At 41.5% G+C, this 57,671-nt stretch carries 44 protein-coding genes and 1 riboswitch; of the genes, 24 read left to right on the top strand and 20 right to left on the bottom strand.

The features are described 5' to 3' along the window. Positions 1-9 precede the first annotated feature (9 nt). From ribH to C5N92_RS09350, 5 genes are all read right to left on the bottom strand, one after another. Complete coding sequence (ribH, locus tag C5N92_RS09370; RefSeq protein ID WP_111750593.1) at positions 10-471, bottom strand: 6,7-dimethyl-8-ribityllumazine synthase; 462 nt, start codon at positions 469-471, stop codon at positions 10-12. Between the two features lie 111 nt (positions 472-582). Continuing rightward, the gene (locus tag C5N92_RS09365; protein ID WP_111750592.1) at positions 583-1,782 is read right to left on the bottom strand and encodes a bifunctional 3,4-dihydroxy-2-butanone-4-phosphate synthase/GTP cyclohydrolase II; all 1,200 of its coding nucleotides are present in this window, start codon (positions 1,780-1,782) and stop codon (positions 583-585) included. Between the two features lie 85 nt (positions 1,783-1,867). Next, positions 1,868-2,512 carry a riboflavin synthase gene (ribE, locus tag C5N92_RS09360; RefSeq protein WP_111750591.1) on the bottom strand — a complete coding sequence of 215 codons (645 nt, stop codon included), beginning with the start codon at positions 2,510-2,512 and terminating at the stop codon, positions 1,868-1,870. Between the two features lie 82 nt (positions 2,513-2,594). Next, positions 2,595-3,683, bottom strand: coding sequence for a bifunctional diaminohydroxyphosphoribosylaminopyrimidine deaminase/5-amino-6-(5-phosphoribosylamino)uracil reductase RibD (gene ribD / locus C5N92_RS09355; RefSeq protein ID WP_111750590.1), 1,089 nt, complete (start codon positions 3,681-3,683; stop codon positions 2,595-2,597). A 221-nt stretch (positions 3,684-3,904) separates the two neighbouring features. Next, positions 3,905-4,029: riboswitch (FMN riboswitch) on the bottom strand. A gap of 70 nt (positions 4,030-4,099) precedes the next feature. Further along, complete coding sequence (locus tag C5N92_RS09350; protein WP_111750589.1) at positions 4,100-5,974, bottom strand: SurA N-terminal domain-containing protein; 1,875 nt, start codon at positions 5,972-5,974, stop codon at positions 4,100-4,102. Positions 5,975-6,178: 204 nt separating this feature from the next. Between C5N92_RS09350 and C5N92_RS09345 the strand changes: the two genes are divergently transcribed. Next, a complete protein-coding gene (locus C5N92_RS09345; RefSeq protein ID WP_111750588.1) occupies positions 6,179-7,495 on the top strand; it encodes a cation:proton antiporter in 1,317 nt (438 codons plus the stop codon). 131 nt (positions 7,496-7,626) lie between these two features. Next, positions 7,627-7,896 carry a 30S ribosomal protein S15 gene (gene rpsO / locus C5N92_RS09340; protein ID WP_005597777.1) on the top strand — a complete coding sequence of 90 codons (270 nt, stop codon included), beginning with the start codon at positions 7,627-7,629 and terminating at the stop codon, positions 7,894-7,896. Between the two features lie 105 nt (positions 7,897-8,001). On the opposite strand, the gene grcA is transcribed toward rpsO, so the two are convergent. Beyond that, entirely contained in the window at positions 8,002-8,385 is a 384-nt protein-coding gene (gene grcA, locus C5N92_RS09335) for an autonomous glycyl radical cofactor GrcA (RefSeq protein ID WP_111750587.1), read from the bottom strand. Between the two features lie 195 nt (positions 8,386-8,580). On the opposite strand from grcA, the gene ung reads away from it, so the two are divergent. Next, positions 8,581-9,249, top strand: a complete 669-nt coding sequence (gene ung, locus C5N92_RS09330) for a uracil-DNA glycosylase (RefSeq protein ID WP_111750586.1) — start codon at positions 8,581-8,583, stop codon at positions 9,247-9,249. 88 nt (positions 9,250-9,337) lie between these two features. Here ung and C5N92_RS09325 read toward each other — a convergent pair whose 3' ends face one another. Continuing rightward, positions 9,338-10,759, bottom strand: a complete 1,422-nt coding sequence (locus tag C5N92_RS09325; protein ID WP_111750585.1) for a sucrose-specific PTS transporter subunit IIBC — start codon at positions 10,757-10,759, stop codon at positions 9,338-9,340. A gap of 310 nt (positions 10,760-11,069) precedes the next feature. Here C5N92_RS09325 and C5N92_RS09320 point away from each other — a divergent pair, with 310 nt between their 5' ends. Continuing rightward, on the top strand, positions 11,070-12,407 hold the full coding sequence (locus tag C5N92_RS09320; RefSeq protein WP_111750584.1) for an anaerobic C4-dicarboxylate transporter: 1,338 nt from the start codon (positions 11,070-11,072) through the stop codon (positions 12,405-12,407). Positions 12,408-12,508: 101 nt separating this feature from the next. Here C5N92_RS09320 and C5N92_RS09315 read toward each other — a convergent pair whose 3' ends face one another. Together C5N92_RS09315 and rlmD are read right to left on the bottom strand one after the other, a co-directional pair. Beyond that, complete coding sequence (locus C5N92_RS09315) at positions 12,509-13,204, bottom strand: VIT1/CCC1 transporter family protein (protein WP_165827754.1); 696 nt, start codon at positions 13,202-13,204, stop codon at positions 12,509-12,511. 115 nt (positions 13,205-13,319) lie between these two features. Beyond that, complete coding sequence (gene rlmD / locus C5N92_RS09310; protein ID WP_111750583.1) at positions 13,320-14,639, bottom strand: 23S rRNA (uracil(1939)-C(5))-methyltransferase RlmD; 1,320 nt, start codon at positions 14,637-14,639, stop codon at positions 13,320-13,322. A 171-nt stretch (positions 14,640-14,810) separates the two neighbouring features. On the opposite strand from rlmD, the gene C5N92_RS09305 reads away from it, so the two are divergent. Together C5N92_RS09305 and rapA are read left to right on the top strand one after the other, a co-directional pair. Next, positions 14,811-16,133: an anti-phage deoxyguanosine triphosphatase gene (locus C5N92_RS09305; RefSeq protein WP_111750582.1), complete on the top strand. Its 1,323-nt coding sequence runs from the start codon at positions 14,811-14,813 to the stop codon at positions 16,131-16,133. A gap of 76 nt (positions 16,134-16,209) precedes the next feature. Beyond that, entirely contained in the window at positions 16,210-19,122 is a 2,913-nt protein-coding gene (gene rapA, locus C5N92_RS09300) for an RNA polymerase-associated protein RapA (protein ID WP_111750581.1), read from the top strand. 75 nt (positions 19,123-19,197) lie between these two features. Here rapA and C5N92_RS09295 read toward each other — a convergent pair whose 3' ends face one another. The 4 genes from C5N92_RS09295 to C5N92_RS09280 form a co-directional block, all read right to left on the bottom strand. Then, a complete protein-coding gene (locus C5N92_RS09295; protein WP_111750580.1) occupies positions 19,198-20,478 on the bottom strand; it encodes an AmpG family muropeptide MFS transporter in 1,281 nt (426 codons plus the stop codon). A gap of 3 nt (positions 20,479-20,481) precedes the next feature. Next, a complete protein-coding gene (gene galE, locus C5N92_RS09290; RefSeq protein ID WP_111750579.1) occupies positions 20,482-21,498 on the bottom strand; it encodes a UDP-glucose 4-epimerase GalE in 1,017 nt (338 codons plus the stop codon). 64 nt (positions 21,499-21,562) lie between these two features. Further along, positions 21,563-22,228 (bottom strand): pseudouridine synthase, encoded by a 666-nt coding sequence (locus C5N92_RS09285; RefSeq protein WP_111750578.1) that lies wholly within the window; start codon positions 22,226-22,228, stop codon positions 21,563-21,565. A 39-nt stretch (positions 22,229-22,267) separates the two neighbouring features. After that, positions 22,268-23,422: a chorismate mutase gene (locus tag C5N92_RS09280; protein ID WP_111750577.1), complete on the bottom strand. Its 1,155-nt coding sequence runs from the start codon at positions 23,420-23,422 to the stop codon at positions 22,268-22,270. Between the two features lie 160 nt (positions 23,423-23,582). On the opposite strand from C5N92_RS09280, the gene prlC reads away from it, so the two are divergent. After that, positions 23,583-25,616 carry an oligopeptidase A gene (gene prlC, locus C5N92_RS09275; RefSeq protein WP_111750576.1) on the top strand — a complete coding sequence of 678 codons (2,034 nt, stop codon included), beginning with the start codon at positions 23,583-23,585 and terminating at the stop codon, positions 25,614-25,616. Between the two features lie 95 nt (positions 25,617-25,711). Here prlC and cysZ read toward each other — a convergent pair whose 3' ends face one another. Continuing rightward, entirely contained in the window at positions 25,712-26,563 is an 852-nt protein-coding gene (gene cysZ, locus C5N92_RS09270; RefSeq protein ID WP_111750575.1) for a sulfate transporter CysZ, read from the bottom strand. A gap of 110 nt (positions 26,564-26,673) precedes the next feature. Here cysZ and zipA point away from each other — a divergent pair, with 110 nt between their 5' ends. The 3 genes from zipA to C5N92_RS09255 all read left to right on the top strand — a co-directional run bounded on the left by zipA (position 26,674) and on the right by C5N92_RS09255 (position 30,088). Then, positions 26,674-27,498 (top strand): cell division protein ZipA, encoded by an 825-nt coding sequence (gene zipA / locus C5N92_RS09265; RefSeq protein WP_111750574.1) that lies wholly within the window; start codon positions 26,674-26,676, stop codon positions 27,496-27,498. A 63-nt stretch (positions 27,499-27,561) separates the two neighbouring features. Beyond that, positions 27,562-29,580, top strand: a complete 2,019-nt coding sequence (gene ligA, locus C5N92_RS09260; RefSeq protein WP_111750573.1) for an NAD-dependent DNA ligase LigA — start codon at positions 27,562-27,564, stop codon at positions 29,578-29,580. Between the two features lies 1 nt (position 29,581). Continuing rightward, the gene (locus C5N92_RS09255; RefSeq protein ID WP_111750572.1) at positions 29,582-30,088 is read left to right on the top strand and encodes a DUF2301 domain-containing membrane protein; all 507 of its coding nucleotides are present in this window, start codon (positions 29,582-29,584) and stop codon (positions 30,086-30,088) included. Positions 30,089-30,176: 88 nt separating this feature from the next. On the opposite strand, the gene ybaK is transcribed toward C5N92_RS09255, so the two are convergent. Continuing rightward, entirely contained in the window at positions 30,177-30,653 is a 477-nt protein-coding gene (gene ybaK, locus C5N92_RS09250; RefSeq protein WP_111750571.1) for a Cys-tRNA(Pro)/Cys-tRNA(Cys) deacylase YbaK, read from the bottom strand. Positions 30,654-30,723: 70 nt separating this feature from the next. Between ybaK and C5N92_RS09245 the strand changes: the two genes are divergently transcribed. Continuing rightward, positions 30,724-31,713, top strand: a complete 990-nt coding sequence (locus C5N92_RS09245) for an oxidoreductase (protein ID WP_111750570.1) — start codon at positions 30,724-30,726, stop codon at positions 31,711-31,713. Between the two features lie 72 nt (positions 31,714-31,785). On the opposite strand, the gene C5N92_RS09240 is transcribed toward C5N92_RS09245, so the two are convergent. Together C5N92_RS09240 and C5N92_RS09235 are read right to left on the bottom strand one after the other, a co-directional pair. Further along, positions 31,786-32,286: a hypothetical protein gene (locus C5N92_RS09240; RefSeq protein WP_111750569.1), complete on the bottom strand. Its 501-nt coding sequence runs from the start codon at positions 32,284-32,286 to the stop codon at positions 31,786-31,788. A 37-nt stretch (positions 32,287-32,323) separates the two neighbouring features. Continuing rightward, a complete protein-coding gene (locus C5N92_RS09235) occupies positions 32,324-32,878 on the bottom strand; it encodes an opacity family porin (RefSeq protein ID WP_111750568.1) in 555 nt (184 codons plus the stop codon). A 154-nt stretch (positions 32,879-33,032) separates the two neighbouring features. Here C5N92_RS09235 and C5N92_RS09230 point away from each other — a divergent pair, with 154 nt between their 5' ends. The 13 genes from C5N92_RS09230 (at position 33,033) to C5N92_RS09170 (ending at position 53,315) form a co-directional block, all read left to right on the top strand. Beyond that, positions 33,033-33,425: a helix-turn-helix domain-containing protein gene (locus C5N92_RS09230; RefSeq protein ID WP_111750567.1), complete on the top strand. Its 393-nt coding sequence runs from the start codon at positions 33,033-33,035 to the stop codon at positions 33,423-33,425. Between the two features lie 200 nt (positions 33,426-33,625). Continuing rightward, positions 33,626-34,921: an NCS2 family permease gene (locus C5N92_RS09225; protein ID WP_111750566.1), complete on the top strand. Its 1,296-nt coding sequence runs from the start codon at positions 33,626-33,628 to the stop codon at positions 34,919-34,921. 196 nt (positions 34,922-35,117) lie between these two features. Further along, the gene (locus C5N92_RS09220) at positions 35,118-36,344 is read left to right on the top strand and encodes a uracil-xanthine permease family protein (protein WP_111750565.1); all 1,227 of its coding nucleotides are present in this window, start codon (positions 35,118-35,120) and stop codon (positions 36,342-36,344) included. A gap of 322 nt (positions 36,345-36,666) precedes the next feature. After that, on the top strand, positions 36,667-37,791 hold the full coding sequence (alr, locus tag C5N92_RS09215) for an alanine racemase (RefSeq protein WP_111750564.1): 1,125 nt from the start codon (positions 36,667-36,669) through the stop codon (positions 37,789-37,791). A gap of 152 nt (positions 37,792-37,943) precedes the next feature. Then, a complete protein-coding gene (locus C5N92_RS09210) occupies positions 37,944-38,996 on the top strand; it encodes a UDP-glucose--hexose-1-phosphate uridylyltransferase (RefSeq protein ID WP_111750563.1) in 1,053 nt (350 codons plus the stop codon). Between the two features lie 347 nt (positions 38,997-39,343). Next, entirely contained in the window at positions 39,344-40,501 is a 1,158-nt protein-coding gene (galK, locus tag C5N92_RS09205) for a galactokinase (protein WP_111750562.1), read from the top strand. A 74-nt stretch (positions 40,502-40,575) separates the two neighbouring features. Beyond that, positions 40,576-41,562, top strand: a complete 987-nt coding sequence (locus C5N92_RS09200; RefSeq protein WP_111750561.1) for a galactose-1-epimerase — start codon at positions 40,576-40,578, stop codon at positions 41,560-41,562. A gap of 29 nt (positions 41,563-41,591) precedes the next feature. Next, positions 41,592-42,314 (top strand): copper homeostasis protein CutC, encoded by a 723-nt coding sequence (locus C5N92_RS09195; RefSeq protein WP_111750560.1) that lies wholly within the window; start codon positions 41,592-41,594, stop codon positions 42,312-42,314. A 22-nt stretch (positions 42,315-42,336) separates the two neighbouring features. Then, positions 42,337-46,221, top strand: coding sequence for a S8 family serine peptidase (locus tag C5N92_RS09190; RefSeq protein WP_111750559.1), 3,885 nt, complete (start codon positions 42,337-42,339; stop codon positions 46,219-46,221). Between the two features lie 212 nt (positions 46,222-46,433). Beyond that, positions 46,434-47,882, top strand: coding sequence for a catalase (locus C5N92_RS09185; protein WP_111750558.1), 1,449 nt, complete (start codon positions 46,434-46,436; stop codon positions 47,880-47,882). A gap of 95 nt (positions 47,883-47,977) precedes the next feature. Next, a complete protein-coding gene (locus C5N92_RS09180; RefSeq protein ID WP_111750557.1) occupies positions 47,978-49,066 on the top strand; it encodes a metallophosphoesterase in 1,089 nt (362 codons plus the stop codon). Between the two features lie 317 nt (positions 49,067-49,383). Then, positions 49,384-51,588, top strand: a complete 2,205-nt coding sequence (locus tag C5N92_RS09175) for a TonB-dependent siderophore receptor (protein ID WP_111750556.1) — start codon at positions 49,384-49,386, stop codon at positions 51,586-51,588. A gap of 65 nt (positions 51,589-51,653) precedes the next feature. Then, positions 51,654-53,315, top strand: coding sequence for an ABC transporter ATP-binding protein/permease (locus tag C5N92_RS09170; protein ID WP_111750703.1), 1,662 nt, complete (start codon positions 51,654-51,656; stop codon positions 53,313-53,315). A 79-nt stretch (positions 53,316-53,394) separates the two neighbouring features. Here C5N92_RS09170 and metE read toward each other — a convergent pair whose 3' ends face one another. The 3 genes from metE to C5N92_RS09155 all read right to left on the bottom strand — a co-directional run bounded on the left by metE (position 53,395) and on the right by C5N92_RS09155 (position 57,565). Continuing rightward, the gene (gene metE, locus C5N92_RS09165) at positions 53,395-55,665 is read right to left on the bottom strand and encodes a 5-methyltetrahydropteroyltriglutamate--homocysteine S-methyltransferase (RefSeq protein WP_111750555.1); all 2,271 of its coding nucleotides are present in this window, start codon (positions 55,663-55,665) and stop codon (positions 53,395-53,397) included. 232 nt (positions 55,666-55,897) lie between these two features. Beyond that, the gene (locus tag C5N92_RS09160) at positions 55,898-56,731 is read right to left on the bottom strand and encodes a Slam-dependent surface lipoprotein (RefSeq protein WP_111750554.1); all 834 of its coding nucleotides are present in this window, start codon (positions 56,729-56,731) and stop codon (positions 55,898-55,900) included. 171 nt (positions 56,732-56,902) lie between these two features. Beyond that, on the bottom strand, positions 56,903-57,565 hold the full coding sequence (locus C5N92_RS09155; protein ID WP_111750553.1) for an NAD(P)H-dependent oxidoreductase: 663 nt from the start codon (positions 57,563-57,565) through the stop codon (positions 56,903-56,905). Positions 57,566-57,671: the final 106 nt, after the last annotated feature.

Raw genomic sequence — 57,671 nt, 5'->3', positions numbered from 1 at the left:
CATTTTTTATTAAAGTGCTTTTAACACATTCACCATTTCAATCGCACCTAAAGCACATTCAGAGCCTTTGTTGCCTGCTTTTGTGCCAGCACGTTCAATGGCTTGTTCGATGTTTTCGGTAGTTAATACGCCGAAAATCACGGGTACGCCTGTTTGTAAGCTCACTGCACCAATGCCTTTTGCCGCTTCGTTACAGACGTAGTCGTAGTGGGTGGTTGAGCCACGAATAACGGTGCCTAAGCAGATTACCGCATCATATTTACCGCTTTCCGCCATTTTTTTCGCAATTAACGGAATTTCAAACGCACCTGGAACCCAAGCGGTGTCAATATCGCTTTCGTTTGCACCGTGACGGACTAGCGTGTCGATAGCGCCACTTAAAAGTTTGTCGTTGATAAAATCGTTAAATCTTGCACATACAATGCCGAATTTTAATCCTGTTGCGACTAAATTACCTGTGATAGTTGCCATTTTTGCTTTTCCTTATTTGTGAAATAAATTGATGTTCCCCTCTCTCTGCTCAAAATAGCCTGACGCTATTTTGAGCTGTCTCTCTCCCGCAAGCGGGAGAGAGTAAAAAGGTTAGAAATTAAACATATGTCTCATTTTGATCTGTTTTACCTTGAGATAATCCAAATCGTGTTTTGTGGGTTCGACCATAATCGGCTCTCGGGCTATGATATTTAAGCCCACCTGTTGTAGCCCCTCGATTTTCGCTGGGTTGTTGGTCAGCAAGCGGATCGTTTTCACCCCTAAACTGCGGAACATTTGAGCACCGATATGGTATTCACGTTCGTCCTCGCCAAAGCCAAGTGCTAGGTTAGCTTCGACCGTGTCCATACCTTTGTCTTGCAATTCATAGGCTCGTAGTTTGTTGATTAAGCCGATCCCACGTCCCTCTTGGCGTAAATAGAGCAACACGCCTCTGCCTTCTTGCTCGATTTGTGCCATTGCTGCAGCAAATTGCTGACCACAGTCGCAACGTTGTGAACCAAAGGCATCGCCAGTTAAACATTCGGAGTGAATACGGCACAACACTTCTTCGCCATTGCCAATCTCGCCTTTAACAAGTGCAACGTGTTCTTTGCCCGTGATTTTTTCGATAAAACTGTGGGCGGTAAATTCGCCGTATTTGGTCGGCATTTTCACCACAGAAATTTGCTCGATTAAACAATCTTTAGCACGGCGGTACTCTTGCAACTGGGCAATGGTGATAAACGGCATATTGTGTTTAGTAGCAAAGGCTTGTAGCTCAGGCATTTTCATCATTGTGCCGTCATCAGCCATAATCTCACAACAAAGCCCTGCGTGTTTTAAGCCTGCAAGACGAGCGAGATCGACCGTTGCTTCCGTGTGTCCGTTACGCACCAACACACCGCCCTCTTTGGCAAGCAGTGGGAACATATGCCCAGGGCGGCGAAAATCGCTCGGTTTGGCGTTGTCGTCCACTACTTTCAGTGCGGTTAATGAACGCTCAAAGGCAGAAATGCCCGTTCCCGTGTCGATATGGTCAATCGCCACCGTAAAGGCGGTTTCGTGGTTATCGGTGTTGTAAGAAACCATTTGTGGCAGATCGAGTTTTTTCGCAATCGCCGTTGAAATCGGCATACAAATCAATCCCTTACCGTACGTTGCCATAAAATTGATATTTTCAGGGGTAGCAAATTCCGCTGCACAGATAAAATCCCCCTCGTTTTCACGATCTTCGTCATCGCTGACAATAATAATTTTGCCTTGACGCAAAGCGTCTAGGGCTTGTTCTACTGTTGAAAATTGAAACATTTGCTTTCCTTTTTTCATTGTAGGGTGGGTCTTGACCCACCACTAACGAATTCTATTTTTTATGGTGGGTCAAGACCCACCCTACTTAAAACCCAACTCTCTTTAAAAATTCTTCGGTAATGTTGCTTTGCGATTCGCTCTGTTTTGGCGAGAGCAATTTTTCCACATATTTACCGATCACATCATTTTCTAAATTAACGATACTACCGACTTTCTTTGTACCTAAATTCGTTTCGCTCAAAGTATGCGGAATGATTGACACACGGAAACTTTCATCATCGCAATCCACCACTGTCAAGCTAATGCCGTCAATGGTGATCGAGCCTTTCTCAATAATGTAACGCATCAATTTTGCAGTGGTGCGAATGCGATACCAAACCGAATTATTTGCTGGGGTAATGCTGACGATTTCGCCCGTGCCGTCAATATGACCTGACACGATATGTCCGCCAAAGCGTCCGTTTGCCGCCATAGCTCGTTCAAGATTGACGGGGCTGTTCGGCTGTAATTCGCCTAATGATGTGCGAGCTAAGGTTTCCGACATCACATCGGCGGAAAAATGGTTTGTGCCAAATTCGGTGACGGTCAAGCAGACTCCGTTCACCGCAATGCTGTCGCCTAAATGCATATCGGTAAAAATTTTGTTGCCTGTGATGGTTAAAACCGCAAATTCCCCTTGTTTGTGGATTTTGGCGACCTTGCCGACTTCTTCGATAATGCCTGTGAACATAAATTTTCCCTGTAGGGACACACTGCGTGTGTCCGCTGTATTTCTTCATTTGAATTTATTTTCGGACACACGCAGTGTGTCCCTACTTTACAATTTCATAATCAATCAACAAATCTTCCCCAATCTGTGTAACCTTTGCATTTTGCAATTTCACCGCCTCTGCCAACACACCGATCCCTTCGCCACCTATAGGTGTTTTTGCATTCACACCACCGATTAATTTTGGGGCGATATAACAATGCACTCGGTTTACGATCCCTGCTTTTAAGGCACTGAAATTCAACTGCGAACCGCCCTCAAGTAGCAGGCTGTCAATGCCCTGTTCTCCCAATTTTTGCATAAGATCAGCCAAATCAATCCGCTTGTCTTTCGCTTTGCAGACTAAAACTTCCACTCCAAGCGGTCGGAATTGTTCAATTTTTTGCAAATTGTCCGAGATCGTTGCAATAATGGTGCGATAGGTTTTGGCGGTGGTGACCAACTGACAATCTAACGGCGTTCGTAGTTGGCTATCGCAGACGATACGCACAGGCTGTTTGGCATTCGGCATACGGCTGTTCAGCATTGGGTTGTCCGCCAACACCGTTTCTACCCCGACCATAATCGCACTGTATTGATGACGTGTACATTGTACGTTTGCCCGAGCTTGTTCCCCCGTGATCCATTTAGACTCGCCTGTGGCAGTGGCGATTTTGCCGTCCGCAGTCATCGCATATTTCATCAGCACATAGGGGCGTTTGGTTTGGATATAGTGAAAGAAAATCGGGTTCAAGGCATCACATTCCGCCTGCATGACCTTTTCAATCACTTCAATCCCAGCTTGACGCAACTGTGCCACGCCTTTGCCAGCGACAAGGGGATTAGGATCGCTTGAGCCTATCACCACTGTTTTAATCCCCCGTTCAATCAACAGTTCAGAACAGGGCGGTGTACGACCGTGATGACAGCAAGGCTCAAGGGTAACGTAAGCCGTTGCTCCTGCGAGATCTTCCTTGCAATGCAAAATTGCATTACGTTCAGCGTGCCATTCGCCATAGCGTTGGTGATAGCCTTCGGCAATGATTTTGCCGTCTTTAACAATCACACAACCTACCAACGGGTTAGGATTTGTCCAGCCTTTACCAAGCTCTGCAAGCTCAATGGCTCGGGTCATAAAAAAAGCGTGTGTCATTTGGGTTTTCGGTAAATTGGGGGCAGGGATAGAAATCTCCCCATTTGAAAAAGGGGGATTAAGGGGGATTTTTAAAACTCAAATTTAGCAAAAAATCTGCTAAATCCCCCATCGCCCCCTTTTTCAAAGGGGGGAATATGAAAAACGCCTTGAAATCTCGCGATATCAAGGCGTTAAAAGCATAAGAAAAGCACTCGAACTGAGTTCGAGTGTAGATATTCATTGCTCTTCTTCCATCCAGACTATACTGTCGGTACTGGAATTTCACCAGTTCCTGCCGTTGTTTTCACGCTGGCTCGCAGACTTTACTGCCGATCGGGAATTTCACCCTGCCCTGAAGATTAAAAATTAATGTAGATTTTGCTTAAATTCATTGGTAATGTCAATCACATTTTTTTAACAAAATCTATTTTAGATTACTTGCTGTTTTCAAGTTGATCAATAAAATCTTGGTTTACTTCAATTTTTGCACGTTGACGTAAATCATTTAGTAATTCGTTACGTAATACGGTACGTTCTGCTTGATTAAATTGAGCTTTTAGTGGTTTAAATGCATCTGCTGAACCATCAATTATTTTATCTAGCGCAATCACAACAATATCACCATTTGCATTACGTGCAGTTTGATATGTTGGTTTTTCTGAAGGTTTTGCCATTGAAAAAACCGTTTTAGTTAGTATTGGATCTACCATTTGTGATTGAGCAAATACTAGCTCTTCAGGTTTTCCAAAAGTAACATTTGCATGTTCTCCTTTATTCAATACTTGGACAATTTCAGTTGCTTTTGTTTCTAATGCTTTTTCTGCTTTTTGTTGTTTAACAGCTTCTTCTAAAGCAATTTTAGCTTCGTCGAAAGTTTGTGTATTTTCTGCTTGGTAATTACTTACTCGAACAAACATCGTTTTTGGATTATTTTCATCACCGATATCAATACCTTCAGAATTTTGTCCATTTTGACGTAGTTCACCTTCAAATAAAACACGTAAAACTTTTTCATTATTTAATGCTTGAGGCACATTATTACGTGTAAAAGCTTCTGTTTTATGTAAGGTTAGATTTCCTACTTTAGCAACAGTATCTAATGAACTATTGTTTTCAAAAGCCGAATTTGCCATATCACGAGTCGTATTGGCATATTCTGTAAGCAATAGTTCGTGGCGAATAGTATTTGCAATCTGAGCTTTTACTTTTTCAAGCGGGACTTCTGTTGAAGCATTACGCTCTAATACTTTAATAATGTGATAAGTATTGTCTACTTTAACTGGTTGGCTTGTTTTTCCAACTTCTAAAGCGTTTGCTGCATCTTCAAATGCTTTCGGGAATATACCTGCTTTTGCCCACCCTAAATTACCACCTTGAGTCGCAGAAAGTTTATCCGTGGATTTTTCTTTTGCTAAGGCTGCAAAATCGTTACCTTGAGCTAAGGCTTGCGCAATTTCTTTAGCTTCGGCTTCTGTTGCTACTTGGATATGTGCAATTTTTGCTTCACCTTGAGTAACGTATTTTGCTTTGTTTGTTTGGTAATAAGTATTGATTTGTTCGTCATTGACTTGAACCTTATTTTCCAAATCTTTTGGCTCAACAGTGATATATTCCACAGTGAGTTTTTCTGGATTAATAAAATTTGCCTTATGCGAATCATAATAAGCTTGTAGCTCTTCCGTAGAGACAGTTTGTTTTTTGGCTTCATCTGCAATAGCAAATGTAGCTAAACGAACTTCGCGTTTTTGAAGTAATAGTTTTGCAAGTAATTCTTGTTGAGCTGGCACGGTGAATTGGCTATTTATAATCGCATCTTGGATTTGAGCAAAAAGCATTCCTTCATAAACAATAGCCGCATAGCCATCTGCGGTTAAGCCGTTGTTACGTAAGGTTTGTTGATAAAGATTGTTGCTAAATTTACCATCTTGTTGGAAAGCTTCGCTGTTTACAATTTCAGATTTGATTTGATCTGCACTGATGTCAATTTTTAACTCTTTTGCATATTGGCGTAATAGCTCATCATCAATCAAACCATTTAGGATAGAATCATGAAATTGTTTTGCATATGCAGGAGTATCCATTAAGTCCCAAAACTGAGAACCTAATTGCTGATTTAAGATATTTTGTTGTTGTGTTTTGGCTCTGCTAAAAGCTTGCTGTGAAATTTCCTCGCCATTTACTTTAACGACTGAATTATCAGTAGCCATTAATCCGCCACCAATCCCCCCTAATACAAAAGAGAGAGAAACTAAGGCAAAAACGATTTTAAAGATCGGACCATTTGTTTTTTCATGCATTTTTTCAATCATTGTTCTGTTCCTAAAATTGTAAAAAATTGTTGTGATTATACTGTAAAGCAAGGAATTCTCAAATTTTTACTTTGCAAAAGAACTGCTAAAAGTAACCGATTGTATGAGTTTAATTTTTGCAATCTTGTTTAAAATTTGGTTTAATTCATTTCTCACTTACAGTAGGAAATTTCCTTCTCTTTTTTGTTTTTATAAGGATACCATATGGGTATTTACGCTTATATTTGCTTTCTGTCGGCACTCTCTATTTTACTGGGTTTTATCACTCATAAAATCAGTGATAAAGTACAATCTACTATTGCAATTACCGCCGCAGCAATGATTGGATCAATGTTACTCCTTTTACTCGGAACACTAGGCTGGTTTAATCTTGATGCTATTGCAACAGAGGTTATGGAACAAATTGATTTCAAAAGCTTCTTGCTAAACGGGATTTTAGGCTTCTTGCTTTTTGCAGGCTCTTTAGGTATTAAATTGCCGGTGTTGAAAGATCAGAAATGGGAAATCACGATTTTTGCTTTATTTTCAACGCTTGCTTCTACCTTGATTATTGGTTTCTTTGTTTATGGTGTGGCAAATTTAATCGGCTTACAGATAGATTTAATCTATTGTATTGTTTTCGGTGCGTTAATTTCACCTACAGACCCGATTGCCGTATTAGCGATTATCAAAAACCTAAGGGCTCCAAAACGCTTATCAATGCAAGTTGAAGGTGAGTCTTTATTTAATGATGGTGTAGGTTTGGTTATCTTTATTACCGTTTTTGCTGTTGCATTTGGTGGGCAAGAAGCGACATTTAGCGGTATCATGAGTTTATTCTTACATGAAGCTATTGGCGGTATTTTATTCGGTTTCGTTCTCGGCTTTTTGGCACACATTCTTATTTCTTCTACCGATGACGGTAGCTTGGAAATCCTGTTAACTCTTACCATTCCAACGGCTGGCTTTATGTTTGCCAATAACGTTTTACACGTTTCAGGGGCGTTAGCAATGGTCGTTGCAGGGATTATGATCGGGAACTGGACTCGCCGTTCAGGTTTCTCAGAACAAAGCCAACGTTATCTCGATCACTTTTGGGAAATGATCGACCACTTCCTAAATTCATTGCTGTTCTTCTTAATCGGTTTTGCAATTTTGTTAGTCGATTTCAACATTTACGGCATCGTGATGATGATTTTGGCAATTCCAATCTGCTTGGCATCACGCTATTTAAGCTTATGGATTCCATACAAAGCGTTACAACAGTTCCGTTCTTACAACCCTTATACTCTCAAAATTATGACGTGGGGCGGGTTGCGTGGCGGTTTAGGCTTAGCAATGGCACTTTCTATCCCAGCCAAAACTGCTTATGCTAATGGGATTGATGTGAAAGATTTGATTCTTGTGATGACTTACTCTGTGGTGATGTTCTCCATTCTTGTACAGGGTACAACTATTGAGCCGATGATCCGCAAATCCAAACAGGTGGACCCAAATAAAGAAGAGTATCTTCAGCCACAAAGTCAATCAGATAAACATTAATCTAGGAGATTCTAGAACAAATGCATTGCACTTCAATGCATTTGTCTTTAGAATACGCAACTTCGTGTCGTAGCTGAATTAGAGATCGGCTATTGATGAATATAAACTTAACTACTTTTTAGGAGTAAAAAATGTCTCTAAGCGTAGAAGCAAAAGCAAAAATCGTTGCTGAATTTGGTCGTGATGCAAAAGATACTGGCTCATCTGAAGTTCAGATCGCGCTTTTAACAGCACAAATCAACCACTTACAAGCACACTTTGCAGAGCACAAAAAAGATCACCACGGTCGTCGTGGTTTATTACGTATGGTTTCACGTCGTCGTAAATTATTAGACTACTTAAAACGTACAGATCTTGCTAAATATTCAGAAACTATCGCACGTTTAGGTTTACGTCGCTAATTTCAGAATTTAAGAACCGAGCATTATGCTCGGTTTTTTTATCGCTATTGATGCCATTGACAAAAAAAAGCCCTGTCAATGACAGGGCTTTAGCAGAAATCTTAATTATAGGCTTTCTGTGAAAGTACGAGTGATTACATCACGTTGTTGTTCTGGAGTTAATGAGTTGAAACGCACTGCATAGCCAGAAACACGGATAGTTAATTGTGGGTATTTCTCAGGGTTTTTTACCGCATCTTCTAACGTTTCACGACGTAATACGTTTACGTTTAAGTGCTGACCACCTTCAACTTTGATTGTTGGGGCAACATTTACTGGTACTTCACGGTAAGAAACTTGACCTAATTCGCTGATTGCAACGATTTGGTCTTCTTGGAAATCACCTTTAGCCACTAAGCAACGTGCTTCGTTTTTCTCTTCGTCTAACAACCAGAAAGAGTTTAATAAGTTTTTGTTTGCTGATTCAGTGATTTGTACACCTTTAATCATTTTTCGCTCCTAATTTGTTGGGGATAATTATAAAAAAAGTTTAAACTTTCAAAAAATTTTGAGTATTTTAGCGTTTCTTTATAAAAAAGCGAGAGTTTTTTAAGCAAATTTATATAAAAAATTGATAATAGTCTAAAAAATAATCTATTGTTAATCGGTTATTTTATTTTCTACAATATTAAAACAGGATCATCTATGAACACTTGGACAGATGCTATCGGGGAAGAAAAAGTACAGCCCTATTTTCAACAGATTTTACAATTTGTTCATCAAGAACGCCTTTCAGGAAAAACCATTTATCCACCACAAAATGAAGTCTTTAGTGCTTTTGCCTTAACCGAATTTAAGGACGTGAAAGTGATCATTTTAGGTCAGGATCCTTATCATGGACCGAATCAAGCGCATGGATTATCCTTTTCGGTTAAACCGGGTATTGCACCACCGCCTTCACTTGTTAATATGTATAAAGAATTAGCTCAAGATGTGGGTTTTCAAATTCCACAACATGGTTATTTGATTGAATGGGCGAAACAAGGTGTGTTGCTACTTAACACTGTTCTAACTGTGGAGCAAGGCAAAGCGCATTCTCACGCGAACATTGGTTGGGAAAGATTTACGGATAGAGTCATTCACCAACTTAATCAACATCGGGAAAATCTTGTCTTTTTATTATGGGGAAGCCATGCACAGAAAAAAGGGCAGTTCATCGACCGTTCCCGTCATTGCGTGCTTTCGGCACCGCATCCCTCACCATTATCAGCACATCGTGGTTTTTTAGGCTGTCGCCATTTTTCTAAAACGAATGAATATCTACGTTCAAAGGGTTTAGAAGAGATTCAATGGCAATTACCATTGAACATCTAACAAGCGGTGAGATTTATTTTATTTTTTACCTATTTATAAAAAAGCCCTTTGAACAAGGTTCAAAGGGCTTATGTTTTTTTAAGTTTAATTACGCTTTCGCTTGAGCGCGTTTACCAAGAATAACGGTAACTACGAAGGCAATAGATGCAGAGATAGCCATACCTACACAGTACATTGCAAGGCTTTCAGGTTTGATTGATGGAATACCTGGTAAACCCGCAGCGCCTAATGCAATTGCTTTTACGTTGAATAAGGCGATAAATGCGCTTGATGTACCTGCTGCGATCATCGCTGCAATGAATGGATAACGGTAACGTAAGTTCACACCAAACATCGCAGGTTCTGTGATACCTAATAATGCAGAGATACCAGATGGCACTGCGATACCACGAACTTTCGCATCTTTCATCACAAATGCTGCACCTAAACACGCTGCACCTTGTGCGATGTTAGACATTGCTGCGATTGGGAAGATGAATGTACCGCCAGTGTTTGCCATATCCGCTAATAACTGTGTTTCTACGGCGATAAAGGTTTGGTGCATACCTGTAATCACGATTGGCGCATAGAATGTACCGAAGATCGCACCACCTACGAAACCTAGAGTGTCGTATAACCAAGTTAAACCGAAGCTAATTAATGAACCTGCTTCACGGCCTAATGGGCCAATGATAGTAAATGCTAAGAAACCTGCGATAAAGAGTGAGAATAACGGGGTAATTAAGTTATCTAAGAATGAAGGAACAACTTTACGGAAGCCTTTTTCTAAGGTTGCTAATACCCATGCAGAAACTAATGTTGGGATAACAGTACCTTGATAGCCAACTTTTTCAATTTCTAAACCAAGCACATTCCAATATTGGATTTTGCCACTTGCAAGGGTTAATGCATAGTTCCAGCCATCTGCTAATGCAGGGTGAACTAATAACATACCAAGGGCTGCACCTAAGAATGGGTTACCACCAAATTTACGAGTAGCAGAGAAACCTAAAAGAACAGGTAAGAAGACGAATGGTGCGTTTGCGAAGGTGTTCATTAAGTCCACTAAATCCGCAATACCAGGGTACATATCAACAACGTTCACACCTTCAGCAAAGAAGCCTTTTGCGGTGAGCATTGAGTGAATACCCATTAACAAACCGCCTGCGACGATTGCTGGAATAATCGGAACGAAGATGTCTGCTAAGCCTTTTACGATACCTTGTAAGACGCCTTGTTTTTGTGCGCCAGCACTTGCTACTTCAGCTGTACTCATATCGCCAATACCTAAAATGTTGGTTAATTCAGCGTGAACTTTGTTTACGGTGCCTGAACCAAAAATAATTTGGTACTGACCCGCCACAGAGAACTGACCTTTGACGCCTTCAATGTTCTCAATGCCTTCCTTATCAATTAAAGATTCATCTTTAACTACCATACGTAAACGGGTTGCACAGTGTGCTGCGGCAGAGATATTCTCTTTGCCCCCAAGTTTATCAATCACTTGTTGAGCGATTTGAGGAAAGTTCATAGTTACCACCTATTTTGTGTGAGTGAGATTATTAAAATTTAAACGATTGCATTTTAACTAAAACGATTTAGCAGAGAAAGTGAATTTTGCTAAAACGTTTTAGTTTTGTAATCTAGATCACATTTTTAGCAATATTTAGCAAAATATGCTCTTATATATGTAAAAAACAAAAGAAAACAGACCGCTTATTAAGAAAAAAATGAATAAAAGAAAAACAAGCAAAAGTTTGATTTAGATAAAATTCTTCTCTTTCTAAACTAATTATAACTAGCTAAAATTTAGTTATTCTTTTTTTTACAATGAGGTCTTTATGCTGTACTTTGAGTTTTTACTCCTATTAGCTTTTCTCTATGCGGGTAGCCGTTATGGTGGTATCGGTTTAGGTGTTGTTTCTGGAATAGGCCTAGCCGTAGAAGTCTTTATTTTAAGAATGCCACCAGGTAAAGCGCCTATCGATGTAATGTTAATTATTTTGGCTGTAGTTACCTGTGCATCTATTTTAGAAGCTGCAGGCGGCTTAAAATATATGCTACAAATTGCGGAGCGTATTTTACGTAAAAATCCAAAACGTGTAACATTACTTGGTCCTATCGTTACATATGTTATGACCTTTATGCTTGGTACAGGTCATTCCGTTTATTCTGTAATGCCAATTATTGCGGATGTTGCTCTTAAAAATGGTATTCGTCCAGAACGTCCAATGGCCGCATCTTCAGTTGCTTCACAACTTGCTATTACATCAAGTCCACTTTCCGCTGCTGTAGTATTTTATCTTGCACAAATTACGCAGTTACCAGGGTTTGAGCATGTGACGTTATTAAGCATTATTGGTGTAACTGTTCCTGCAACTTTTGCTGGTACAATTGCACTCTCTCTGTATAGCTTACGTCGTGGTAAAGAATTACAAGATGATCCAGAATATCAACGCCGTTTGCAAGATCCTATTTGGCGTGAGCGTATTCTTAGCACAACAAGTACAACATTAAATGAAGCACTTCCAGCTGGAGCCAAAACAGCGGTGCTACTTTTCTTGCTCTCATTAGCTACTATTGTTGTGATTGCGATGTTCCCAGAAATTCGTACAGTGGCAACAGGTGAGAAAGTCAAACCGATTTCAATGTCACTTATCATTCAAATGATGATGCTCTGTTTCGGTGGTATCATTCTACTTGCAACTAAGACTAACCCACAAACCGTACCAAATGGTGTGGTGTTTAAATCAGGAATGGTGGCAGCGATTGCGATTTTCGGGATTGCGTGGATGAGTGACACTTACTTCCAATATGCAATGCCACAATTTAAAGCGGGTATTACGGAAATGGTTGAAACTTATCCGTGGACCTTTGCTTTCGCACTCTTTGCAGTCTCTGTGGTAATCAATAGCCAAGCGGCAACGGCGGTAATGTTATTACCAGTAGGTATCGGCTTAGGTTTACCAGCACCGTTGTTAGTCGGTTTAATGCCAGCAACATATGCTTACTTCTTTATTCCTAATTACCCGTCAGATATTGCAACTGTAAACTTTGACGTAACAGGTACAACTAAAATTGGTAAATTCTACTTTAACCACAGTTTCATGGTACCAGGTTTAATTGGGGTTGTTGTAGCGTGTTGCGTTGGTGTTGCGATTGCAAATGTGATTATTTAGTTATCTAGATAGTATCATTACAAAAAATAACAGGCTGATTTTCTCAGCCTGTTTTGTTTGATAAGGAATTACAAATTTAGAATATACATTTTTATCTCTTACTATACTGTGACTCCAACGAGTTTACCAATCATCCCTGTAACTCCCATCGCAATGACTCCCCAAATTACGATACGTGTAATTGCAGGTCTAACAGGTGCTCCACCTAATTTAGCAGATACATAGCCTAATGTAGCTAATCCAAATAATGTAGAGATAATTAGACCAACTAGCATAGCATCTATTGGAAGACATAATACGACGAGTAGTGGAATTACTGCTCCTACTGCAAAGGCTGCTGCAGATGATAGTGCTGCTTGTAATGGATTAGCGAAAGACTCTTCTGAAATCCCAATTTCATCACGCATATGGGCATCAAGGGCATTATGAGCTGTAAGCTGTTTTGCGACTTCTAGGGAAAGTTCGGGCGTTAGACCGCGTTGCTGATAAATCTCAGCTAATTCTTGTAACTCTTCTTCTGGGTGAATTTCTAATTCTCGTTTTTCCATTTCCATATCGGCTTTTTCAGTATCTGCTTGACTATAAACAGAAACATATTCGCCTGCAGCCATTGAAATAGCGCCACCCACAAGTGCAGAAACACCCGTTAATAACAATGTATTAAATTCAGGTTGAGCCGCAACCATACCTGTCATTAAACTTGCGCAAGAAATTAAGCCATCATTTGCGCCTAGAACGCTTGCTCGTAACCAATTGCTACGATGGCTTAAATGATGTTCCCCATGTTGAATTTTCATAATCATTTTCCAAAAATAAAGGCGGTCACATAACCGCCTATCATTTTACATAAGAAATAAACTATCCGTAATATATTTTAATTGTCCTAAGTTATTAGGCATTATATTTAAGTAATTAGCTTTTTATAAATAACGAAATCGATTCCAAATGTGCCGTATGGGGAAACATATCAATCATAGCGGATTGTTTTAAGCGATAGCCTTGCTCAATCAATTTTTCGGCATCACGCACTAAGGTTGCGGGGTTACAAGAAACATAAACGATGCGTTCAGGTTTTAAGGCACAAAGATGATCGAGAGCGAATAAAGCGCCATTGCGAGCAGGGTCGAGCAAAACTTTATTAAACTGTGTTTTTGCCCAAGTCTGATCGACAAAGGGTTGATCTAAGTCCGTTTGGTAAAAATGTGCGTTGTTGATGCGATTGTGTTTCGCATTCTCTTTTGCTTGTTGAACCATCGGCTCAACGCCTTCTATGCCAACGACTTCTTCGACAAGCGGTGCGATCGGCAAGGTAAAATTCCCCATACCGCAGAATAAGTCTAATACACGATCATCACCTTTAAGCTCAAGCCATTCGATTGCTTTATTGACCATCAATTGATTCATTTCAGGGTTTACCTGAATAAAATCACGAATCGAAAAGGTGAGCGTTAAACCGTTAATTTGATAGAAAGGTGTTTCGCCACGCCATTGTTCAATTTGCTCTTTTTCGGTCATCACAAAAAGGAGAAGATCTTCTTGCTCTGCAAAGGCTGTTAATTTTGCACGATCTTGTGAATGAAGTTCCCCAATATGTCGAAGAAGTAAGGCTATGCCGTTATCTGCACGCACCAGCTCAAGATGCCCTAGCTGTTTTTTATTTTTCCATTGTGCGAAAAGTTGTTGTAATTTCGGTAAAAGTTGAGCAAGGGGAGCTTCAAGTACATCGCATTGTGTGAGTGGAATAATCTCTTGTGAATTGGCTTGGCGAAAGCCAATGACCAACTCATTTTTTTGTATCGCAATACTTAATTTCGCTCGGCGACGATATGTTGTGCCTTGTCCGACAAGCATTGGTTGAAGTGAAATGGGTTCGGCTTGCAATTTTTGTAAACGTTGAAATAAGGTTTGTTGCTTTGTCGAACGTTGTAAATCCAATGGGATATGTTGCATTTGGCAACCGCCACATCGACTATACAGAGTACAGAATGGCTCTTGGCGATTTGCAGATTTTTGTAAAAATCTGACCGCTTGCGCTCGACCATATTGGCGTTTTTCTTCGATAACCTTAGCTTCGACGGTTTCATCGGGCAAAGCATTTTCAACAAACCACGTTTTGCCATCAACTTTCGCCACGCCCAAACCTTGATAATCTAAAGATTGAATGTGAAAACGTTGTAAAGCGGTGGGTTTAATGGATTTTTTTGCAATTTTGTCGGAATAAAAGATCGCCATTTGAATAAGGTTTAAACAAATAAAATTATCCGTTATTATAGCCTAAACTTAAGTGTTATTGATAATTCAGACTAATTAATTGAACAGGCATTGTCGCTTTTAACACCGCTCCAAAGGAGCGGACTTATGCTTAACCTAGGGTGAAACCCTAGGCAAAATGGGAGAAAGAAAATGGATTCAGCTTGGACATCACGTTTTTTAGCCGATAAACAGAGAGAACAAGATCACCGCTCGCCTTTTCAGCGAGATCGTGGACGGATTCTCCATTCGGAAGCCTTTCGCTGTTTACAGGCAAAAACACAGATTCACGCCGTCGGTGAAGATGATTTTTATCGCACACGTTTAACTCACTCCCTTGAAGTTGCTCAAATTGGCAGTAGCTTACGAGCGAAGCTAGCAGAAGATCGTCAAGGCTTTCAAGCGGTCTGTTCCGATCCAACATTTGCAAAATTTAATGATGATCTGACCGCTTTATTGCCATCTCGCAGTCTTATTGAGTCCCTTTGTTTTGCCCACGATATTGGTCACCCGCCGTTCGGTCACGGTGGAGAAATGGCGTTAAATTATAAAATGCAAGCATTTGGCGGGTTTGAAGGAAATGCTCAATCATTTCGAATTGTGACGCAACTAGAGCCTTACACGCAAAGTGCAGGAATGAATCTAACTCGCCGAACCTTGCTAGGCATTATTAAATATCCAACTTTTATCGATCTCACGACGCCACGAGAGCCGAAAGCGATCCCGAATAGCCGTTATATCAATCTACACGATCTAAAAACGAGTAAGGGGATTTTTCGTGATGATAGCCGTTTTTTTGAATGGGTACTTGAGCCACTTTCTCTTTTAGATAATGCCCGTTTTCAGCAAATTAGCTTGAGTGAAGATCCGCAGCTTCCCCATAAAACCTGCTATAAGTCGTTGGATTGTAGCATTATGGAACTTGCTGATGATATTGCCTATGGTGTTCACGATTTAGAAGACGCTATCGTTGGCGGAATGGTGACCCCGCAATCGTGGCAAAATGCAGAGCAAGCTTTAAGCCAATGTGAGTCGCAATGGGTGCAAAAAATGCTCCCCGAAATCAGTAAAAAATTGTTCTCAACTCACCGCTATGAGCGTAAAGATGTGATTGGTGCCTTAGTCAATTATTTTGTTACTAATGTGAAATGGGCAGAGACAGCTGATTTTGAAGAACCCTTGTTGCGTTTTAATGCTATTTTGCCTGATGAAGTTCAAGCAGTGTTAGATATTCTAAAAACCTTTGTTTATCAATATGTTATCTGCGATGTTAAAACGCAACGGGTGGAATATAAAGGGCAACGTATTTTGATGGATCTGTTTGATATGCTCAGTTGTGACCCAACCCGCTTATTGCCAAAACCTGTGGCAGAGCGTTGGCAACAAATGGATATGCCACAACGCCCACGAGTAATTTGTGATTATCTTGCCAGTATGTCAGACGGGCAAGCGTTCAAGTTATATCAAAGTTTGTAGTAAATCTTACCGCTTGCCCCTAAAAAATCAGGTAAAATAGCCCCGAAAATTTAAGTAGAACAACAGAGAGGTAAGTATGAGCTTTGTCGTCGGACAACGTTGGATTAGCGAGTCGGAAAATAACTTAGGATTAGGCATTGTTACCGCAGTGGATAATCGCACTGTGACCCTTTCATTTCCTGCATCGGACGAACAACGTGTGTACGCTGTTGCCGTTGCCCCTTTAACCCGTGTGCAATTTCAAAAAGGCGACCGCATCACCAGTGTTGATGGCTGGCAGTTAGATGTAGAAGATGTCATTGAAAATCAAGGGGTTGCACTCTATTTAGGTAAACGTGTTGATACTCAAGAAGAGAGCGTTTTACCTGAAATGCAACTCGATCACAAAGTCAGTTTCAGCAAACCGCAGGATCGTCTTTTCTCTGCCCAAATTGACCGTAGCGACCGTTTTGCTTTGCGTTATCGTGCATTAAAACATCAGCAGGCTCAATTTCAGTCGGCATTGCGTGGAATGCGTGGCATTCGGGCAAGTCTTATTCCCCACCAGTTACATATCGCCAAAGAAGTCGGGCAACGCCTTGCCCCACGCGTGTTACTTGCCGATGAAGTCGGTTTAGGTAAAACCATTGAAGCGGGTATGATTTTGCAACAGCAACTGTTCGCAGGGCGAGTAGATCGAGTGTTGGTGTTAGTGCCAGAGAGCTTGCAACATCAGTGGTTAGTGGAAATGTTACGCCGTTTTAGCCTGAATTTCTCCCTGTTTGATGAAGAACGCTGTGCCGATTTCACCAAAAAAGATGAAGATAACAACGACATCAGCGAAAATCCGTTTGAGACAGAAAGCTTTGTGATTGCATCTATCGACTGGCTGGCGACTTCTCCACAGCGAGCAAAACAGGTGTTGGAAGCAGACTGGGATATGTTGATTGTCGATGAAGCTCACCATTTGGAATGGGACGAACATAATCCGAGTATGGCGTATCAGTTTGTTGCTCAATTATCTAAACAAATTGCGTCGGTGTTACTGCTTACAGCAACCCCTGAACAGCTTGGGCAAGAGAGCCATTTTGCCCGTTTAGCCCTGTTAGATCCTGACCGTTTTTATGATTATCAAGCCTTTGTCGCAGAGCAGAAACAGTATCAGCCTGTTGCCGATGCAGTGGCGACCTTGCTTAACGACAAGCCGTTGAGTGCCAAAGAGCAAGAAAGTATCAGCGAATTGCTTGCGGAAGAAGATGTTGAACCGATGTTCCGTATCATCAATTCGGACGCAAGCGAAGAGCAACGCCGAGATGTGCGTCAAGAGTTGATTAGTGAACTGATCGACCGTCACGGCACAAGCCGAGTGCTGTTCCGCAATACTCGTCAAGGGGTGAAAGGCTTCCCACACCGTATTTACAATGAAATTGTGTTGGAAATGCCCAGTCAGTATGCTAACGCCTTGAAAGTAATGGGAATGATGGGCGGAAATAAGATGGACGATCTGCTCTATCCTGAGCGAATGTTCCAACGAATGAACCCGAATGCCAAATGGCACGAGTTCGACCCACGTATTGAGTGGCTGATTACGTTCTTGAAAAATCACCGTGATGAGAAAATTTTGGTGATCTGTAAACAGGCGGATACGGCAATTCAGCTTGAGCAAGTGTTGCGTGAAAAAGAAGGTATTCGTTCAGCGGTGTTCCACGAGAAAATGTCGATTGTTGAGCGTGATAAAGCGTCCGCTTACTTTGCTCAACAGGAAGAAGGGGCGCAGGTGCTGATTAGCTCGAGTATCGGTTCGGAAGGGCGAAACTTCCAGTTCGCTCGCCGTTTGGTGCTGTTTAATTTGCCTGATAATCCTGATTTGCTGGAGCAAAGTATCGGGCGTTTAGATCGTATCGGGCAGAAACACGACATTGAAATTTATGTGCCGTGCTTTAACCATTCCACCCAAATGCTGTTAGCTGAGTGGTATCACCGTGGCTTAAATGCCTTTGAAGAGACTTGTCCGATGGGGGCAACGCTATTTAGAGAATTTCATCAAGAACTGACCGCTTTCTTGCTCAATCCTGAACGCAATGAAGCCTTTGAGAGCTTTGTGGAACAGACCCACAAACGTCAGCAACAGCTTAAAGTTGAACTGGAAAAAGGGCGAGATCGCTTGCTTGAACTCAATTCAAATGGCGGTGAAACGGCTCAACAACTCGCTCAAGCCATTGCAGAACAAGACAACAATCCGCAGTTGGTGAATTTTACTTTGAATTTATTTGATGTGATCGGGCTTGAACAGGAAGATTTAGGCGAAAAAAGCATTGTAATTAGCCCAACGGGGCATATGCTCGTGCCTGATTTCCCGGGGCTTTCCGAAGAAGGCAACACCGTTACCTTTGACCGTGAACTTGCCTTGATGCGTGAAGATGTACTGTTCTTAACGTGGGATCACCCGATGATCCGCAACGGTATCGATCTTATTACATCAGGCGATATTGGTAAAAGTGCTGTTTCGTTGCTCGTGAATAAAAACTTGCCTGCAGGTACGCTGTTGTTAGAAGCGGTTTACATTGTGGAAGCCCAAGCCCCGAAAGGCTTACAGCTCACCCGTTTCCTACCGCCAACGCCAGTACGAGTGTTGCTTGATAGCAAGGGCAATGATATGGCATCGCAAGTCTCCTTTGCCGGTTTGGAAAAACAGCTCAAGCCTGTCAATAAACAGATGGCGAATAAAATTGTCAAAATGGCTCGTGGCGATATTGAGAAGTTGATTACGCTTAGCGAAGCAAAAATTGCTCCGCAAGCCCAAGCTCTTATTGCTCAAGCCAAACAAAATGCCGATCACACTTTAACGGCAGAATTACACCGCTTGACATCACTTCAAGCCGTGAACAAAAACATTCGTGCCGATGAAGTCAATGCCCTTGAGCAGTTGCGAGAAAAATCGTTAGAACAGCTTGAACAAGCGAATTGGCGATTAGATAGTTTAAGGGTGATAGTGAGTAATCAGGCATAAGCCGAGATAGAGTAGTAGAGAAAATAGCTTAATGCCTTATTAGGCATTAAGCATAATATTTATGCTTTAGGCGATTTATTTATCGTGCTTTTTCTCATTCCAAGGTGCTACCCAAAACAGGCAAAGCATTCCCGGAATAGCTAAGAAGAAACAGATCCAATAGAAGTGATAAAAGCCCACGCTTTCTGCCAATGCTCCTGATGTTGCACCGATCAGTTTGCTTGGGATTGCGGTTAAACTAGTGAAAATCGCAAATTGGGTGGCGGTGTAAAGCGGGTTGGTTTCACGGGAAATATAGGCAACAAAGCAGGCTGTGCCTAAGCCGATGCCGATATATTCGCCCACGATAACTGCCGATAAAGCAAAGCGTTCGTAAGTGCCGATCGTCTCAAATTTGCCGTGACTGGCAAGCCACGCAAAGCCGAGTAACATCAGCATTTGGAACACGCCGAAAATCCAAAGCGAGCGGTTCACGCCGATGCGTAACATCAACACACCGCCGACCATTCCAGCCACAATTGATGCCCATAAGCCATTGATTTTAACCGCTGTGCCTAAATCGGTACGGCTAAAACCCATATCTAAAATAAAAGCACTTTGGAGCGTTGCGGCAAAAGAGTCGCCCAGATTATAAAGCAACATAAAGGTGAGCGTACCGACCGCTGCCCATAAGCCTTTGCGTTGGAAAAACTCTTTGAATGGGATAACAAAAGCTTCGTGGAAAGGTAAATGGCGGTTATCTTGCAAAATTTTCGGCTCTTTGGCTAAGAATAGGCTCAAAATAATGCCAGGTATCATAAATAACGCCGTGAATAAAAACACCGTTTCCCACGGATAATGATCGGACACAATCAAAGCTAAACCGCCTGGAATTAAGCCTGCGATACGGTAGCCGTTGATATGAACGGAGTTGCCTAAGCCGAGTTCTTCATCACTTAAAATTTCACGGCGATAGGCATCGACCACAATATCTTGCACCGCTGACACCGCAGCCACTGCAATGGCTAACATCATCACCGCTTTGATGTCTTGCGTTGGATTGAAAAAGCCAAAGCAAGCTATTAAGCCGAGCAAGATCACTTGGGTAAAGAACATCCAGCTACGGCGGCGACCAAGAAAGTTCGGGTAGTAGCGGTCAAACAATGGCGCGACCAAAAACTTCCACGTATAAGGCAAGCCCACAATCGCAAAAAAGCCGATGGTTTTCAAATCGACCTGCTCCGAGCGTAACCACGCAGGAATAAGCTGATAGATAAAATATAACGGCAAGCCCGATGTAAACCCTGTAAATACGCAGAGCAACATTTTGTAACTAAATATTTGTCGCCAAAGAGAAACCTGTGCTTGCTCGCTCATCTTCTACCCCTTATAACCGTTCGGGTTATTTTTCTGCCAATTCCACGTATCTTTCATCATCTGATTGAGATCGTATTGCGTTTTCCAACCAAGCTGTTCAAGGGCTTTTTGCGGATTTGAGTAACACACCGCAATATCGCCTGGACGGCGATCGACCAATTTATAAGGAACATTGATGTTATTAGCTTGCTCAAAGGCTTTCACCATATCCAGCACAGAATAGCCCGTACCTGTGCCTAAGTTATACACGTGGAAACCTGCATCATCTTGATGTTTTTCTAAGGCTTTCAAATGCCCGATAGCCAAATCTACAACATGAATATAATCACGCACGCCCGTGCCGTCGTGGGTGTCGTAATCACTGCCGAATACGGAAAGTTGTTGCAACTTGCCAACCGCCACTTGACTGATATAAGGCAATAAATTATTTGGAATACCGTTAGGATCTTCACCAATCAGACCGCTTGCGTGAGCCCCAACAGGATTGAAATAGCGTAACACCACCGCACTGAATTGTGGGAAAGCACGAGCCGTATCTTCTAAGATACGTTCAACCATATATTTTGATGTGCCATAAGGGTTAGTTGTACCACCGACTTCGCAATTTTCAGTAATCGGGATCTCTTTTGGATCGCCATAAACCGTTGCCGATGAACTAAACACAATGGTATTCACATTGGCTTTGAGCATCTCTTCCACTAGCACAATCGAGCCTGTGACATTATTTTGATAATAACGCAACGGCTCACGCACGCTTTCGCCCACTGCTTTTAAGCCAGCAAAGTGAATGACGGAGTCGATCCGATTTTCCGCAAAAATGTGGCGTAACATCGTACGATCTAAAATATCTCCCTGATAAAAGCGGACGGATTTTCCCGTAATTTGCTTCACACGCTCTAAAGAGATTTCTGATGAGTTGGACAAATTATCCAACACCACAATCTCTTTACCTTGATTTAATAATTCCACCACTGTATGTGAGCCGATATAGCCTGCTCCGCCTGTGACTAAAATTGCCATAGCTTGATCCTTATATAAAAAATTTGCGGTTAGTTTACTCTTTTTCGCAAAAAAATCATCAAATCTAACCGCTTGTATTGCTTAATTTTAACTGTTTAAAGAGCGTTGCTTTCTCTTTATCGCTTAAAATACGATATTCTCCCGCCGCTAAATCGGCTAGTTGAAATTCTCCCAAGCCAACTCGAACCAGACGTAACGTTGGAAAGCCAATATGTGCTGTCATTCGACGAACTTGACGATTTCTCCCTTCGGTAATTTTTAACTCAATCCACGACGTTGGAATAGTTTTTCGCTCACGAATTTTAGGGGCGGTTGCCCACTCAAAATCAGGTGCAGAAATTGCTTTTGCTTTGGCAGGTTTGGTTAAACCATCTTTTAATTCAACACCTTTGTTCAGTTTGGCTAAATCTTCAGCCTGTGGAATTCCTTCAACTTGCACCCAATAGGTTTTCTCTTTTTCAAATTTTGGGTTGGCTAAACGATGTTGAATTTCGCCATTATTTGTCAACAATAACAGCCCTTCGCTATCACGGTCCAAACGCCCAACGGGATAAATGTGTGGAATAGGAATAAACGCTTTGAGTGTTTGGCGATGTTGCTCATCGGTAAATTGTGTGAGTACATCATAAGGCTTGTTAAACAGTACAACGACAGTTTCTGAAAACGAGAGAGCCGTTTTTTTAGGTCGCTGAATAGGGCGTTTTTTTAGGGGTGATTTAGGTTTAAACATAGTTAAATAGTGGGTGCAAGTCACCCACAATCGTTATTTCTATAATTTCACAGGCTCAATAATTTCACTTGGATAGCAACCCAACACTTTGACGAAACTCGTGACACTTTCCAACGCTTTTAACGCATTTTGGGTATTTTCGTTGTGAATGTTGGCATCAAGTTCCACATAGAACATCTCTTCCCACGGTTTGCCGTAAATCGGGCGAGACTCCAATTTCACCATACGAATCCCGTGCTGTTTAAAGACAATTAACGCATCAACCAAGGCTCCAGCTTGTTGTGTTGTGGTCATCAATAACAGGGTTTTGGTTTGCACTTGTGGCGATACATTCACAGGATTTTTTGCCACCACAATAAAGCGAGTGATGTTGTTCTCTTGATTAGCAATATCACTTTTTAATACTTCTAAACCATACAATTTACCGCCGTCTTCATTGCCCAACGCCACACAATTTGGTTTGTTCAAGCGAGCCACTAATTGCATTGCGTGGGAGCTACTTTCACAATATTTAATATGCACTTTATCAAGGCTTTGAATAAATTGACTACACTGTTGTGCTGGCTGTGGGTGGGTGTAAATCGTATCAACCTGTGCAAAATCAGCGTTACTCGTTCCTAACACACAATGTTTAATCGGATAGGCAAGCTCACCGACTAAGGTCAAATCCGTATGTTGCAACAGATCATAGACTTCGTTGATCGAGCCTGATGTAGTATTTTCAAGGGGCAACACGCCGTAATCCGCCTCACCCTGTTTCACTTTCTCAAATACCGCATCAAAGGATTCACAGCTTAATTCCACAAGGGAAGCGGTGCTATTTTTCATAAATTGACGAGAAGCCAAATGCGAATAAGAGCCACGCATACCCAAAAAAGCAAGGGTGATATTCTCTTGATTTTGATTGAGCTTATTTTGCAGGTAATGCTGTTGAGTCAGCACCGAATCTTCAATAATCCGCTGGAAAATTTGTGTCACATATTGCGGATCAAGCTGATAATTCTCTGCTTGAGCAAAATTGACCAACTCTTGCAGTAACTGTTTTTCACGCTCCACATCACGCAACGGCTTTTTGGTGATCTCTTTACTTCGCACCACATCAAAGGCTAAGCGGTGGCGTTCAGAGAGTAATTTCAATAAGTTACGGTCAATTTGTGTAATTTGCTGACGAATATCCGATAAATCTAACGACATTGTGTGTTCCTAAGCGGTCAGTTTGGGTTGATTTTTTGCAATCTAGTTATATTAAAGGCTTGAGATTCTAGCGACTTCCCTTTTAAATCACAATCAACTAATGAAAATAATCGCTAAAATGGTAAGATACCGCGATTTTAGTAAATAAAGAGGATATCGAATGTCAAACCCACTTTTAAACCACACAGGTTTACCTAAATTCTCACAAATTCAACCTGAACACGTGGTGCCTGCTATTGAGCAATTAATTCAACAATGCCGTGATACCATTGAGCAAGTAGCACAAATTGAGCAGCCGACTTGGGAAAATTTCTATCTACCACAAGCCATTACGGGCGATAAACTTTCTCGTGCGTGGTCGCCTGTCGGACATTTAAATGCCGTGAAAAATAGCCCTGAATTGCGTGAAGCCTATCAAGCCTGTTTGCCGATGTTGTCGGAATACAGCACTTGGGTGGGGCAACATCAAGGGTTGTATCAAGGCTATGTGAAGCTCAAAAATAGCCCTGAGTTTGCTCACTATTCCCTTGCTCAGAAAAAGGCGATAGAAAACAGCTTGCGTGATTTTGAGTTATCGGGCATTTCGTTACCTGCCGATAAACAGAAACGTTATGGCGAAATTTCTGCTCGTTTGTCAGAACTTAGCTCACAATTTAGCAACAATGTGCTTGATGCCACAATGGGTTGGGATATTGTGATTGAAGATGAAGAACAGCTCAAAGGCTTGCCAGAATCTGCGTTGGAAGGGGCGAAATTATCCGCTCAAAGCAAAGAGAAATCGGGCTACCGTTTCACCCTTGAGTTTCCAAGCTATTTGCCTGTAATGACCTATTGCGAAAACCGTGAACTTCGCCAAAAAATGTATGAAGCCTATAACACACGGGCATCAGATCAAGGTCCAAACTCAGGTAAATGGGATAACTCAGCCATTATGGCGGAAACCCTTGAGTTACGCTTAGAGTTAGCCAAATTACTCGGTTTTGAAAGCTATGCCGATCTTTCCCTTGCGACCAAAATGGCGGAAAACCCAACACAAGTGGTTGATTTCTTGGAAGGTTTAGCAAATCGTTCTAAAGAGCAAGGCAAAAAAGAGTTAGCTGAGCTAAAAGCCTTTGCAAAAGAGAGCTATGGCGTAAGCGAGTTACAGCCGTGGGATATTGCGTTTTATAGCGAAAAACAGAAACAAGCCCTATATGCGATCAACGATGAAGAGCTTCGTCCTTATTTCCCTGAAGAACGTGTTCTTTCGGGGTTATTTGAACTGGTGAAACGCATTTTTGGTATGCGAGTGGAAGAGCAGAAAGAATTTGACAGCTATCACGAAAATGTTCGTTTTTTCAATATTTTTGATGAAACAGACCGCTTGCGTGGTTCATTCTATTTGGATTTATACGCTCGTGAAAATAAACGTGGCGGTGCTTGGATGGACGATTGTATCAATCAAAAACGTCTAGCGGACGGTTCATTGCAAAAACCTGTTGCCTACTTAACCTGTAACTTCAATAAACCGATTGGCGATAAACCAGCTCTGTTCACACACGATGAAGTCACAACCCTGTTCCACGAGTTTGGACACGGTATTCACCATATGCTGACCGAAATTGATGTGGGTGATGTTTCAGGGATTAACGGCGTGCCGTGGGATGCGGTTGAGCTACCAAGTCAATTCCTTGAAAACTGGTGCTGGGAAGAAGAGGCTCTTGCCTTTATTTCAGGGCATTACCAAACAGGCGAACCACTGCCAAAAGAGAAATTGACCCAGTTACTGAAAGCGAAAAACTTCCAAGCCGCAATGTTTGTGTTACGCCAGTTAGAATTTGGCTTATTCGATTTCCGTTTACATATGAGCGAACCGAAAGAAAATATTGTGTTAGATACGCTAAAAGCGGTCAAAGCACAAGTTGCCGTGGTGGAATTGCCGACCTTCGTACGCACCCCACACAGCTTCTCGCACATTTTCGCTGGGGGCTATGCCGCAGGCTATTACAGCTACTTATGGGCGGAAGTATTATCGGCAGATGCCTTTGCACGTTTTGAAGAAGAAGGGATTTTCAATCGTGAAGTCGGTCAGTCTTTCTTAGATAACATCTTAACCCGTGGCGGTTCGGAAGAACCGATGGTGTTGTTTGAACGCTTCCGTGGTCGTAAGCCAACGTTAGATGCGTTGTTAAGACATAAAGGCATCGGACATTAATCTAAAAGAAACTGATCGCAAGCGGTCAGTTTCTCTCTATTTTTTGCAAAATAGTCAAAGAAAAAGGAAGAACAATAAATGTTCTTCCTTTTCCATTATTTCTTCACAATCTCACCATTTCGAACTTCTGTACTAACAGCCGTACTTCGATTTTTTGTCGTAAAATCAGCGCCTTCAAATTCACCTGTTTGATTTCCTAAGAAGAAACTACGGTATTCTTTTACCCACATCGCCGTTGCGCCACAGACTGCAACAGGCATCACTACTAAATTAATAAAAGGTAGCATAGTAAACAGGCTGACCAATGCACCAAAGGTAAAATTCATAGTTCGGTATTGCGCCAATGCATTTCGCATACGCTGAAATTGGATTTTATGGTTATCAAAAGGATAGTCACAGTACTGAATCGCAATGAGCCAAGCCCCAAAAATAAAGGCTAACACAGGCACTACGGTTTGCCCTAAAACAGGCACAAAACCTAATAAAAACAACGCAATAAGACGGGGAATGCTATACCACATTTTTTGCCACTCTCGTTTTAACATTCTCGGCACGTCTTTAAGCATCTCCGCAAATCCCATTTCTGTTAAATTTTCACCCGATAATTGCTGTTCAACTTTTTCAGCCAGTAAGGCGTTAAACGGCGCAGCGATAAAATTAGCAAGGGTTGTAAAGGCAAAATAAAATGCCACGAGAATCATCAAAAAGATCAGCGGAATAAGAATAAAGCTTAACCACTCAAGCCAAGAAGGTAGGAGCGCATCAAGTAATCCACCGACATTCGCAAAGAAAAACCAAATTAATCCAATCATCAATACCGCATTAATAATGACGGGAAAAATGATAAAAGGCATTAACTGACGCTGTAACATTAAACGCCAGCCATAGATAAAATAATGGAAGCCTGCTCCAATTTGAGTCTCAGGCGTAGAAAATGGTGAAGACATAATCAACCTTTCTGTTCAAATTTTTAAAAGAAATATGGTAAGCTATACACCTACATTTCGCCAAGGACGAAATTTTAAATTTGACGTTTTTTTAAGCTAAAGAGGACAAAATGGACACGCATATTCTTTTCTTTATTTTAGCAGGGGTATTAATCGCTGTTTTAATCGGATACAGTATTTGGTCTGCACGCCGTGAAAAATCACGCGTTTTTTCTAATACCTTTACCACTCGTCCGCCTTCTGCACCGATTAATAATGAGATTACTGCGGATATTCCAGCAAGCTTAAATACTCAAGGAATGCATTCGTACACATCTGCTCACCAAGAGACGCCAGCACATGATATGGCGCAAGTGCAACAAGATGTACAAGAAAATGTGAGCAAAATCCGTATTAGCTTACAAGATCAACCGCAAAATACGCAAAATACAACCTATCAAACAAACAGCGTTGAACAGGCATCTTTTGAAGCACAATCACAGCCTGAAGTGCAGTTGAACGAATCATCAGCACCACAGCAGATGCAACAAACAGCAGAGCCGAGCATTGTTACGCTTTATGTGGTTGCGCCTGAAGGGGCTCAATTCCGTGGTGATGTTGTGGTTCAAAATTTAGAAGCGCTTGGCTTTTTATATGGCGAATACCAAATTTTCCACCGTCATTTAGATAATCCAGCAAGCCCAGTTCTCTTTAGCGTGGCGAATATGATGCAACCAGGTGTCTTTGATTTAGCTAAAATTGAGCAATTTGCGACAGTAGGTTTAGTATTCTTTATGCACCTTCCTTCAGCAGGTAACGATCTTGCAAATCTCAAATTGATGATTAGAACGGTGGAAAGCTTTGCTCAATCTGTGGGTGGCTTTATTTTAGATGAACAGCAACAGCTGTTTGATGATGAAAAACGTCAACATTATCTGTTACGTGTAAAATCATAATTTGCAAAAAATATATTAAATCTGACCGCTTGCAAGCGGTCTTTTTTATCGAGAAATTTACCTATGCCAAACTCTATTGAAGCTCAACTTGAACATTTACGTGAAAAACTGCGTGAATATGAATACCACTACCACGTTTTAGATAATCCACTTGTACCTGATGCGGAATATGACCGCTTGATGAATGAATTAAAAAATTTGGAATGGCAATATCCTGAATTAATCACGTCCGATTCACCGACCCAACGCGTTGGAGCAAAACCGTTAGATGGCTTTGCTCAAATTACCCACGAAATCCCGATGCTCTCTTTAGACAATGCTTTTTCTGATGATGATCTCACAGGCTTTTTGCGTCGTATTGAAGATCGTATTGCGATCAACAGTAATCAGATTGAATTTTGCTGTGAACCGAAACTCGATGGCTTAGCGGTAAGTATTCTTTATGTTGATGGTGTGCTAACTCAAGCCGCAACCCGTGGCGACGGGACAACAGGGGAAGATATTACCGCCAATATCCGTACAATTCGCAATATTCCATTAAAACTAAAAAGTAGTCATCCACCACACCGTTTAGAAGTGCGTGGCGAAGTTTTTATGCCACAGCAAGGTTTTGAGCAGTTAAATGAAAAAGCTTTGGCAAAAGGTGAAAAAACTTTTGCCAACCCCCGTAATGCAGCAGCAGGTTCATTACGTCAGCTTGATCCGAAAATCACTAGCCAACGCCCATTAATGTTGAATGCCTATAATATTGGGGTTTATGAGAGTGATGATGAACTCCCGACGACGCATTTTGACCGCTTGCAGTGGTTAAAAACCTTAGGGATTCCTGTCAATGCTGAAATTACATTGGCAACAGGTTCTCAAGCCCTGAGTGCTTTCTACCAAAAAATTCAAGCAAAACGTAGCTCACTGGGTTATGACATTGACGGCACGGTATTGAAAGTCAATGAGATTGCGTTGCAAGAACAGCTTGGCTTTATCTCAAAAGCACCTCGTTGGGCGATTGCTTACAAATTCCCTGCGCAAGAAGAGATGACGATTCTGAACGATGTCGAATTTCAGGTGGGCAGAACGGGGGCAATTACCCCTGTGGCAAAATTAGAACCTGTCTTTGTCGCGGGAGTAACAGTAAGCAATGCTACCTTACATAACGGTGATGAGATTGAGCGTTTAGGCATTGCAATTGGGGATACGGTGATTATTCGCCGAGCAGGCGATGTAATTCCGCAAATTGTGGGCGTTGTGGCTGAACGTCGTCCTGACAATGCAAAAAAAATTGCTTTTCCAACCGCTTGCCCTGTTTGTAACTCAGCTGTGGTACGTGTCGATGGCGAAGCGGTTGCTCGCTGTACAGGGGGATTATTCTGCGGAGCCCAACGTAAAGAGGCGTTAAAGCATTTCGTTTCACGCAAAGCAATGGATATTGATGGCGTGGGTGAAAAACTGATTGAACAACTGATGGAGCGTGAGCTGATCCATACCCCGGCAGATCTGTTTAAACTCGATCACACCACCTTGATGCGTTTAGATCGAATGGGAGAAAAATCCGCCAATAATGCACTACAAAGTATCGAAAAGGCGAAAAATACGACACTTGCTCGTTTCTTATTTGCCTTGGGGATTCGAGATGTGGGCGAATCTACCGCACAAAATCTCGCAAATCACTTTGGTACGCTTGATGCGATTCGCCAAGCGGATTTAGATACACTAAAACAAGTACAAGATGTTGGAGAAGTGGTGGCAAACCGCCTATTCCAATTCTGGCAAGAACCACATAATGTTGAAGTGGTGGAAGATTTGATTGCTCAAGGGGTGACGTGGCAAGATGTGGTGCAACAAGAGATTGCCGACAATCCGTTAAAAGATAAAACGGTGGTACTGACAGGGACATTAACACAGCTCACCCGTGATCAAGCAAAAGCCTTATTACAGCAACTCGGTTGTAAAGTGTCAGGCAGTGTATCAAGTAAAACGGACTATTTGATTGCAGGGGAAAAGGCTGGCTCGAAACTGGCAAAAGCCCAAGAGTTAGGCGTGAAAGTGTTGAGCGAACAAGACTTAGTGAATTTAGCAGGACTATAAGATGGCAGATCCGCATATTCAATCGCCGATGGATGTTTGGGATTATGTGACGGTTATCCTATATCGTTCAGGTTTCGTGCTGGCAACGATAATGCTTGGGCTATTTCCGTTTTATACGGATATCGCCCAACTTGGTTTGTTGATGGCAGGCACAATGCTCGCCTCTTCATTGCATTTATACTTAAAGCAATTTCGCTATTTGTTTCAATTTGCCATGTGGATCGGCTTACTTTGTCACATTTTCGGTTTGACTGAATTAGCGACAGGTGCGGTCTTTGTCGTACTTGGCGGACTAAGCTATAAAGAATATTTCTGCTTTCGGGTCTTTGGCTTAAATTTCCAACCGCTGTTATTGGCGGTGCTATGGTTCAGTTGGGTATTAGCATGGCATCTACCAACGCTCATCTTAAGCGGAATTTGCGCTGTATTACTGCTGTTTCTTTCTATTCAGAAATGGAAGATGCCATTACATTTTGATATCGGGGATAAGAGTAAATATCAGAACTAAAGTTGTTTAAGTCTCTGGTAGGGTGGGCATCCTTGCCCACCGTTGATTTATGTGGTGGGCAAGGATGCCCACCCTACAATCAATTTACTTATCCTTCTTGGATATCCGCAAATTGTGCATCAAGCAACTTCGCCAAATCTTGCGGATTTAACTCCACATCTAACCCACGTTTACCGCCAGAGACAAAAATGGTTTCAAACTGCTCCGCAGAGATATCAATAACGGTCGGTAAACGCTTCTTTTGCCCCAATGGACTAATGCCACCAAGTAAATAACCTGTGGTTTTTTGAGCAATTTCTTTGTCCGCCATTTCCACTTTTTTGACATTCAACGCTTGAGCCGCTCGTTTTAAATTGAGCATTTTTGATACTGGCACAACCATTACTGCGAGCTTTTTCTGATCGCCATTTTCTGCCACAAGTAATGTTTTAAAAACTTGATCCGCATTTAAACCTAATTTATCAACGGCTTCTTGTCCGAAATTGGTGTTATTCGGATCGTGATCATAAGGGTGAAGTTGAAAGGCTATTTTCTGTTTTTTCAATAAATTGATCGCTGGTGTCACGGTTTTTTCCTTTCGCAATCGCGATAAAAAAGAGTAAAATTAGCCTTTATTTTGACGAGAGAGAAACAAAATGGCAAACATTCGTTTAGCAATTACAGCAGATTTTTTATTAGCCGAGAAATTATTAGAAGCCTTAGAACAAAGTAGTTTAGATTTTGAACAAATTTCAGCTGTTGAATTGGAAAGTTTTGGCGAAGAACATTCTCTGCGTTTCGGTGCAAAAGCTGTTGAGCAAATCGCTGTTGAAGATGTCGATTGGTCGCAATTTAGTCACGTTCTCTTTGCGGGCAAAATGGCAAATGCAGAATTGCTGGCTCAAGCGGTACAAGCAGGCTGTGTGATTTTAGATCTCTACGGTATTTCTGCATTAATCGGCAATGTGCCAGTGATTGTGCCAAGTGTAAATAACGAAATGATCGCCAATGTGCGTGAGCGAAATATTGTTGCTTTAGCAAATCCACAAATCAGCCAATTAGCACTTGCCTTAAAGCCATTGTTGGATCAGCCTATTCAACATATTTTTGTCACATCACTGTTGCCATCGGCGTATTTTGGTGATGAAAAAGTGCGTGAGTTAGCAGGACAAACCGCTCAGTTGTTAAACGGTATTCCCCTTGATGATGAAAAACCACGTGTGGCGTTTGATGCTGTGCCTGCGAATGTGCAGGGCGATGAAAAACACCTGCCGTTCTCTCGTGCCTTCGAGCTACAACTTGCAAAAGTTCTGCCAAATCTAACCGCTAGTGTGACTTTCCATTCTGTGCAAGTACCTGTTTTCTATGGCATTTCACAGATGATCAGCGTGCAATCTGAATATACTTTAGATGCAACCGCATTAAGTGAGCAGTGGCAACAACAAGCGTGGGTAAAATTTAACTCTGATAATGTAATTACCCCTGTCAAAAATGGCGAAGATGAAGAAACCAATGTCTTACAGATTAGCCAGCTACTCAATAAAAATGAAAACGCACTACAATTCTGGACAGTGGCTGATGAACAGCGTTTTAGTTTAGCGTTCTTGGCGGTGGAGTTGTTGAAAGAAGTGTTAGAGTATGAATAATATATAATGAAATATAAGCGGTTAGATGACACATATCTTTTACAATATAAGGTTATCTAGCCGCTTTAGTCATTACAGTTCAACTGGTTGTAGCTTTATTCTTTGATCTGCAGTTAAACTATCTATTGAAATAATATGCAATGATTGTTCTGAGTTTGTGAAATCTACGCTTACTTCATCTGGTAGCTTATACATAGCCCCTGTTAGTGGATCTACGATCAAATACCCAGGAATCCCTCCGAATAACAGATTTCCACCAAGATACCATCCATCTACACTAGAATTTAATTCCACCACTTTCTTACGGCTAGCTTTTTTCCCTTTGCTAGGTAATGTAAATGTAATTTTATACTTTTCACCTTTGAAATAGCCAGCACTAGCCTTTAATGTAACTGTATCTGGAGTTACTCCATTTGCAACTTCCTCTCCATTTCTATTTTCTATAGAATATGTTGCCCCTTTTGGGGTAGATTTAATTGTGACTGGGTATTCACTTTTACTTACGATTGTCGCACACCCAGTTGAAAAAATTGCAAGAAACATTAATGTAACTAACTTATATAGATTTTTCATCGTTAAATATCCCTAATTATGTTCCCAATACTTTGAACTAAAAACTATATTTAATCCCAATATTAGCACCAGCTGCAAATGCATTAGAAGCAACTCGGTTATATTCTAGATTTGCATTAAGAGAAACATTATTTGTTAACTTATATTGAGCTCCAGCCATAATTCCCAAACCTAAGCTACTATCAGAATAAGAATCTTGATAGTTAAAATAACTAGATCTTGATGAATATTTAAGATCTGCTTTGGTATATGCAAGACGTAAACCTAGATATGGAGTTAATAGATTAATAGGCGTAAAATCATAAAATCCTGTCACTCCCAATGATTTAAATTTCATAGATTCAGTATAGGTTGTGTAATCCTCTTTGACCCTTCCGTAGTTTGTATAATCCACTGCTACACGAAAATTATTTTGGAAGTCATAACCAACGCTTAAACGTTGAGTAAAGACAGTACCACTAATAACGTCTTCTCCACCTGCTTCATCTTCTAAAGCAACTCTTGATGAACCTAAATCTGCTTGAACATATACTTGAGAGTGGGCTGATAACGCAAAAGCAGATAACAATGTTGCAATAAGTAATTTTTTCATAGTATAAGACCTCTAAATATGTGAAAATAACACTGTTGCATTACAGAAATGCACAATAATTTTATGTAATTTAACTGCACAACAACAGCGATAAACAAGGCGAATACTCGCCCTGTTTTGACAAAAAACACTCAAATTAGACAGGAACATAAAAATGGGAATGCACGATAAAATTCGTATGATGAGAGAACTCCATCAATGGTCACAGGAAGATATGGCTGAAAAAATGAATATGTCTCCTAGTGGTTATGCCAAAATTGAACGTGGAGAAACAAGACTTCAATACGATAAACTAGTGCAAATTGCTCAAATTTTTAATATTAGTTTGGCTGATTTAGTTGATAGTGAAAAAGGTGTCATTTTTTGTATGAATGATAATAGCGACTATATCTATACCAATTATGGTTCAAGCAATGAAGGGCTATCTTTCGAAATAGAAAAACTAAAATTGCAACTAGCTCATAAAGATGAATTACTTTCACAAAAAGATAATGAATTGGAATCTCTACGTAAAATGCTTTCTCTATTAGAAAAACAACTGTCATAAATAACTTTGTATATTACAACATTTACGCAAACGATTACGTCTTTACATTCTATCCCTTGAGTAATCCTAAGATTTTGGCTACACTCTGAACGAAATAGCCAAGACTTCCTATCTTCTTGTGCGTGTAGCACTGTCGGTTGCCTTCGTCGATTTCATTTCCATCTTATTTCCTGAAATTTTTTATGCTATTAAGAGGCACTATGCTCGAACGTTTGTTTCAACTGAAAGAAAAAGGCAGTAATGTCAAAACTGAAATTGTGGCAGGGATCACCACATTCTTTACGATGGTTTATATCGTTTTCGTCAACCCATCTATTTTAGGTGTGGCTGGTATGGATACCCAAGTTGTCTTTGTTACCACCTGTTTAATCGCCGCTTTTGGTACTATTGCGATGGGCTTATTTAGTAACTTGCCTATCGCACTCGCCCCTGCAATGGGTTTGAATGCCTTTTTTGCATTCGTCGTCGTTCAAAAACTCGGCTATACGTGGCAGACAGGAATGGGAGCAATCTTCTGGGGCTCTGTCGGTCTATTTATTCTCACGATATTGCAAGTTCGCTACTGGTTTATGTCAGCCATTCCACTTGGTTTACGTGTGGGTATTGGTGCGGGTATCGGCTTATTTATTGCGTTAATCGGCTTTAAAAATATGGGGCTTGTTGTCGCAAACCCTGCGACCTTAGTGGCGTTAGGTGAATTGCACGATCCAAAAGTCTTAATGGGTATTTTAGGCTTCTTTATTATCGTGGTACTGGCTGCAAAAGGTATTCATTCTGGCGTGTTAATTTCAATCGTTGTTGTAACTGCGTTAGCGTTAATCTTTGATCCTGATGTCAAATTCTCAGGCGTGATTTCAACACCACCAAGCCTTGAAGCTGTTGTTGGACAAGTCGATGTCGCAGGGGCATTAGATACCGCATTACTGGGGATTATCTTTTCCTTTATGTTGGTTAACTTGTTTGACTCATCAGGTACATTAATTGCGGTTACGAATAAAGCTGGAATTGCCGATGAACAAGGTCGTTTCCCAAAAATGAAACAGGCACTCTATGTCGATAGCGTCAGTGCTATGACGGGTTCTTATATGGGAACATCAGCGATCAGTACCTATATTGAAAGTGGTTCTGGGGTTTCTGTTGGTGGACGCACAGGTTTAACCGCTGTCGTTGTGGGCGTGCTTTTCCTATTAACGATCTTCTTCTCACCGCTTGCGGCTGTTGTGCCTGCTTATGCAACGGCGGGGGCTTTAGTGTTTGTCGGCATTTTAATGGCTTCAAGTTTAATTGAAGTAAAATGGGACGACTTAACCGAAGCGACACCTGCATTTATTACTACGGCAATGATGCCATTTACCTATTCGATTACTGAAGGGATTGCCTTTGGTTTCATTAGCTATTGCATTATGAAACTCTGTACAGGTCGAGTAAAAGAGATTAACCCTGCTGTTGCGGTGGTTTCACTACTCTTTATTGCTAAATTTGTTTGGGTTGGATAATTTCGCCTTGTGGGCACACGTTGTGTGCTCACATTATCTCTATGCAATATCACTTTCTGCCTTTACAAAATTTGCCTATCTAATTAATTTTTTTGACAAAAAAAATTCTGCAAACGTTTGCATTTTTCTATATAATGCCCGCCTGAGCTATGTCTTGTAGCTTGGCGACTATCAAACATTATTAGAGAGTTGAAAAATGACAACAGAAAATATCAGTACGCCTAAACAGGCGTTCGTTGGCTTACAAATGCTTTTCGTTGCATTTGGAGCATTGGTTCTAATGCCATTGATTACAGGCTTAGATCCTAACACAGCACTTCTTACTGCCGGTATCGGTACTTTAATCTTCCAAATCTGCACTAAAGGACAAGTTCCTATTTTCCTTGCTTCTTCTTTTGCGTTTATTGCACCTATTCAATATGGTGTTCAGCAATGGGGAATCCCTGTCACGATGGGCGGATTAGTTTTCTCTGGCTTGATCTACTTTGTCCTTTCCGCATTAGTTAAATTTAAAGGTGTGGCAATTTTAGATAAATTATTCCCGCCTGTTGTAGTTGGTCCTGTGATCATTATCATCGGCTTAGGGTTAGCCCCTGTTGGCGTAGATATGGCTATCGGTAAAGGTACAGATATTCCTTATTCAACAGCCATTACTGTTTCAATGATTACATTAATTACAACGCTTATTGTTGCAGTATTCTCAAAAGGAATGATGAAACTTGTGCCAATTATGTTCGCAATCGTGGTCGGTTATATTGTGTCACTCTTCTTCGGTTTAGTGAATTTCCAACCTGTTTATGATGCGGCGTGGTTCAGCTTACCAAAATTAACAGCGCCAGAATTTAAACTTGAAGCCATCCTTTACTTGCTTCCTATTGCCCTTGCACCAGCGGTAGAACACGTTGGTGGTATTATGGCGATTAGCTCTGTGACAGGTAAAAACTTCTTAAGCAAACCAGGCTTACACCGTACGCTTTTAGGTGACGGTATCGCAACATCTGCGGCAGCAATGTTAGGTGGTCCACCAAACACGACTTATGCAGAAGTCACCGGCGCTGTAATGCTCACGAAAAACTTCAATCCTAAAGTGATGACTTGGGCAGCGTGTTGGGCAATCGCGATTTCATTTTGTGGAAAAGTCGGCGCATTATTACAAACTATCCCAGGCGTTGTGATGGGCGGTATTATGATGTTAGTCTTCGGTTCTATCGCAGCCGTCGGTATGAGTACCTTAATTCGTGCGAAGGTAGATATGAGCGAAGCGCGTAACCTTTGTATCGTTTCTGTAGTGATGACGTTCGGTATCGGTGGTATGTTAATCAACGTGGGTGAATTTTCACTTAAAGGCATCAGCTTATGTGCTATCGTTGCCATTATCCTAAACTTAGTTCTACCAAAAGAAAAAGCAAATAAAGAAGAGTAGTTCTCTTTATAAAGCAAAAACGGTACGTTACGATCTGCATCTTAAAAGTTAGATTAATAACTAACTCTTCAGATGCAGATCTTTTAGAATATACACTACTATTAACTTTAACAACTTCTACTGTAGCATCTTCTATAGATGATATCTCTGCTGATACTTTAAACTAGGCTAAATAGAATTGCTAAGATAGCAATAGTAAGTGTCGCAAAGTCTCACCACATCATAAAAATTCTTTTGAATACGGTTTTTCCCTGAATTTCTAAGGATTTTTCCAAATTTAGGCGTATAATCTTCCCATTTTTGACCTAGATAGAATAAGCAAATGAAACCAGCAACAGCAACGATTAATGGCAGTGCATTACGCCATAATATGCGTTTAATCAAATCGCTTGCCCCTAACAGCAAAATTTGCGCCGTAGTGAAAGCCAATGCCTATGGACAGGGTATTCGTGCCGTGATTAAAAATTTAGAAGATCAGGTGGAAGCCTTTGGCGTTGCTCGAATTAAAGAAGCCTTAACCATTCAAGAAAGTGGTTATGCGGGGAAAATTTTACTGTTGGAAGGTTTTTTTGATCGAGAAGAGCTACTCAAAACTCTCTCTCGCCGTTTTGACACGGTCATTCACTGTATTGAACAGTTAGAATTGTTAGAGCAAGTGGCGAAAGAGTGGCAAGCCGAAAAAGAAAAAGGCTTTTGGAAACGTAAAACCAAGATCTATTTTCCCATTACTGTTTGGCTGAAAATTGATACAGGTATGCACCGTTTAGGTATTCATCCTGAGCAAGTTGCAGATTTTTATCAGAAACTGACCGCTTGTCCGTTGGTTGAAAGCGTGAATTTCGTCAGCCATTTTAGCCGAGCAGATGAGCCTGATTGTGGTTATACCGAAAGGCAAATTGCGACCTTTGAAACGGTCAGTCAGGGATACCCTGTTGAGCGTAGTATTTCAGCCTCTAGCGGCATTTTATATTGGAAAGAAGCCCATTATGATTGGGTTCGCCCAGGGATTATTATGCACGGCATTTCGCCACACAGTCAGCCGATTACCGATTTAGGCTTCAAACCTGTGATGACGCTCTCTTCCTCTTTAATTGCAGTTCGTACACACAAAGCAGGTGAGCCCGTTGGTTATGGCGGAGCTTGGGTCAGTGAAAAAGATACCAAAATCGGTGTGGTAGCAATCGGATACGGTGACGGCTATCCACGCAATGCTCCTGAAGGCACACCTGTATTTATCAATGGACGAAAAGTGCCTATCGTTGGGCGTGTTTCTATGGATATGATGACAGTCGATCTTGGTATTGACAGCCAAGATAAAGTCGGCGATGAAGTCGAACTTTGGGGCGAAAAGCTACTGATTGAAGAAGTAGCAGAAGCCATTGGCGTTATCAATTATGAGCTGATTACCAAACTCACCCCGCGAGTTATTCTTGAATACCGAGATTAAACCAATCTGACAAGCGGTTAGATTTGCAAAAAAATCTGCAAAACAGACCGCTTGAGTAATAGCCAATTATATTTTGTGATCTACTTCACATATTATTTACTCAATTTTCGCTATACTCCATTTAGTTTTAGTTTTCTGAAAGGATACTCCAAATGAGCCTGAAATTTGAGATAAATGATCATCCCCACCGTCGTTATAATCCGTTAAAAGATGAATGGATTTTGGTCTCGCCACACCGTGCGAAACGCCCTTGGTCGGGGCAGGTGGATAAAGCTGACGTTGAGCAGTTGCCGAGTTATGATGAGAAATGTTTTCTCTGTCCAACCAATCCCCGTGTATCAGGCGATTTGAACCCAGATTATCAAGGCACTTATGTGTTTGCCAATGACTTTGCGGCGTTGATGGCCGATACGCCTGATGCGCCAAATTCAGATAATCCGCTGTTTAAAATTCAAGGCGTGCGTGGTTTGGCAAGGGTGATTTGTTTTTCACCTGATCACAGCAAAACCTTGCCTGAATTGCCTGTGGAGAAAATTCGTGGCGTGGTGGATACGTGGAATGAGCAATTAGAAGAACTCGGTAAAGAGTATCTTTGGGTGCAAGCTTTTGAAAATAAAGGGGCAATGATGGGCTGTTCACAGCCACACCCACACGGACAGATTTGGGCGAACTCGTTTTTGCCGAATGAAATCGCTACCAAAGACCACAATTTACGCCGCTATTATCAACAATATGGCTCAAATTTGTTGGTCGATTATGCCGAAGCAGAGCGGAAAGACGGCACTCGAACCGTTACAGAAACAGAGCATTGGCTAGCGGTTGTGCCTTATTGGGCAGCGTGGCCTTATGAAACAATTTTGATGCCAAAACGCCATGTTAAGCGAATGAATGAACTGACCGAAGCGGAAAAAGATGATTTAGCGTTGGCGATTAAAAAACTCACTTGCCGTTATGACAATCTGTTTGAGTGTGCTTTCCCGTACTCAATGGGGTGGCATTTTGCCCCGTTCTTTAAAGACGGGCAGGATATTGAACATTGGCAACTGCACGCCTATTTTTATCCGCCACTGTTGCGTTCGGCAACCGTGCGAAAATTTATGGTAGGCTATGAGATGTTAGCCGAAGCCCAACGAGATTTAACCCCTGAACAAGCCGCCGAAAGATTAAGAGCGGTGAGTGAAGATGTGCATTACAAACAAAAATAGTTCGTAGGGTGGGTCTTGACCCACCATTTATCGTACGCATAGATGGTGTTCGTTTGTAACTATAACTATTCGAAACATATAATTCATTGATTTGAAATCACTCCTTTCCCCCGCTTGCGGGGGAAGGCGCCGAAGGCGGAAGGGGGGGATTGCAAACGAAGTTTGCAGAATTATAGCGATTTCTAACCGCTTGCAGTTTGCCCTTCGGGCAAATCTCTCCACCCTAACTCTTCCCCGTAAACGGGGGAAGGGAAAAGTATTTTAAAATCATAGTGTTATATGTTTAAAACAGTTGTAGTTGAAAACGTGCGCCAACAGTGAATAAATGTAAATAAGGAAGAATAAAAATGACCCCAACTCAACTCTCTCAAACACAATTTGAACAACATTTCGGTTATTCCGCAGAGCAAACGGTTTTTGCACCGGGACGTGTAAATATCATCGGTGAGCATACAGACTACAATGACGGTTTTGTGATGCCTTGTGCGATCAATTACGGTATGGCGGTGAGCTTTAGCAAACGTGATGATAGCATTTGGCGTGTGTATGCGATTGATATTAACGAAACTGATGCATTTGATATTAAAAAGGATATTCCGCAAAGCGAAGATAAATGGAAAAACTATGTGCGTGGCGTAGTGAAATATATTAAAGAACGTTGCCCTGAATTTATTCAAGGGGCGGATATTGCGATGACGAGCGATGTGCCGATGTCGTCTGGCTTAAGTTCGTCTGCGGCACTTGAGATTTCAATAGGAAAAACCTGCCAAGTATTAGGTAATTTAGAGCTAAGCTTGGCGGAAATTGCCTTAATTGGACAGCGTGCCGAAAATAAATTTGTCGGCGCAAATTGTGGCAATATGGACCAGCTCACATCGGCATTAGGGCAAAAAGATCACCTTGTAATGATCGACTGCCGAAGCCTAGAGATCAGCCCGACTCCTGTGCCACAGGGCTATTCTATTGCGATCATCAACTCCAATGTGAAGCACGATTTAGTCACAGGCGAATACAACAGCCGCCGTCAAGAGTGTGAATTTGCCGCTCAATTCTTCGGAGTGAAAGCCTTACGAGACGTTAGCCCAGAGCAATTTATTGAGCGTGCTGCCGAGTTACAACAGCTTAACGAATTAGCCTACAAACGTGCTAAACACGTGATCAGCGAAAATCACCGAGTGCTTGAAGCAGTTCAAGCGTTAAAAGCCAACGATATGCAAAAATTAGGCGTATTAATGGGCGAGTCTCACGACTCAATGCGTGATGATTTTGAAATCACCATTCCTGAAATCGACTACCTTGTCGAATTGGCTCAGGTGGCTATCGGTAAGGACGGCGGTGCAAGAATGACGGGCGGTGGATTTGGCGGTTGTATCGTTTGCTTAGTGCCGAACGACAAAGTGGAAGCAGTGCGTAAAATCATTGCCGATAATTATGAAAAACAGACAGGGATTAAAGAGACGTTCTATGTTTGTACAGCGAGTGATGGGGTGAGAGTGGTTGCTTAACCTAAAATCCCCCCCTTCCGCCTTCGGCACCTTCCCCCGTAAACGGGGGAAGGGAATAATCACAAGGAGACAAAATGAATCTCTACATTCTCGAAAACCCCCACTTAAAAATCACGCTGTCTGACTTCGGGGCGTCGTGGCTTTCTTGTATTGTTAAGCTGTCGAACGAACAGCGAGAAGTGCTTGTTACCACCACACCAGAGCGTTGGCACGAACAATCTGCCTATTTTGGTGCAACGGTGGGGCGTTATGCTAACCGCATTGCCAATGGCGAATATCAGCTAAATGGCAACACATTTAAACTTGCTCAAAATAACGGCGAAAATAACCTGCACGGCGGTTTGGTAGGGGCAGATAAATGCGTTTGGCAAGTCGTTTCAGCCGATGAACAAGCGATCACTTTCCATAAAATTTTTGCAAATGGCGAAGAAGGCTTTGGCGGCGAAGTGTCGGCGACAGTCACTTATCGTTTAAACGGCAATCAGCTTGAGCTTGACTTTAGGGCGATAAGCAACGAAGATACGCCACTTTGCTTTACTAACCACGCTTATTTCAATCTGTCGAACGAGCCGACCATTCATCAACATCAGTTACAGCTCAATGCAGAACATTATTTGCCTGTGGGTTCAAATGGTATTCCGAATGCTCCATTAAAAGCGGTTGTAGGGACGAGTTTTGATTTTCGTAAGGCAAAACCGATTGGGCGAGATCTGTTAGCCGATAGCGATCAACAGGCAGTCAAAGGTTACGATCACGCTTTCTTGCTTGCAAAAAATAGCAAAGATCTGACCGCTTGCTTGCCTGATGCCACGCTCTCTTACGACAATCTTCGCCTTGAATTGCGAACCACCAAACCTGCCCTACAAATCTATACGGGCAACTGGCTTGGCGGGCAGCCTGATCTGCACAATGGAGAATATGCCGACTACGCTGGCGTGGCGTTAGAGCCTGAATTTTTCCCTGATACGCCAAATCACCCTGAATGGTGGCACTACGGCGGTATTAGCAAGGCGAACGAGCCTTATCAACATCAAATTCACTATCGCTTTATTGTCGAATAACAGGCAAAAATATCGGGGAAAAGGGATAGATGAAAGTTGAGATTTGTGTTGATAATATCGAGTCGCTTATCACGGCAAATCAATTCCCGATTGACCGTATTGAACTTTGCTCTGCCCTTGCGGTAGGCGGTTTAACGCCAAACTATGCTTTTATCAAACAGGCATTGACACATTCTCGTGTGCCTATCGTCCTGATGATTCGTCCACGCTCTGGTGATTTTCTGTATAGCGAAATGGAAGTCGAAATGATGTTGCAAGAGATTGCGATGGCAAAACAGCTTGGCGTACAAGCGGTGGTTTTCGGGGCATTATCTGCAACGGGTGAGATCGATTTAGCTACTACCGCACGTTTAGTTCAAGCATCGCAAGGAATGGAGATCACCTTTCATCGAGCCTTTGATCTTTGTCAAGATCCTTTTGTAGCTTTGGAGCAACTGATCGATCTCGGTGTTCATCGTATTCTTACATCGGGGCAAGCCAGCACAGCGTTTGCTGGCATACCCGTGATTCAGCGGTTGGTGCAACAAGCCAATCAGCGTATTCAAATAATGGCAGGCTGTGGCATTAATGCCGAGAATGTCAAACACATTATTGAGCAAACTCAAGTCCCTGAAATTCACTTTTCAGCCAAAGGGCAACGGAAAAGTGCAATGCAGTGGAAAAGTGCCGTAAAAATGGGAAGTGCGTCACAAGATGATCAACTGGATGTAGCGGATGCGGAAAAAATAAGAAAAATTATGCTACATCTCTAATTTACTAATTAAGGAGACCAAAATGAAAAATGCCATTTTCCCTTTGGTTTGCTGTTCCGTACTGGCAAGCCGTAGTTTATGGGCAAGTGATCTTTTTATGACGCTTGAGAATTCATATAAAATCATCAATCTACAAAAAGCGAAAGCAGACAATCCAACCATAGATGGCAGTGGTACTGTTGTGGGGGTTGTCGATTCAATGTTCAATACCAACCACCCAAGTTTAAAAGATAAAGCAATTAAGATTGCGGGCTATCAAGAGTTTGACAAGATCTATCAAAGTGATGCAGACAGTATTGGTTTAGCAAAAGATAATGCTACTTTTCGTCATGGCACTCACGTTGCGGGGATCTTGCTTGGGAAACATTTAGGGCGAACAACTGCATTTGCCAATGATGGCGATCCCTACGGTGTTGCACCCAATGCCAAATTTTATGGTGCAGCTTTTAAAGAAAATTCCAATTTTAGTTTTTGGGGACTCAACACCTTTGACTTTTTTAGCCAAGATCCTAACTTAAAAGTCATCAATCACAGCTGGGGATACAAAGTTTTCCCTTATGAATCAAAAATATCAAGCTATGATGAAGCATTAAAAGTACTTGAAGAAAGCAATACTTTTAGTGGCAAACAAAATAAAGCCGAAGTAGAAAATATCGTCAAACTTGCTAAAGAGCGAAAAGTATTGAATGTGTTTGGTTCGGGTAATGACGGTAAGGATAGTGCATCGTTGTTTGAGCTTTTGCCCCGTTATGATGAAGAAATTCGTTCATTTATTGCGGTGGGAATGTTAGATACGGACGGAATAGATATCGCTGAAAATGGTGAAATTATCATCAGAGATAAGCGGGTAAATGAACTCTCATCTGGTGGTACAAGGATATTAGCTTTACAAGGTATCCATAAATACTCTAACGGATTTTTAGGATCACAAGCCTACTCATTAATGGCTCCAGGTAGTCGAATTGACTCGGCAAATGCACTGTTTGAGATAGACACTAAACTCGGTAGGGAAAAACAAGAGATGTTTGTTCCCTTGACTGGTACAAGCCAAGCGGCTCCAATGGTCAGCGGGGCAGCGGCTCTGGTTGCACAAAAATACCCATTTTTAAACGGCAAACAGATTGCCGATGTGTTGCTTTCCACAGCCAATCAGAATTACCGATTGCCTAAAGTGATCATTAAGCAAAAACCAGGCTACGATGCTTTTAGCGTGATTTATATCGATCAGGATGTTCCTACGGATCCAACACAAATTAAAAAGGATCTTGAAGAGCTCGGCTATACCGATCAACCGAATAATGAAAAAATCACGGTGAAGAAAATTCTTTCAAGTAATAAGTTCTACCGTCTAAACCGTGAAGATTTAATGGGACAAGGGATTTTAGATATTCAAAAAGCCTTAAAAGGCATTGCGATACTTGATGCCAATCGCCTAAACCTTAGCGATATTCAAAATCTCACAGGAAAAGAAGAAGCCTACTATCTGATTGATACACAAGGAAAAAATGGCGAATTTTCCAATAACATCAGCCAAAAACAGTGGGATGACCGTTTACACCTAGCTACCGCAAAAAATTCCCCTGCAGATAAAATTCGACATCTCGATGTGGGCTTTATCAAAGCGGGGGACGGACAACTCGCCTTTAGTGGCACAAATAGCTACAAAGGAGCAACGGTTGTGCGTGGTGGTGAGTTACATTTGAAAAATGGCTCAACACTAACAGACAGCAATGTATTTGTCGAAAGTGCTGGCACACTCACAGGAAGCGGTACGATTGCCAACGATTTAGACAATAAAGGGACGGTTATTGCCGGAAGTGACGATCTCTCCACGTTGAATGTAGGCAACCGCTATATTCACCACGACACAGCTAACCTTGTCTTAAATTTCAATACGAAAGGTAATTCAAAACTCGTTGCTAAAAACTATGAAATCAAAGGCGGTAAATTACGCTACCGCCCATTGCAAGGCGAATTTTATGCTGCTGGGCAGAAAGTACAGATCGACTTGGGTGATCTATCTCACCACCTAAATCAGTTCGCTAGCGTGGATATTATGAGCAATGGTTCTGCTGAATTTAAACTTGAAGATTTTAAACTCGCCAAAGATCTAACTACGATTAATGATGACAAAGTCGAAACAGAAGAAACGACAACAACGGTTGAAACGGAACAGCCAACAACTGAACCGAAACCAACAGAACCTGTAAAAACAGAAGAAAGTTCAGACACTGTTATCGTTGAGCAACCAACAGCTGAGCCTAAACCAACAGAACCAGTTAAAACAGAAGAAAGTTCAGACACTGTTGCCGTTGAACAGCCAACAGCTGAGCCTAAACCAACAGAACCTGTGAAAACGGAAGAAAGTTCTGAAACTGTTATCGTTGAACCGCCAACTGCTGAACCAAAACCAACAGAGCCAGTTAAAACAGAAGAAAGTTCAGACACTGTTATCGTTGAACAGCCAACAGCTGAGCCTAAACCAACAGAACCAGTTAAAACAGAAGAAAGTTCAGAAACTGTTGCCGTTGAACAACCAACAGCTGAGTCTAAACCAACAGAACCTGTAAAAATGGAAGAAAGCTCGGAAACTGTTGCTGTTGAGCAACCAACAGCTGAGCCTAAACCAACAGAGCCAGTTAAAACAGAAGAAAGTTCAGAAACTGTTACCGTTGAACAACCAATAGCTGAGCCTAAACCAACAGAACCTGTGAAAGCGGAAGAAAGTTCTGAAGCTGTTGTTATTGAACAGCCAAAAGAAAATATCATTATTGCTGAAGTTAATATTAAAAAAGACGCTTATCACATTCCAAATAGTGATATGGGAGAGACAATTTACTCAGTAAGAACGGCAAGTAATTTAAATCAAGCGTACCAAACTTTCTTTGCTCAATTTGATTCTTCTACGGCAAAAGCTGAGATATTAAATAGTTTGGTACAAGATAATCAGTCTGAGCTACTCAGTGATAAGATCATCAAAACGGCACATTTTGTCCAACAGAATATGCTTTTTGCAATAAAACCGCATAATCTGACCGCTTATCGTTTATCTGGGATTAAAAAATGGGCAAGTGGTGATGATAAAACACTTTCATCCTTAGTTCCCGAGCCTAAATATGCTTTTTATCTCTCGCCAAGTTATAAGAGAACCAAAGCGAAAAACTTTAATGGTCACGGATATGGCTTTAATATGGGACTGGCAACTGCGATTGGTGAGACACAACAGTTGGCATTAGGGGTGAACTATGAGAAGAGCAGAGAACACTTTAATTTAGCCCGTTCTCGTTCGCATTATTTGAATGTTGCCCTTAATCATCTTGTACAGCTTGAGCATTTCAAATTGGTAAATGGTATCAGTCTAGCTGGAGCTAAAAACCACTATACAAGAGAGCTGTTAGGCGAAAGCTATAAATTGAATGGATCATACCGTAATCTATTTTTGACGGCTCAAACAGGTATAGTTAAAGAGTATAAAGTTGGTCATCTAACCTTGTCACCATTGGCTTATGCTCAATATGATTTTATCCACCAAAAAGCCTTTGATGAAAGCGGTGCGATCTTTGCGAAAAAATTCCAACAGATAAATCATCATTCAATGGCACTTGCAGGCGGTGTGATTTTCAACTATGCCACACAATTCGCACATAGCCTTGCAGAGTTTGATGCTTATGCGATTTATCAACAGCGGGTAAGTGGTAAAAATCGTGATAGTCGAGCCAGATTTAAAGATTTTGCAGAGAATGATTTCTCACAGCCTTATTTGCTTAATCGACATTTACTGACATTAGGGGTCAATGCTCAACTAACGTATAAAAATGGTATTTCCACAGCGATTACGTTAGCAAGTGAGCGAACCAATAAGTATAAGCGTTTTTCTGTATTGGCGACATTGGGATATAAGTTCTAGTGCTTTATTTCACGAGCTGTTTTGGGGTAAACATTGAGCAAATCACTTGCCCCTGAACAGCTCAAATAAACTTTGTTATTAAGTTATTTCTATTAATATCAAAATATCAATAGTATTTTTATATCAATTCAATAGTTTTACAAAATTCTTCCTATCAATAATAATCCATTTAGAAAACCTAACCTATTAATTATTTTTGAAGGAAATTTTTTATGTCTAAATGTCCATTTGATCACGGTTCTAAAACCTTGACTAACGCAGCAGGTGCACCTGTTGTAGATAACGATAACACAATGTCTGCAGGTCCACGCGGTCCACTTCTTTTACAAGATGTGTGGTTCCAAGAGAAACTTGCTCACTTTGCTCGTGAGCGTATTCCTGAGCGTGTGGTTCACGCTAAAGGTTCTGCGGCGTACGGTACTTTCACTGTCACAGCAGACATTACCAAATACACCAAAGCAGCGGTATTCAAACCAGGTGCACAAACTGAAGTATTATTACGTTTTTCAACTGTAGCAGGCGAGCGTGGGGCTGCCGATGCAGAGCGTGATGTACGTGGTTTCTCATTAAAATTCTATACGGAACAAGGTAACTGGGACTTAGTGGGTAACAACACCCCAGTGTTCTTTATCCGTGATCCGTTAAAATTCCCAGATTTCATTCACACTCAAAAACGTAATCCGCAAACCAACTTGCGTGATGCAAACGCTGCGTGGGACTTCTGGTCACGTCACCCTGAATCAATGCACCAAATTATGACATTGTTCTCAGATCGTGGTATCCCAGCGACTTTACGTCATATGAACGGTTACGGCAGCCACACTTATAGCTTTGTAAACGCAGACAACGAGCGTTTCTGGGTGAAATTCCACTTCAAAACACAACAAGGCCATAAATTCTTCACAAACGAAGAAGCGGCGAAAGTAGTGGGTGAAAACCGTGAATCTAGCCAACAAGATTTATACGAAGCAATCGAACGTGGCGAGTTCCCACGTTGGACAGTTCAAGTGCAAATTATGCCAGAAGCAGATGCTCATAAACATAACTATGCCTTTGACTTAACAAAAGTATGGCCACACGCTGATTACCCAGTGATCGAAGTGGGCGTATTAGAGTTGAACCGCAACCCACAAAACTACTTTGCAGAAGTTGAGCAAGCGGCATTCGCACCGTCTAACATCGTTCCAGGAATTGGTTTCTCACCAGACCGTATGTTACAGGGTCGTCTGTTCTCTTACCAAGATGCACAGCGTTACCGTTTAGGTGTGAACCACCACCAAATCCCTGTAAACGCACCAAAATGCCCATACCACACGACACATCGTGATGGTGCAATGCGTGTTGATGCAAATGGTGGCAACCACCCGAACTACGCACCAAACCGTTTTGACACTTACGTACCAACCCACGATCAAGTGCCATTACAAATTGAGCGTGAAGCAGCACACTTCAACTTCCGTGAATATGATGAAGATTATTACTCACAACCAGCTGCACTTTATAACTTGTTCACAGCGGAAGAAAAAGACCGCTTAGCAGGTAACTTTGCAGCAGGTTTATCAGGCGTAACCGTACCTGAGATCGTAGAAAAACAAATGGCTCACTTTGAAAAAGTCAGCACCGAATTAGCAAATGCAATCCGTCAAAAATTAGCGAAATAACTAATTTAAGACTTTATTTTCTCCTTACATTTGTATTTGCTATACTCTAAGCCCAGCCATTTGGTTGGGCTTTTTTTACTTAAGAGGAAAGTATTTTGGAATATCGTTATTACATCACGACGGCAATCGCCATTCTCACATTACAGTTTTTACTGTTTAACTTCTCACGCACAGTCAGTTGGCTTTTTAACTTATCGCCTAAAAGCCGTAAAATCGTGATGGTTTCAAGCTATATTGTAGCAAATACACTTGTTATCTTACATGTCACACGTACGCTACAGAGTTTCCGAATTATTGCCTTAATGTTGGCATTATTGTTATTTATCTTTTTCATTCGTTTTGCTTGTATCGTTGTTTACACCCTATTTAAGCGTGCGGTTGAACCAACCAAACTACAACAATGGCTCAGAATTGCTTATCTTCCCGCTTTATTCGGTTTGATTGGATTTACTTTATATAATGCTTATGTTCCTAAAGTTGAACATTATCAGGTGACGTTAGACAAACCACTTGAGAAGCCCATAAAAATTGGTATGGCAAGCGATTTACATCTTGGAAAACTTTTTGGTGGCAAACAATTAGATAATTTGGCTGACATTTTTGATAGAGAAAAAGTCGATCTTATTCTACTGCCTGGCGATATTATGGACGACAATGTGGACGCTTATTTAGCTGAAAATATGCAACCACATTTAGAAAAATTAAAAGCCCCACTCGGCGTTTATGCCACAATGGGTAATCATGATCTTTTTGGTGCAGAAAAAGCAATTTATAACGAATTAACCAAAGCAGGAATTCATGTTTTATGGGATCAAGCGGTCACTTTAGACGGAAAATTTGCAATTATTGGTCGTAATGATGAGTTAGTCAAAACACGCCCAGCGACTGAAGAATTGCTAAAAAAGGTGGATACCAATTTACCTGTTTTCTTACTTGATCATCGCCCAACACAAATTGAAGCGCATTCAAAATTACCGATCGACATTCAAGTTTCAGGTCACGCTCATAAAGGACAAATTTTTCCTGCAAATTTAATTACCTCTGTCATTTATCGTTTAGATTATGGCTATGAAAAAATCGGTAATGGACACTTCTTCGTGACATCAGGCTATGGCTTTTGGGGAATCCCAATGCGATTAGGCTCACAATCAGAAGTGATGATTATTGAAGTCAAAGGGAAATAGTCAAAAAGCCCACGAACTGTGGGCTTTCTAATATAGCAATTATGCTAATTCTGTGCGTAGTTTCTTTGCTACATTTTCTAACATCCTATTACTTATTCTCTCCCAATTAAAATTTTTACACGTATCTTTTCGCCTAAGTAGATGTATTTTATCTTCTGTAATCAGGATATGATGTTGATAACACCACTGACAAAAAATTACATAAAAACTTAATTTTTAAGAACTGTAAATATCCTAAATACAATATATTTCATTATTGAAAATAATTATCAAATACTTTAGCATTTATGATAATTTTTATTATTTAGGGAACTTTTATGCAAACAACAGCTCTTAAACTTTCTATTCTTGCAACTCTCGTTGCATCTTCAGCTATGGCTGAAACGAATACAGACACAACTGATTTAAGTACAGTTGAAGTCGCAGCAACAAGCGGTAATACCTTAAGCGAGCACAGCAAATCTCTTACTGCTTCTGCCATGTCCACCACCACAGGTTTAGTGCTTTCTCCAAAAGAAACGCCGCAGTCAGTAAGTGTTGTAACAAAGGCTCATTTAGATCAACGCTCAGTTCATAATATGGAAGATGCGTTGAAAACGACAACAGGGATTAACGTGATCTCTGATGCAGGTTACTATCGCTATCAATCTCGCGGTTTCTATATTGACCAAATCGAAGAAGACGGCATTTCTAGCACCGTGCGCGGTTCAAATGCTAATCTTTTCCGTGATCCGCAAAGTATGACGGATTTAGCCGTGTACGACCACATTGAAGTGGTGCGTGGTGCAACAGGTTTAACTCAAGCCAATGGCGAACCTGGTGGTACAATCAATGCGGTACGCAAACGTCCAACATCAGAATTTCAAGCCAACGGCAACTTCTTATTTGATACCAACGGCAAAGCTCGCACCATGGCAGATGTTTCCGGCACAATCGGAGCTGGCGTACGTGGGCGTTTAGTCTCAGTATTAGAAAATGATCCAACCGCAGTAAACTTACCGTCCGATAACAGCAAACGCTTAATTTACGGTGTAGTAGATATGGAAGTTGGGTCAAACAGCCAATTAACGATTGGTGGTTTATATCAAAATACCCACACTACGCCGAATGTTTATGGCGTGCCAATGGGGGTAAATGGTAGCGAGAGTGGTTTAGATCGTGATACTTATTTAGGCTTTAACTGGAACCGTGAGAAAAGCAGAAAGTTCAATCTCTTTGCCGAGTTTGAAACTTTCTTTAATGATGATTGGAAGCTCAATAACAAAGTGAGTTACACCAAAAGTTATAACACCGATCAATTTGGTTTTGTGGCAAATGCAGGCACAAGCTACACAGGTTTAGTGCGTGGCAATACCATCAACACCAACAATTTACAACGTTATGACAACACTGGCGATCAAATCGCTTTCCAAAGTAACTTAACCGGCAAATACAGCTTATTGGGTCGCAAACACGATCTTTTCTTAGGCTATACCTATAACCGAGAAGAAAATGACTCACGCTGGAGACGTGTCAGAAATAGTACCGCCTTTGATCCATTTACTTTCACCGGTTCAGAAATTGCCGAGCCAAATTGGAACACGGATTACAACGACCAAACCTTCTATGACCGCACAATTTACACCAATGCGGTATCATTCGGGACACGTTTCAACCTACTAGATGATTTACATCTCTTAGCTGGCACACGTTATACCCAATGGAAACGTATCGGTAATACTAATTATGATTGGTTTAATAATAAAGTTGATACTGATGCCGATGAACATTCACACTTAAAACGTAGCCGTTTTGTGCCTTATTTTGGTATGACTTATGATATCAATGCCAACAACAGCCTTTATGTAAGTTATACGTCAATTTTCAAACCAAATAGCGGACTAGGGCGTGATGGTAAAGTGATTGATCCTGTATTAGGCAATAACCAAGAAATCGGCTGGAAAGGCGAATGGCAAGACGGCAAATTGAACGCCTCAATCGCCCTCTTCCAAATTAACCAAAAAAATCGCCCTGTGTTTATTGAAGACGCTAGCTATAAGGGTGATGGCTATTACGGTACATTAGGCGAAGTACGCAGCCGTGGTGTGGATATCGAAATTTCAGGTAACATCACGGAAGACTGGCAACTCATGGCAGGCTATACTTTTAACCAAAGTAAATATTTAGAAACAGAAAGCTCTCGTTACCTTGCTGGCACAAACTTCAGCAAACACACACCGAAGCATATGTTCCGTCTCTATTCGGATTACAACTTGCCATTTGATAACAAAAAATGGTCAATTGGTGCAGGGGTAATGATGCAAAGTGAAACGGAAAGTTTATATTCGGTGAAACAAGGTGGCTATGCGATTTGGGATGCCAATATCCGTTATCAAGTAAGCAAAAATGTTGCCTTGAGTGTTATCGGTAAAAACTTAACTGATAAAAAATACTACGAAAATAACCGTGTCAGAGTCTTAGGAGCAAATAACTTCTACGGTCAAGAACGCACTGTTGTCTTTAACCTAGACTGGAAAATTTAATTCGTCAATTTCCTAACGGAACAGACCGCTTGCAAGCGGTCTGTTCCTTTCGCTTTTTTGCAAAAATGAAAACACTTCGCTATTTTGGGCAACTCGCCTCCCCTTTTTGGTTTCGCCGTCAGCAATGGTTTGAATGGTTGCTGTTACTCACCATGCTCGGTTTTGCCTTGTTGATTATTCGAGTCAGCGTCTGGATCACCGAGTGGAATAAACTATTTTATGATGCCTTAGCCGAATTTAACGGCAGCGTAATGCCGCAACTGGTTTTGAGCTATTTAGGCTATATTGGCTTAATTGTGGCGTTTATTGTGTTGGGCAATGCGTTACGTAAATTATTGATTTTCCGTTGGCGAGAGCATTTGACTCAACAATTCCAGCAACAGTGGCTTCATCAACACAACCATTATCGTCTGACTTTTTTAACCGCACTGGATAACCCTGATCAACGTATCGCCGAAGACTGTGCGTTGCTTGCAGAACAGAGTATCGATCTTTTTAAGTATTTTGTGATGAACATCGCAAAACTCGGGGCTTTTGTGACGATTTTATGGCAACTTTCGGGCGTACAAACCATTGAATTGGCAGGAACAACTTGGACGATTCACGGCTATTTGGTTTGGGTCGCGTTGATTTACTCGCTGCTTTGTACGCTTTTTATACACTTTATCGGACATAAATTGCAAGATCTCAACATTGAACGCCAGCACAAAGAAGCAGATTATCGTGCCACTTTATTGCGTGTTCGCGACAATTCGGAACAAATCGCCTTTTATCACGGTGAAAAACAGGAAATTTCTCGCTTATCTCACCGCTTTCAAGCCATCAAGCAGAACTGGTTTGAGCTAATTAAACGTGAGATGAAAGTGGAAACTTTTTCCGCCAGCTATTTACGCTTGAGTATGTTTATCCCGATTTTCGCCACCTTGCCGATGTACCTTGCTCGCACAATGACCTTTGGCGATATGATGCAGGCTCGTAGTGCTTTTTCCAACGTACAAGACGGTTTCGGTTGGTTTATGGATTACTATAAACGCTTGATTGAATGGGCAGCGGTCATTAAACGTTTGCACCAGTTCCAACAGGCGTTACAACAAACAGAGCAACAAAGCCAACCAACGATTTATCAAGGAGAGCAACCTTCGCTCAAAGTGGAAAATCTTTGCGTCCAAACGCCACAAGGCAAGCCGTTATTTGCAAATTTTTCGCTTAATTTGACCGCTTGCGATTGGGTTTTACTGGAAGGGAAAAGCGGGATTGGCAAATCAACGCTACTGAGAACCTTGGCGGGTTTATGGCAATATTATCAAGGCGATATTCAACTACAGGCTCGTTCCGTATTGTTTTTACCGCAGAAACCTTATTTAGCGGAAGACAGTTTACGTGCGGTATTAAGTTATCCGAATACTCCTGAACAAGATAACGCTCGATTACAACAGCTGCTCAACCAAGTCGGGTTAGCCCATTTAACCGATTTTCTTGATGAAAGTCGAGAGTGGCAAAAGCAACTTTCAGGTGGCGAACAACAGCGTATCAGCCTTGCAAGAGCCTTATTACATCGTCCGCAAATGCTCTTTTTAGACGAAGCAACAAACCAATTAGACGATGTTTCCGCCCACGCATTAATGACGCTTCTACGCCAAGAACTCGCCGAAAGCCTTTGCATCGCCATTAGCCATCAAGATGTGGTGAAATCGTTATTTGGTGAGCAACGTTTAAAAATCCGTTAAAAAAACACCGCACTTTACAGCCTATAAAGCTGGGGGAAGAAAAGTGCGGTGAAATTTTTAGGAATGTTAGAATAATTATTTACGCAATTTCGTTACGTAGTTTTTTAGTGACTTCCACCATCACCTGCAACTGCTCAATGGTCTCTTTCCAACCACGGGTTTTCAATCCACAGTCTGGGTTTACCCATAAACGCTCTTTTGGTACCACTTTCAACGCTTTACGCAGTAAGTGTTCGATTTCGTCCGCTTTTGGCACGCGCGGGCTGTGAATGTCGTACACGCCTGGGCCGATGTCGTTCGGGTATTTGAAATCCGCAAAGGCGGTGAGCAATTCCATATCGGAACGGGACGTTTCAATGGTAATCACGTCCGCATCTAAGCCGGCAATGGCCGGCAAGATGTCGTTGAACTCGGAATAGCACATATGGGTGTGGATTTGGGTGTCGTCTTGCACGCCCATATAGCTTAAGCGGAAGGCTTCTCCTGCCCATTGCAAATAAGCGTCCCAATCTGCCCGCTTGAGTGGCAAGCCTTCACGGATTGCAGGCTCGTCAATTTGGATCACCTTAATCCCTGCCGCTTCTAAGTCCAACACTTCGTCCGACAACGCCACGCCGATCTGTTTGCACACCGTTGAACGTGGAATATCGTTACGCACAAACGACCATTGTAAAATCGTCACAGGCCCTGTGAGCATTCCCTTCATCACTTTGTTGGTAAGACTTTGTGCATACTGTGACCAACGTACCGTCATCGGTTCAGGGCGAACCACATCGCCGTAAATCACTGGCGGTTTCACGCAACGTGAGCCGTAACTTTGCACCCAGCCGAATTTGGTAAACGCAAAGCCGTCCAACAATTCGCCGAAATATTCCACCATATCGTTACGTTCCGCTTCGCCGTGCACCAATACGTCTAAGTCCAACTCTTCCTGACGGCGAACCACATATTCGATCTCTTTTTTCATCGCCGCTTCATAATCCGCAAGGCTCAACTCGCCTTTTTTGAAGCTGGCACGAGCGTGACGGATTTCGCTGGTTTGTGGGAAAGAGCCGATGTTCGTTGTCGGTAAAAGCGGTAAGTTTAGCCACGCATTTTGCTTCGCAATACGCTCGGCGAACGGCGATTTGCGACGATCTGCCCCTTCAGGCAAGTTCGCCAAACGCTCTGCGACTTCAGGACGATGAATTTCTGTTGAATTGGCTCGTGCGTCCGCAGCTTCTTGGCTAGCGTTCAATTCCGCTTGTACGGCTGTACGACCTTGCTCCAATGCGGTTTTTAACACAGACAACTCGTCCACTTTCTGCAAGGTAAAGGCAAGCCAGCTATAAAGGGCAGGATTTTTCTCTTTGAGTTGCGTTTCCACCGCCAAATCATACGGCGTATGCAACAATGAACAGCTTGGGGCAATCCATAAACGTTCGCCAAATTTAGTTTTTAACGGCTCAAGCACGTCCAACACTTGATTTAAATTCGCTCGCCAAATGTTACGCCCGTCAATCACGCCAGCGGACAATACTTTGTCGTAATCGGTAAAGGTTGCAAGCTGTTCAGGCGAACGCACTAAATCCAAATGCAAACCGTCCACCGCTAAGTTTTTCAATAAATCAGCGTGTTCTGCCACCGAGCCGAAATAGGTTGCGAGTAGCAATTTCGCATTGACTTGACTTAATTCCGCATAAACCGCTTTATAGGCATCTACCCATTCCGCAGGTAAATCTAAGGCAAGGGCTGGTTCATCAATTTGGATCCACTCCACGCCTTCTGCCACAAGTGCGGTCAAAATGTCACGATAAACGGGTACTAATTTGTTGAGCAATTCAAAACGGTTAAAGGCTTCGCCTTTCTCTTTACCTAACCAAAGGAAAGTCAAAGGACCGACAATCACAGGTTTAACCGTCAAACCCAGTGCTTTCGCTTCACGGATTTGGTTCACATAATGGGTTGGGTTGGCTTTAAATTCGGTGGTTTTTTGGAACTCTGGCACAAGGTAGTGATAGTTGGTATCAAGCCATTTGGTCATCTCAATGGCGAACTGTTCTTTGTTACCACGAGCGAGTTGGAAGTATTGATCGAGCGTGAGGTTTTGGCTATCGAAACCAAAACGAGCAGGGATCGCACCTGTTGCGACTTGCAGATCTAAAATGTGATCGTAAAAAGTAAAATCGCCCACCGCCACGAAATCCGCATTTGCCGCCGCTTGATGTTGCCAGTTTTTCTCACGCAATGCTTTGGCTAAATCTAATAAATCTTGCTCCGCAATGTCGCCACGCCAGTAACGCTCTTGCGCAAATTTTAGTTCACGTTTCGCCCCAACACGTGGAAAGCCGAGAATGTGGAATGTTGTCATAATGTTCTCCTGTATCTTTTATAAATTAGTCAATCGGTATTTAGACGTTTAGCCGTCTAAATGGCTGGCTCATATCATCTATAAAATGAGAGCATTATGCAACTTCATAATTTTCACATTTATTATGAAAATTTTTAATAAAAATATTGGGAGAGTTAGAAAGAAACAAGCGGTTGATTAAGTAATTTCTTTTGCAAAGAAATACTAGAATCTGACCGCTTGTATAAAGGAATTATTGTTTAGATGCGCCGAATGCTCCGCCCCAAGTGCTTCCGTTATCTTTGAAGATACCACCTAGCTCTTTAGCATTCTCACCAAAGAATTTACCTTCAACTACAGCTTTTGTGGCAAAGTCAGATGAATTTGCTTCGCCAGTAAAACTATTACCACTAATTTGTGTATTAACTGAAATTGGGTTTAAACCAGCTACATCGGTTAAATTTCCGGCTAATGTTTTAGCACTGAAATTAGCCGTAAAATTTACATTCCCTTTCAAATAATCTTCATCTTCAAAAGCGACAGGGTGATTACCTGTGATAATAAAATGTCCTGTATAAGTTGCAGAACCTGATGTTGGAACAGATTGGGTTGGATTACCATTATAGAAAATATAGTCTTTTTCATTTGGTCCCGTACTTCCAATTGCACCAAAGCGAACATCAGTGAATTTTCCACAACATACTGAAGTATTATTTATCGTTGTCCAAGAGCCTGATGTGATATTTGAATATGCTACTCTAATTTTTTGACCATCAACGACGATAAAATTTAAATCAGAAGCATCATTCAATACTTTATAAGTTGTAGTTACGTTGTCGTCTATGCCAGAAAATACATAAGTACCGCCTGTACTATTTGAAACTGTAGTAGCTGAATTTGTAGAATTGCTAGAAGTTGTATTTGATGGCGAACTCGTAGAGTTATTAGAAGTTGCTGTAGAAGACGAAGTATCTATTGGTTGAACCGAACTGGCACTATTACTGCTACTACCGCCACCACTACCTCCACAAGCAGTTAAAACAATACCAGCTAATAAAGTTAAACTAAGTTTAGTAATACCTTTCATTTTACATTCCTCATATATGGATTACATTAATAAACAATATAGTAAAAAACAGATAAAGAAGTCTATGAAAATAGATTGAAGAAAAAGCAATTCTTATAGAATCTCGCATTTTTTTGATCATGCTCAATCCATCACATCTTTATTCTGCAATGTAACAAGATATTCTTTAGGCTATTCAACCCAAGTGACAATCTCTTCCATCGGTTTACGGTATTTTGCTTTTATCTCTTTCGCTCGGTAGCCAAACGTCACCATCACAGATACACCCCATTCGTTAGGATCAAACAATCCTTCGTCACTCAAAATACGATTGACTTCAGCATAATTAAATCCTTCCACAGGGCAGCTATCAATGCCAACCAACGCCGCACCTGTCATCATATTTGCTAACGCAATGTAAGTTTGCTTACTTGTCCAATCAAAGAGTGCTTTTTCACTTTCTGCAATAGGCATATCTTCTAGTTGGAACTTCTTATAAAGTGCTAAAGCTCGGTTCATTTGCTCTTCGGTTAACCCCCGTTTTTCCAAAGAGATACGGAAGAAATCAGAATCATAGCGAGCATTTTTCTTTGCCAAAATCACCACAAGATAACTTGCATCATCAACATGCGTTGCCATCCCCCAGCTCACAGGCTTGAGTTTTTGACGAATCTCAGGTTTTTGAATGACTAGAAATTGCCATGGTTCCGACCCAACAGAGCTTGGTGAAAGGCGTGCAAGTTCTAGAATATATTGCATATCTTCACGAGAAACTTGGCGACTTGGATCATAACTACGTGTTGCAGTTCTAAATTTAAAACCATCAAGGACTTGTTGCTTTGATATCTCTGTCATTTTTTCTTCCTTCTTTTGTAAAAAATAAAGGCATAATAGACAAAATTGTTGCTAAAAAGTAGCTTAAAGCCTTATAGTACAAGGCTTTAAGCCTACTTTTTGAAAT

Origin of the sequence: Glaesserella australis (assembly GCF_003260095.1) — a bacterium.
Lineage (GTDB): Bacteria > Pseudomonadota > Gammaproteobacteria > Enterobacterales > Pasteurellaceae > Glaesserella > Glaesserella australis.
This window is presented reverse-complemented; position numbering and strand designations above follow the sequence as displayed.

Excerpts from the sequence above, each read along its gene's own strand:
- ribH (WP_111750593.1), bottom strand. The coding sequence starts at position 471 with ATGGCAACTATCACAGGTAATTTAGTCGCAACAGGATTAAAATTCGGC.
- C5N92_RS09365 (WP_111750592.1), bottom strand. The coding sequence starts at position 1,782 with ATGTTTCAATTTTCAACAGTAGAACAAGCCCTAGACGCTTTGCGTCAA.
- ribE (WP_111750591.1), bottom strand. The coding sequence starts at position 2,512 with ATGTTCACAGGCATTATCGAAGAAGTCGGCAAGGTCGCCAAAATCCAC.
- ribD (WP_111750590.1), bottom strand. The coding sequence starts at position 3,683 with ATGACACACGCTTTTTTTATGACCCGAGCCATTGAGCTTGCAGAGCTT.
- C5N92_RS09350 (WP_111750589.1), bottom strand. The coding sequence starts at position 5,974 with ATGATTGAAAAAATGCATGAAAAAACAAATGGTCCGATCTTTAAAATC.
- C5N92_RS09345 (WP_111750588.1), top strand. The coding sequence starts at position 6,179 with ATGGGTATTTACGCTTATATTTGCTTTCTGTCGGCACTCTCTATTTTA.
- rpsO (WP_005597777.1), top strand. The coding sequence starts at position 7,627 with ATGTCTCTAAGCGTAGAAGCAAAAGCAAAAATCGTTGCTGAATTTGGT.
- grcA (WP_111750587.1), bottom strand. The coding sequence starts at position 8,385 with ATGATTAAAGGTGTACAAATCACTGAATCAGCAAACAAAAACTTATTA.
- ung (WP_111750586.1), top strand. The coding sequence starts at position 8,581 with ATGAACACTTGGACAGATGCTATCGGGGAAGAAAAAGTACAGCCCTAT.
- C5N92_RS09325 (WP_111750585.1), bottom strand. The coding sequence starts at position 10,759 with ATGAACTTTCCTCAAATCGCTCAACAAGTGATTGATAAACTTGGGGGC.
- C5N92_RS09320 (WP_111750584.1), top strand. The coding sequence starts at position 11,070 with ATGCTGTACTTTGAGTTTTTACTCCTATTAGCTTTTCTCTATGCGGGT.
- C5N92_RS09315 (WP_165827754.1), bottom strand. The coding sequence starts at position 13,204 with ATGAAAATTCAACATGGGGAACATCATTTAAGCCATCGTAGCAATTGG.
- rlmD (WP_111750583.1), bottom strand. The coding sequence starts at position 14,639 with ATGGCGATCTTTTATTCCGACAAAATTGCAAAAAAATCCATTAAACCC.
- C5N92_RS09305 (WP_111750582.1), top strand. The coding sequence starts at position 14,811 with ATGGATTCAGCTTGGACATCACGTTTTTTAGCCGATAAACAGAGAGAA.
- rapA (WP_111750581.1), top strand. The coding sequence starts at position 16,210 with ATGAGCTTTGTCGTCGGACAACGTTGGATTAGCGAGTCGGAAAATAAC.
- C5N92_RS09295 (WP_111750580.1), bottom strand. The coding sequence starts at position 20,478 with ATGAGCGAGCAAGCACAGGTTTCTCTTTGGCGACAAATATTTAGTTAC.
- galE (WP_111750579.1), bottom strand. The coding sequence starts at position 21,498 with ATGGCAATTTTAGTCACAGGCGGAGCAGGCTATATCGGCTCACATACA.
- C5N92_RS09285 (WP_111750578.1), bottom strand. The coding sequence starts at position 22,228 with ATGTTTAAACCTAAATCACCCCTAAAAAAACGCCCTATTCAGCGACCT.
- C5N92_RS09280 (WP_111750577.1), bottom strand. The coding sequence starts at position 23,422 with ATGTCGTTAGATTTATCGGATATTCGTCAGCAAATTACACAAATTGAC.
- prlC (WP_111750576.1), top strand. The coding sequence starts at position 23,583 with ATGTCAAACCCACTTTTAAACCACACAGGTTTACCTAAATTCTCACAA.
- cysZ (WP_111750575.1), bottom strand. The coding sequence starts at position 26,563 with ATGTCTTCACCATTTTCTACGCCTGAGACTCAAATTGGAGCAGGCTTC.
- zipA (WP_111750574.1), top strand. The coding sequence starts at position 26,674 with ATGGACACGCATATTCTTTTCTTTATTTTAGCAGGGGTATTAATCGCT.
- ligA (WP_111750573.1), top strand. The coding sequence starts at position 27,562 with ATGCCAAACTCTATTGAAGCTCAACTTGAACATTTACGTGAAAAACTG.
- C5N92_RS09255 (WP_111750572.1), top strand. The coding sequence starts at position 29,582 with ATGGCAGATCCGCATATTCAATCGCCGATGGATGTTTGGGATTATGTG.
- C5N92_RS09245 (WP_111750570.1), top strand. The coding sequence starts at position 30,724 with ATGGCAAACATTCGTTTAGCAATTACAGCAGATTTTTTATTAGCCGAG.
- C5N92_RS09240 (WP_111750569.1), bottom strand. The coding sequence starts at position 32,286 with ATGAAAAATCTATATAAGTTAGTTACATTAATGTTTCTTGCAATTTTT.
- C5N92_RS09235 (WP_111750568.1), bottom strand. The coding sequence starts at position 32,878 with ATGAAAAAATTACTTATTGCAACATTGTTATCTGCTTTTGCGTTATCA.
- C5N92_RS09230 (WP_111750567.1), top strand. The coding sequence starts at position 33,033 with ATGGGAATGCACGATAAAATTCGTATGATGAGAGAACTCCATCAATGG.
- C5N92_RS09225 (WP_111750566.1), top strand. The coding sequence starts at position 33,626 with ATGCTCGAACGTTTGTTTCAACTGAAAGAAAAAGGCAGTAATGTCAAA.
- C5N92_RS09220 (WP_111750565.1), top strand. The coding sequence starts at position 35,118 with ATGACAACAGAAAATATCAGTACGCCTAAACAGGCGTTCGTTGGCTTA.
- alr (WP_111750564.1), top strand. The coding sequence starts at position 36,667 with ATGAAACCAGCAACAGCAACGATTAATGGCAGTGCATTACGCCATAAT.
- C5N92_RS09210 (WP_111750563.1), top strand. The coding sequence starts at position 37,944 with ATGAGCCTGAAATTTGAGATAAATGATCATCCCCACCGTCGTTATAAT.
- galK (WP_111750562.1), top strand. The coding sequence starts at position 39,344 with ATGACCCCAACTCAACTCTCTCAAACACAATTTGAACAACATTTCGGT.
- C5N92_RS09200 (WP_111750561.1), top strand. The coding sequence starts at position 40,576 with ATGAATCTCTACATTCTCGAAAACCCCCACTTAAAAATCACGCTGTCT.
- C5N92_RS09195 (WP_111750560.1), top strand. The coding sequence starts at position 41,592 with ATGAAAGTTGAGATTTGTGTTGATAATATCGAGTCGCTTATCACGGCA.
- C5N92_RS09190 (WP_111750559.1), top strand. The coding sequence starts at position 42,337 with ATGAAAAATGCCATTTTCCCTTTGGTTTGCTGTTCCGTACTGGCAAGC.
- C5N92_RS09185 (WP_111750558.1), top strand. The coding sequence starts at position 46,434 with ATGTCTAAATGTCCATTTGATCACGGTTCTAAAACCTTGACTAACGCA.
- C5N92_RS09175 (WP_111750556.1), top strand. The coding sequence starts at position 49,384 with ATGCAAACAACAGCTCTTAAACTTTCTATTCTTGCAACTCTCGTTGCA.
- C5N92_RS09170 (WP_111750703.1), top strand. The coding sequence starts at position 51,654 with ATGAAAACACTTCGCTATTTTGGGCAACTCGCCTCCCCTTTTTGGTTT.
- metE (WP_111750555.1), bottom strand. The coding sequence starts at position 55,665 with ATGACAACATTCCACATTCTCGGCTTTCCACGTGTTGGGGCGAAACGT.
- C5N92_RS09160 (WP_111750554.1), bottom strand. The coding sequence starts at position 56,731 with ATGAAAGGTATTACTAAACTTAGTTTAACTTTATTAGCTGGTATTGTT.
- C5N92_RS09155 (WP_111750553.1), bottom strand. The coding sequence starts at position 57,565 with ATGACAGAGATATCAAAGCAACAAGTCCTTGATGGTTTTAAATTTAGA.